At 45.7% G+C, this 57,671-nt stretch carries 47 protein-coding genes; 15 read left to right on the forward strand and 32 right to left on the reverse strand.

Features of this window, described 5'->3' with window-relative positions:
- Positions 1 to 282 precede the first annotated feature (282 nt).
- Positions 283 to 1,530 (forward strand): hypothetical protein, encoded by a 1,248-nt coding sequence (locus KI743_RS20240; protein WP_285467928.1) that lies wholly within the window; start codon positions 283 to 285, stop codon positions 1,528 to 1,530.
- An 82-nt stretch (positions 1,531 to 1,612) separates the two neighbouring features.
- Here the strand turns inward: KI743_RS20240 and KI743_RS20245 are convergent, their stop codons facing one another.
- On the reverse strand, positions 1,613 to 2,521 hold the full coding sequence (locus tag KI743_RS20245) for a Tim44 domain-containing protein (RefSeq protein ID WP_032549584.1): 909 nt from the start codon (positions 2,519 to 2,521) through the stop codon (positions 1,613 to 1,615).
- A gap of 196 nt (positions 2,522 to 2,717) precedes the next feature.
- Here KI743_RS20245 and KI743_RS20250 point away from each other — a divergent pair, with 196 nt between their 5' ends.
- The 3 genes from KI743_RS20250 (at position 2,718) to KI743_RS20260 (ending at position 6,302) form a co-directional block, all read left to right on the forward strand.
- On the forward strand, positions 2,718 to 3,308 hold the full coding sequence (locus tag KI743_RS20250) for a TetR/AcrR family transcriptional regulator (RefSeq protein ID WP_285467930.1): 591 nt from the start codon (positions 2,718 to 2,720) through the stop codon (positions 3,306 to 3,308).
- Positions 3,309 to 3,357: 49 nt separating this feature from the next.
- Positions 3,358 to 5,232, forward strand: a complete 1,875-nt coding sequence (locus KI743_RS20255; RefSeq protein ID WP_285467970.1) for an MFS transporter — start codon at positions 3,358 to 3,360, stop codon at positions 5,230 to 5,232.
- Between the two features lie 149 nt (positions 5,233 to 5,381).
- Positions 5,382 to 6,302, forward strand: coding sequence for a YeiH family protein (locus KI743_RS20260; RefSeq protein WP_285467931.1), 921 nt, complete (start codon positions 5,382 to 5,384; stop codon positions 6,300 to 6,302).
- Between the two features lie 89 nt (positions 6,303 to 6,391).
- On the opposite strand, the gene KI743_RS20265 is transcribed toward KI743_RS20260, so the two are convergent.
- The 7 genes from KI743_RS20265 to KI743_RS20295 form a co-directional block, all read right to left on the reverse strand.
- Positions 6,392 to 6,559, reverse strand: a complete 168-nt coding sequence (locus KI743_RS20265; RefSeq protein ID WP_032549588.1) for a hypothetical protein — start codon at positions 6,557 to 6,559, stop codon at positions 6,392 to 6,394.
- A 119-nt stretch (positions 6,560 to 6,678) separates the two neighbouring features.
- A complete protein-coding gene (menE, locus tag KI743_RS20270) occupies positions 6,679 to 8,076 on the reverse strand; it encodes an o-succinylbenzoate--CoA ligase (protein WP_285467933.1) in 1,398 nt (465 codons plus the stop codon).
- Positions 8,077 to 8,150: 74 nt separating this feature from the next.
- Positions 8,151 to 9,158: an o-succinylbenzoate synthase gene (gene menC, locus KI743_RS20275; RefSeq protein ID WP_285467934.1), complete on the reverse strand. Its 1,008-nt coding sequence runs from the start codon at positions 9,156 to 9,158 to the stop codon at positions 8,151 to 8,153.
- 74 nt (positions 9,159 to 9,232) lie between these two features.
- Positions 9,233 to 10,099 (reverse strand): 1,4-dihydroxy-2-naphthoyl-CoA synthase, encoded by an 867-nt coding sequence (gene menB / locus KI743_RS20280; RefSeq protein WP_032549592.1) that lies wholly within the window; start codon positions 10,097 to 10,099, stop codon positions 9,233 to 9,235.
- 132 nt (positions 10,100 to 10,231) lie between these two features.
- Positions 10,232 to 11,032 carry a 2-succinyl-6-hydroxy-2,4-cyclohexadiene-1-carboxylate synthase gene (gene menH / locus KI743_RS20285; RefSeq protein ID WP_032549593.1) on the reverse strand — a complete coding sequence of 267 codons (801 nt, stop codon included), beginning with the start codon at positions 11,030 to 11,032 and terminating at the stop codon, positions 10,232 to 10,234.
- A gap of 9 nt (positions 11,033 to 11,041) precedes the next feature.
- The gene (gene menD, locus KI743_RS20290; RefSeq protein WP_285467971.1) at positions 11,042 to 12,766 is read right to left on the reverse strand and encodes a 2-succinyl-5-enolpyruvyl-6-hydroxy-3-cyclohexene-1-carboxylic-acid synthase; all 1,725 of its coding nucleotides are present in this window, start codon (positions 12,764 to 12,766) and stop codon (positions 11,042 to 11,044) included.
- 11 nt (positions 12,767 to 12,777) lie between these two features.
- A complete protein-coding gene (locus KI743_RS20295; RefSeq protein WP_285467935.1) occupies positions 12,778 to 14,085 on the reverse strand; it encodes an isochorismate synthase MenF in 1,308 nt (435 codons plus the stop codon).
- A 291-nt stretch (positions 14,086 to 14,376) separates the two neighbouring features.
- On the opposite strand from KI743_RS20295, the gene KI743_RS20300 reads away from it, so the two are divergent.
- From KI743_RS20300 to KI743_RS20310, 3 genes are all read left to right on the forward strand, one after another.
- On the forward strand, positions 14,377 to 15,594 hold the full coding sequence (locus KI743_RS20300; protein WP_032549595.1) for a pyridoxal phosphate-dependent aminotransferase: 1,218 nt from the start codon (positions 14,377 to 14,379) through the stop codon (positions 15,592 to 15,594).
- Between the two features lie 92 nt (positions 15,595 to 15,686).
- Positions 15,687 to 16,271 carry a 5'-deoxynucleotidase gene (gene yfbR / locus KI743_RS20305; protein ID WP_285467937.1) on the forward strand — a complete coding sequence of 195 codons (585 nt, stop codon included), beginning with the start codon at positions 15,687 to 15,689 and terminating at the stop codon, positions 16,269 to 16,271.
- Positions 16,272 to 16,316: 45 nt separating this feature from the next.
- Positions 16,317 to 17,660: an anti-phage deoxyguanosine triphosphatase gene (locus KI743_RS20310; protein ID WP_285467939.1), complete on the forward strand. Its 1,344-nt coding sequence runs from the start codon at positions 16,317 to 16,319 to the stop codon at positions 17,658 to 17,660.
- Between the two features lie 25 nt (positions 17,661 to 17,685).
- Here KI743_RS20310 and KI743_RS20315 read toward each other — a convergent pair whose 3' ends face one another.
- Positions 17,686 to 18,303, reverse strand: a complete 618-nt coding sequence (locus tag KI743_RS20315) for a tRNA-uridine aminocarboxypropyltransferase (RefSeq protein WP_285467941.1) — start codon at positions 18,301 to 18,303, stop codon at positions 17,686 to 17,688.
- A gap of 9 nt (positions 18,304 to 18,312) precedes the next feature.
- Between KI743_RS20315 and rrtA the strand changes: the two genes are divergently transcribed.
- Positions 18,313 to 18,846, forward strand: coding sequence for a rhombosortase (gene rrtA, locus KI743_RS20320; RefSeq protein WP_285467943.1), 534 nt, complete (start codon positions 18,313 to 18,315; stop codon positions 18,844 to 18,846).
- Positions 18,847 to 18,875: 29 nt separating this feature from the next.
- Here the strand turns inward: rrtA and KI743_RS20325 are convergent, their stop codons facing one another.
- The 7 genes from KI743_RS20325 to tig all read right to left on the reverse strand — a co-directional run bounded on the left by KI743_RS20325 (position 18,876) and on the right by tig (position 27,944).
- The gene (locus tag KI743_RS20325) at positions 18,876 to 19,172 is read right to left on the reverse strand and encodes a helix-hairpin-helix domain-containing protein (protein ID WP_285467945.1); all 297 of its coding nucleotides are present in this window, start codon (positions 19,170 to 19,172) and stop codon (positions 18,876 to 18,878) included.
- A gap of 346 nt (positions 19,173 to 19,518) precedes the next feature.
- Positions 19,519 to 21,384 carry a peptidylprolyl isomerase gene (gene ppiD / locus KI743_RS20330; RefSeq protein ID WP_150871518.1) on the reverse strand — a complete coding sequence of 622 codons (1,866 nt, stop codon included), beginning with the start codon at positions 21,382 to 21,384 and terminating at the stop codon, positions 19,519 to 19,521.
- 216 nt (positions 21,385 to 21,600) lie between these two features.
- Positions 21,601 to 21,873: an HU family DNA-binding protein gene (locus tag KI743_RS20335; RefSeq protein WP_004736083.1), complete on the reverse strand. Its 273-nt coding sequence runs from the start codon at positions 21,871 to 21,873 to the stop codon at positions 21,601 to 21,603.
- Between the two features lie 192 nt (positions 21,874 to 22,065).
- Positions 22,066 to 24,417, reverse strand: a complete 2,352-nt coding sequence (gene lon, locus KI743_RS20340) for an endopeptidase La (protein ID WP_032549602.1) — start codon at positions 24,415 to 24,417, stop codon at positions 22,066 to 22,068.
- 132 nt (positions 24,418 to 24,549) lie between these two features.
- A complete protein-coding gene (gene clpX / locus KI743_RS20345) occupies positions 24,550 to 25,830 on the reverse strand; it encodes an ATP-dependent protease ATP-binding subunit ClpX (RefSeq protein ID WP_032549603.1) in 1,281 nt (426 codons plus the stop codon).
- Positions 25,831 to 25,913: 83 nt separating this feature from the next.
- The gene (clpP, locus tag KI743_RS20350) at positions 25,914 to 26,540 is read right to left on the reverse strand and encodes an ATP-dependent Clp endopeptidase proteolytic subunit ClpP (protein ID WP_032549604.1); all 627 of its coding nucleotides are present in this window, start codon (positions 26,538 to 26,540) and stop codon (positions 25,914 to 25,916) included.
- Positions 26,541 to 26,645: 105 nt separating this feature from the next.
- Positions 26,646 to 27,944, reverse strand: coding sequence for a trigger factor (gene tig / locus KI743_RS20355; protein ID WP_032549605.1), 1,299 nt, complete (start codon positions 27,942 to 27,944; stop codon positions 26,646 to 26,648).
- 628 nt (positions 27,945 to 28,572) lie between these two features.
- On the opposite strand from tig, the gene KI743_RS20360 reads away from it, so the two are divergent.
- The 3 genes from KI743_RS20360 to KI743_RS20370 all read left to right on the forward strand — a co-directional run bounded on the left by KI743_RS20360 (position 28,573) and on the right by KI743_RS20370 (position 32,008).
- Positions 28,573 to 30,387, forward strand: coding sequence for an ATP-binding protein (locus tag KI743_RS20360; protein WP_285467948.1), 1,815 nt, complete (start codon positions 28,573 to 28,575; stop codon positions 30,385 to 30,387).
- Positions 30,388 to 30,397: 10 nt separating this feature from the next.
- Positions 30,398 to 31,732: a sigma-54 dependent transcriptional regulator gene (locus KI743_RS20365; RefSeq protein ID WP_285467950.1), complete on the forward strand. Its 1,335-nt coding sequence runs from the start codon at positions 30,398 to 30,400 to the stop codon at positions 31,730 to 31,732.
- Between the two features lie 96 nt (positions 31,733 to 31,828).
- On the forward strand, positions 31,829 to 32,008 hold the full coding sequence (locus tag KI743_RS20370) for a hypothetical protein (protein ID WP_150872857.1): 180 nt from the start codon (positions 31,829 to 31,831) through the stop codon (positions 32,006 to 32,008).
- 42 nt (positions 32,009 to 32,050) lie between these two features.
- Here the strand turns inward: KI743_RS20370 and KI743_RS20375 are convergent, their stop codons facing one another.
- From KI743_RS20375 to prmB, 13 genes are all read right to left on the reverse strand, one after another.
- Positions 32,051 to 33,412, reverse strand: a complete 1,362-nt coding sequence (locus KI743_RS20375; protein ID WP_032549610.1) for a TRAP transporter large permease — start codon at positions 33,410 to 33,412, stop codon at positions 32,051 to 32,053.
- 2 nt (positions 33,413 to 33,414) lie between these two features.
- Positions 33,415 to 34,149, reverse strand: a complete 735-nt coding sequence (locus KI743_RS20380; protein ID WP_032549611.1) for a TRAP transporter small permease — start codon at positions 34,147 to 34,149, stop codon at positions 33,415 to 33,417.
- Between the two features lie 66 nt (positions 34,150 to 34,215).
- Positions 34,216 to 35,211, reverse strand: a complete 996-nt coding sequence (locus tag KI743_RS20385; RefSeq protein WP_032549613.1) for a TRAP transporter substrate-binding protein — start codon at positions 35,209 to 35,211, stop codon at positions 34,216 to 34,218.
- A gap of 396 nt (positions 35,212 to 35,607) precedes the next feature.
- Positions 35,608 to 36,762, reverse strand: coding sequence for a S8 family serine peptidase (locus tag KI743_RS20390; protein ID WP_239918145.1), 1,155 nt, complete (start codon positions 36,760 to 36,762; stop codon positions 35,608 to 35,610).
- 137 nt (positions 36,763 to 36,899) lie between these two features.
- On the reverse strand, positions 36,900 to 38,012 hold the full coding sequence (locus tag KI743_RS20395; protein WP_032549615.1) for an ABC transporter ATP-binding protein: 1,113 nt from the start codon (positions 38,010 to 38,012) through the stop codon (positions 36,900 to 36,902).
- A 6-nt stretch (positions 38,013 to 38,018) separates the two neighbouring features.
- Positions 38,019 to 38,876, reverse strand: a complete 858-nt coding sequence (locus tag KI743_RS20400) for a carbohydrate ABC transporter permease (RefSeq protein WP_150871506.1) — start codon at positions 38,874 to 38,876, stop codon at positions 38,019 to 38,021.
- On the reverse strand, positions 38,873 to 39,811 hold the full coding sequence (locus KI743_RS20405; protein WP_004739913.1) for a carbohydrate ABC transporter permease: 939 nt from the start codon (positions 39,809 to 39,811) through the stop codon (positions 38,873 to 38,875). The genes KI743_RS20400 and KI743_RS20405 overlap by 4 nt, the downstream gene beginning before the upstream one ends.
- A gap of 143 nt (positions 39,812 to 39,954) precedes the next feature.
- On the reverse strand, positions 39,955 to 41,202 hold the full coding sequence (locus KI743_RS20410; protein WP_285467955.1) for an ABC transporter substrate-binding protein: 1,248 nt from the start codon (positions 41,200 to 41,202) through the stop codon (positions 39,955 to 39,957).
- Positions 41,203 to 41,312: 110 nt separating this feature from the next.
- Positions 41,313 to 42,758: an ATP-binding protein gene (locus KI743_RS20415; RefSeq protein ID WP_285467956.1), complete on the reverse strand. Its 1,446-nt coding sequence runs from the start codon at positions 42,756 to 42,758 to the stop codon at positions 41,313 to 41,315.
- 16 nt (positions 42,759 to 42,774) lie between these two features.
- On the reverse strand, positions 42,775 to 43,503 hold the full coding sequence (locus KI743_RS20420) for a response regulator (protein WP_285467957.1): 729 nt from the start codon (positions 43,501 to 43,503) through the stop codon (positions 42,775 to 42,777).
- A gap of 149 nt (positions 43,504 to 43,652) precedes the next feature.
- A complete protein-coding gene (locus KI743_RS20425; protein WP_285467958.1) occupies positions 43,653 to 45,119 on the reverse strand; it encodes a protein adenylyltransferase SelO in 1,467 nt (488 codons plus the stop codon).
- Positions 45,120 to 45,553: 434 nt separating this feature from the next.
- A complete protein-coding gene (locus KI743_RS20430; RefSeq protein WP_032549620.1) occupies positions 45,554 to 46,195 on the reverse strand; it encodes a LysE family translocator in 642 nt (213 codons plus the stop codon).
- A 530-nt stretch (positions 46,196 to 46,725) separates the two neighbouring features.
- A complete protein-coding gene (gene prmB, locus KI743_RS20435; protein WP_150895473.1) occupies positions 46,726 to 47,658 on the reverse strand; it encodes a 50S ribosomal protein L3 N(5)-glutamine methyltransferase in 933 nt (310 codons plus the stop codon).
- Between the two features lie 62 nt (positions 47,659 to 47,720).
- On the opposite strand from prmB, the gene smrB reads away from it, so the two are divergent.
- A complete protein-coding gene (gene smrB, locus KI743_RS20440; protein WP_032549621.1) occupies positions 47,721 to 48,251 on the forward strand; it encodes an endonuclease SmrB in 531 nt (176 codons plus the stop codon).
- 142 nt (positions 48,252 to 48,393) lie between these two features.
- Here smrB and sixA read toward each other — a convergent pair whose 3' ends face one another.
- Positions 48,394 to 48,858 carry a phosphohistidine phosphatase SixA gene (gene sixA, locus KI743_RS20445; RefSeq protein WP_150895475.1) on the reverse strand — a complete coding sequence of 155 codons (465 nt, stop codon included), beginning with the start codon at positions 48,856 to 48,858 and terminating at the stop codon, positions 48,394 to 48,396.
- Positions 48,859 to 49,161: 303 nt separating this feature from the next.
- Here sixA and KI743_RS20450 point away from each other — a divergent pair, with 303 nt between their 5' ends.
- Entirely contained in the window at positions 49,162 to 51,939 is a 2,778-nt protein-coding gene (locus KI743_RS20450; RefSeq protein ID WP_285467962.1) for an insulinase family protein, read from the forward strand.
- A gap of 245 nt (positions 51,940 to 52,184) precedes the next feature.
- Here the strand turns inward: KI743_RS20450 and fadJ are convergent, their stop codons facing one another.
- Together fadJ and fadI are read right to left on the reverse strand one after the other, a co-directional pair.
- Complete coding sequence (fadJ, locus tag KI743_RS20455; RefSeq protein ID WP_285467963.1) at positions 52,185 to 54,386, reverse strand: fatty acid oxidation complex subunit alpha FadJ; 2,202 nt, start codon at positions 54,384 to 54,386, stop codon at positions 52,185 to 52,187.
- A complete protein-coding gene (fadI, locus tag KI743_RS20460) occupies positions 54,386 to 55,693 on the reverse strand; it encodes an acetyl-CoA C-acyltransferase FadI (RefSeq protein ID WP_032549624.1) in 1,308 nt (435 codons plus the stop codon). Before fadI ends, fadJ begins: the two co-directional genes overlap by 1 nt.
- A gap of 553 nt (positions 55,694 to 56,246) precedes the next feature.
- On the opposite strand from fadI, the gene KI743_RS20465 reads away from it, so the two are divergent.
- Both KI743_RS20465 and KI743_RS20470 read left to right on the forward strand, forming a co-directional pair.
- Complete coding sequence (locus KI743_RS20465) at positions 56,247 to 56,795, forward strand: sigma-70 family RNA polymerase sigma factor (protein ID WP_172974261.1); 549 nt, start codon at positions 56,247 to 56,249, stop codon at positions 56,793 to 56,795.
- Positions 56,788 to 57,516, forward strand: a complete 729-nt coding sequence (locus KI743_RS20470; protein ID WP_285467964.1) for a DUF3379 domain-containing protein — start codon at positions 56,788 to 56,790, stop codon at positions 57,514 to 57,516. Before KI743_RS20465 ends, KI743_RS20470 begins: the two co-directional genes overlap by 8 nt.
- Positions 57,517 to 57,671 lie beyond the last annotated feature (155 nt).

The raw sequence follows: 57,671 nt of genomic DNA on the forward strand, positions 1-57,671 counted from the left end.
GTCCCCCTCCACCATATTCTCTTAAGAGATCAAAAAGCCAACTCACTGAGTTGGCTTTTTTTGCATCTAATCATACTAATATCACCGTAGATTTAGCTCATACTTTGTAGACCTACAAAACTTGATGCATTCAATACTTCTAATTTTTCTTCCATTCGATATGCGCGAACCTTGCTAATTGATTGATACATATCAATATTTTATAAAACGACAAGCATAAAGTCCCCTTGCGAATACTAATTAAAAAGCACAATGTCTTTTAGGCTAAGCAAGGAAAGAAACATGAGTAATCACAATTGGATTATGGTGAGTCTGTGTCTTATCGGATTAACAGCGTGTGGCGGTGGAGGCTCAAGCTCTCCTTCTACTCCGGTATCATCTGCTATTTCTACCAATCAATATCTACCTGCGCAGAATGGCGCAGCTTGGACTTATAGCGACGATAACACCGGACAAAACTACAAAGTTACGAGCTCCCCAGTCACCGTACACACCGACGGCAGTGAAACATTCTCGCTTAACTGGCCACATAGCGGGTTCAAGCAATCCTTTGAATATAAAGATCAGAGGCTTTATCTAGATAGCCTCACCTTTAATCAAGTCATGGTGAATGGCACCCGTTATACAGTTCAATTTGATATCTCCACAGCTCCCTTTCTTCTACTCCCGGCTTATGCGGAATTAGGCGAACGGTCAAACGCAGGCTACAGCGAAGCGACTACAACAATCACGCCCGACCCGGGCCCCGCTTATACTAGCGTGCTACCAATCTGGAAAAACCACGGAATTGAGACCGTTGTGACTCAACATGGCTCTTATGAGGCGGTACATATTGAGTTTGTTTTAGCGTTTGATGTTACGGTCTACTCTCCAACATACGGCGCAATTAGTCTTGACCAAATCTCATTGAGGCAAGAGCTTTGGTTTACGCCGAGTGTCGGTATCATCAAAATCAAGGACACCAGTGCTTCAGTTACCAATCCAACCGAACTCACACTCGATGGCTTCAATCGTTTTAGAGACGAAGATGACGAAGTCACAGCGACACTGCCAGCAGCCATTGAGATTGACGAACAAAGCCCTTGGAAAAACTTACACAGTGCCTATGGTGTTGATGTCTTTTATGGTACATGGCAAGAAAATGCCAACACCTGTTCACCAGCTCCAACAGATGATTCTCGCTATCAACTTACATTGTCTGAGCAAAGTTACACATTAACCAAAGTCACCTACCAAAATGGCGACTGTGGTGTTGAGGGAACAAACGTATTTAAAACAGAGTCCGTGAAGAGCGGTGGTTACAAGTTTATTGATGATGGGCAACAATCAGATTCGGTATCACTTAAGCTCAGTGTTCAGTCTGAAACTCTACGCGAACAACTTCCTGATAGTCCTTGGGGTGAATACTACGATGGTACCAGTGGCGTTGAAGAGATCATCAGTCTCAAAAAGACTGCCGATGACCAGCTAAAATTTGAGATCTACGACTGGGGAAGTATGCACAACCATACGTTGAACTATACCCCTTAGCTTCACAGATGATTTACCACCAATAAAAAGAGCCCTTGCCATAACAGCAAGGGCTCTTAGTCTAATCACGAAACTGGATTAATTAGCCTTGGATACCAACGATCAACCAAGGTGCATTTGGCGCAGTAAGGTCGCGCTCTAAATGCCAGATGTCCGTAATATCTTCTTCGATACCTTCTACTGAATCACGGTAACGACCGCTGAATTGAAGGCTCAATTGCGCCTTGCTGCCGTCATGGTCTGCACGAACGATTTCCGCATCTACGTACATTACGTCTGTATGTTGCTCACCTTCAAGCTTGTTGCGCTCTGCTTTTAGGTCTTCAAACAGACTTGGAGATACATACTCTTCAATCGTGTTCAGTTCATTGTGGTTCCAAGCGCCTTGTAGGGTACGGTAGTGCTCACGAGAACCGTTAATGAATGCCGCTTGATCAAAACCCGGTGGGTAGTTATGAGGAACATCGCTTTGTGCGCCAAAGCCAAAACCGCCAGCTGTGCCTTGTGATTGAGGCTGTGCTTGTTCAAAGTTATGAACGTTTGGCTGCTGTTGAGGTTGCTCAAACTTGTTCTGACCCATACCACCAAACGCAGGCTGTTGGCCGCGTTGCTGATTCATTGAGCCCTGCTTAGCACCCAACATGCCACGTAGGAATTTAAATGCTAGGAACGCAATCAGACCCATGATCAGGATATCCATGAACTGGATACCTTCAAAAGCGCCACCAAAGAATGCCGCTAACAGGCCACCAGCCAATAGGCCGCCTAATAGACCACCCATTAGACCTTTTTTACTAGAGCCAGCCGCATTTGTCTTGCCAGCTTGGTCTTGCTTAATCGAGTTTGTGTTTTGCTGTTGTTGTTTAGGAGCGGGAGCCGTTTTGAAACTTTTACCAAATGACTTACCACCACCAAACTTTTTCGCTTCTGCGATTGGTGTCACCGCGACTGATACCATCATAATCGCGATTAGTGAGAAAAATCGTTTCATTCTTATCCTTTATAGGTTTCGTTATCTTTCGACTCTTTAATCATACTCGTTAACAATGAACAATGAAATATTCACAGCCGCTACACATGTATCATAATATTGCTGAGATTAATTTAACCCTTGTAGAGTAAAGCATTGACGCCCACTAGAGCGGGCGACTAAAATATTGAACGTTGTTCATTAATAGAAGTTCACCATGGCCAGAAGAAACGATCACACGCGCGAGCAATTAATTCAGCTCACACTCGACACAGTTACTCAATTTTTAGAAGAACACTCATATCACGAGTTGAGCCTTCGAAAAATCGCGAACATGATTGGATATGTGCCAAGTACCCTAGTTAATGTATTCGGCAACTACAACCTGCTTCTTCTGCACGTTGTTGCTAAAACACTTGATGAACTGTCTGCTGAAGCGGCCGTGGCAGTTGAGCAATCAAGCAACCCACAAGATGCACTGTTTAACCTAGCTTACTGTTATCACGACTTTGCTCTTAAGCATCCAAACCGTTGGCAATTGGTGTTCGAACACAACATGAATGGTGAAAACCTACCTCAGTGGCAATCGAACCGTATCGATAAAATGACGGGTATGCTTGAGCAACTGTTACTTGCTATTGCCCCGCATCACACTGAAAAAGAAGTACTGAAAGCAAGCCGAGTATTATGGTCTGGCGTGCACGGTATTACGCTGCTGAGCGTCGATGACAAGTTCTTCGCTTCCGAGCCAATTGATGGTAAAGACCTGATTAATAACTTATTATCAAATTACTTAACCAATTGGTAGGCCATTACAGTGGCAAATGAATAAGGTCGCAAATGAACAAGGTTCGTATATGAAGAGCAGCAGCCAATCTTCGCTGTTAACGCAACAAAGGTTCCTACCCTATTTTATTACCCAGTTTCTAGGGGCCTTTAACGACAATATCTTCAAGAATGTGTTGCTGCTGTTTGTCGCTTTCGCTAGCGTCGACACATTACCCATCTCTAGCAACCTTTTCATTAATCTGGCTGCAGGTCTGTTTATACTGCCATTCTTCCTATTTTCAGCACTGGCAGGCGTACTCGCCGATAAATACGAAAAGTCGTGGTTCATTCGTAAGGTGAAGCTGCTCGAAATCGTGATTATGTCGTTGGGTGCCATTGGCTTTATCTACGAAAGCTACGGCATTCTCTTGCTATTGCTGTTCCTGATGGGAACCCAAAGTGCTTTCTTCGGGCCAGTGAAATACGCACTGTTGCCGCAACAACTTGAACCTAAAGAGCTTGTCTCTGGTAACGCTTTAGTCGAAACCGGAACTTTCCTGGCGATTCTTATTGGTACTTTGGGCGCGGGGATTATTGCCTCTCATGAGAGCGCGAAGATAGTGGCCTCGGTGTGTATCGTCCTATTCGCTGTGATGGGTTATAGTGCTAGCTGCTTTATCCCTAATGCACCAAGCAATGCGCCAGATATGAAAATCAAATGGCGACCAATTGCGCTTACTCGCCAAACATTAAAGATTGCTAAAAAAGACCGTCCGACTTTCCAAGCGCTGATGGCCATCAGTTGGTTCTGGTTCTTAGGCGCAGCGTACTTAACCCAATTCCCTAACTTCACCAAGATCCATTTAAACGGTACCGAGAGCGCGGTGGCTTTCTTGCTAGCCCTGTTCTCTGTTGGTATCGCTATCGGTTCATTAGCTTGTGACAAACTGTCTAATCACCGTATTGAGATTGGCATCGTTCCTATGGGAAGCCTAGGTATTTCCTTGTTTGGATTGCTGATGGCTCTGTCAGTCCCAGAGAGTTTGCCTCAATTCGAATCCTTTGATCAGTTTATTGTTCACTCTGAGCTCTGGCCACTGTTTGCATACCTGCTGCTTCTTGGTATTTCCGGTGGTATTTTCATCGTTCCGCTTTACGCCTTAATGCAGTTCAGAGCTGAACCAAACGAACGAGCTCAAGTGATTGCAGGGCTAAACATTTACAACTCTCTGTTTATGGTTGGCAGCGCAGTACTCGGTATCATCTGTTTAAGCCTGCTTGAAATGGACATTGTTGACCTGTTCATTCTATTGGCCGCAATGAATACGCTCGTGGTTCTGTACCTCTTCTATCAAGTGCCTATTTACGCATTCAGATTTTTCACTTGGGTTGTAACTCATACCATGTATCGAGTGAAGCATAAGAATCTACATCACTTGCCTGAAAAAGGCGGGGCGTTGATTATTTGTAACCACGTAAGCTATATGGATGCACTACTACTGAGTGCCGTTTGCCCTCGTTTGATTCGATTTGTAATGGAAGAGGACTACGCTAAGCTGCCACCTATTCGCCGATTCTTAAAACGCGCTGGGGTAATTCCGATTTCAGCGACCAATCGACGTTCAATCCGCAATGCTTTCAACGAAGTCGAGCAAGCTCTGCATGATGGACACATTGTCTGCATCTTCCCTGAAGGGCGTTTAACGTCTGATGGTGAGGTGGGTGAGTTCATGCGCGGTATGGAGCTGATCATCAAGCGTTCTCCTGTTCCAGTCATCCCAATGGCATTGAAAGGCCTTTGGGGGAGCTATTTCAGCCGCTACAAAGGTCGAGCTTGTAAAGGCCTACCAACTCGATTTTGGACCAAACTTGAGATTGAAGCAGGCGACGCTATCGATCCAAAACAAGCTTCATGCGATGTACTGCATCAGAAAGTCGTCGAACTGCGCGGTGATTTTCGCTAGATAACACGTCTCACAACCGCGAGCACCATGGCAAACGAACAAACGTTCAGTTTTTCTAAACGTTTGTTCAGTTCATTTAGACTTACTTATCGACTGTTTAAACGTATAGTGCTCTCTAACTTAACCTAATAATAAAAACTGACACCATCATGAGCTTCAACAAAAGCATCCCTTTTTACCTTGCAGCCCTTTTCTGCCTAACACCCTGGGTGAGCTCCCCGACAGCACTTGTTATCGGCTTTCTGCTCGCAAGTTTAGGCTTGGTTCCAGCTAACCTTGAAGTCGGTAAAATTACTAAGAAGCTGCTCGCCTACTCTATCGTTGGCTTGGGCTTCGGGATTCAATTTGAGAAAGCGTTGTCAGTAACTGGCGATGGTATTGGACTTATTGTTACCACCATCATTGGCACGCTAGTGATTGGTTGGTTCTTGGCAAAACGCATGGGATTGGATCGCACGACGGGTTACTTAATCTCTTCCGGTACCGCGATTTGCGGTGGTAGTGCCATTGCCGCGGTCGCTCCTGCGATTAAAGCGGATGACGAGCAGATTGGTCTAGCTCTGGCTACCGTGTTCGTATTGAACTCAATTGCGCTGTTTATCTTCCCAATGATTGGTCACGCATTAGAGCTTAGCCAACACACCTTTGGTACATGGGCAGCAATCGCAATTCACGATACCTCATCTGTGGTGGGTGCAGCATCGGCTTATGGTGAAGAGGCTTTAACAACCGCAACAACACTTAAATTGGCAAGAGCCCTATGGATCATTCCAATTGCGTTAGTCAGTACGATGATCTTTAAGAGTGACCAAAAGAAGATCACTATTCCGTACTTCATTTTCTTCTACTGCGCTGCTATTGCCGTGAGCGATCTGTTGCCGCAATTTGAAATGGTCTACCAAGGGATCTTTGATGTTTCCAAGCGCGCTTTGGTGGTTTGTTTATTCCTAATTGGATGTGGTATCTCTGTTGAAAAGCTCAAAGTAGCCGGGCCTAAGCCATTGATGTTTGGTATCACGATGTGGGTATTGATCTCTGTTGGATCGTTAAGTTGGCTATTATTCGCTTAATTTAAAAACGCTTCATTTCAAAACGCCTTATGCCAAAACGAAAAGCCCTCACCAATGCAATCACAGTGGTGAGGGTTCTTTGTATCTGGCTACTGCTCTTGTACTGAGGTATTGGCTTGACTCTCTTGTTTCTTCATCATAACTAGCACAACCACCAAGATAAATGCGGTGAACTCAGCCAGAGAGCGAGTCAGTCCATGTGAGGTCACTGCCTGTCCTATTTGCAGCAGTACCGCAAAGATCAGCGCTGTTTTCATAACCGAAGCCTTATTCACTAGTCCCTTAGAATTAGGCTTTATTATGATAGATAGTTATAAAGATAATAAATTCTGTTTTGAACTATTTCATTCCCATTTCGACTAAGCTGACGCTCTAGTTAACCCGTCTTGCTTCTAAGCCAGTCTGCCAATTGCTTCCTAGAAGTCTTTATTCCCTCTTGTTTCAATTGCGGCATTGAGTAGTAATCCTGAGGGATTTTGAATTTCTCTATATGTTTCAACAAAAACGCCTGATAGACGTCGGCACTTTCTAGCTTGTCGCACTCTACGATCGCCACTGGACGCTGTCCAAACTCTTTATCATCAACTGGAATAACAAAGGCCTGTTGTATCTCAGGGTATTTATTCAGGGCTGACTCTATCTCTTCACAATGGATATTTTCACCACCAGAAATGAATTGATTATCTGCTCGCCCAATGATGGTGACACGCTCACCTTTCCACCTGCCAAGATCTTTGCTATCAAACCAACCCTGTTGATTTTTTAATGGCGTAAGTTGTCCCTGATGATAGTAACCACTCGCTAACGTCTCACCGCCTATCCAAATATGGTCTTTTTCAATCTTAATGCTGCGATGTAGCAACACCTTCCCTGCATCTGTGTGTGCATCGACCGGCTTCGCAGTCACCGTTGATGCAGCTTCGGTCATACCATAACCGATCCAGGTTTCGATACCGCGCTGGTTGGCTTCCAGTGCGAGCTGGTTTGGAATATGGCTGCCACCAAGCAACACGTGACTCAGCGAGAGTGGACATTCACTATCAAGCAAACGCCTAAGCTGAGTCGCTACCAGCGAGGCATGAGTACAGCCATCAATGTCCTGCTCTAGCCCTTGATTAGCAACTTTGAGCGTCGCGCCAGCCACCAGCCAGCGATAAAAAATGGCTAAACCCGAGACGTGGTACATGGGTAGGCTGAGCAGCCAAGTATCATCAGAACCAAACTTAAAATGTTCTAACAACCCTGTAGCCGAAGCCATGTGTTGCTTAGCCGTGTGTGCCACCGCCTTTGGGTTACCAGTAGAACCCGATGTAAACACGATTGAGGCAAGATCAATCGTTTCACCCGAAGATTGTTTCAATGGGCGTGGTGTAAAGCCCAAAACCTCTTCTAAGCTTGGGAGCCGGATGAGCTTTGCATCGACATTCAAGGCTTCGCCATACTCACCTGTGATTGCAACGAAACGCTCTTTCCCAGCTGAATAAAGGGTCTCTAGCTTTTGTTCCAGTTTCTTCGACGGTTGAGGCATCGTCATCGCAACCAAAACACCAAGATTAAGAGAAGCGAGATAAGCGAGCACTAACTCACTGCTGTTTTTGCCAACAATGGTGAGTACGTCACCTTTGGAAAGACCTTGCGTATTTAAGTAGGTGCTATAGCGTTGGACCAGCGCATCGAGCTCGCGCCAATTTAGCGTGTGTGATGGGGTGATTAACGCGCGGCTGTCTGGTGAAGCACTCGCCCACTGTTGCCATAATGAATTGGTAAAGGTCACAAGCGTACCTAATGCTGAAAGAGTCAGCTCATCGCAAATTGATGAGCTGAACTGATGTGAATACTACAAGAGCGTTAAGACTGCCAAATCAACTGCTGGTTTTCTAACGTCTCTAGCGGTAAATCGCAGTTTGGCCAAGCGACTTCAAGTTGGGATTGGAACAGACCAATAGTGTCTAACCCCGGCACTTCCTCTGGCAAGTATTGATGGGCCAAACGAGCAATCTGAGTCAGACCAAGGCTTGTCTCAATACTTGAACTCAGCACTGGCTTAATGCCTAATTGTTTCGCTCGCTCAATGATTGCAACGCAGCGATCTACTGAACCAATCAGTGTTGGTTTAATCACCACAGCTTTAGCACCTGTGAGATCGCTAAGGTTGAAATCTGGTCGCTTAACTGCATCTTGCAGGGTTTCATCCCACGCAATCGCGACACCATTATCAATGGCAAACGCTAGACTATCCTCCGGCTGCTGACACGGCTCTTCGATAAAGCTAATGCGCTGACGCAGCGAAGGGGAGATGTACTTTATGAACTGCTTAGCTTTTTCTGGTTTCCAAGCGCGATTGGCATCCAGTCGTAGGCTTAGGTCTGGAATTGATTCCAGGAAAAGACTCACTAGCATCCCATCGCGAATCGCTTCATAAAGGCCCACCTTCACTTTAGCGACCTTCTCACCTTCCATCTCGTTGAGCACAGGAATGAGTTCATCAGGGTCTCCTGTACACAGAGGAGCTGCGCGGTAGTTGCCCTGCTCTCCCAACTCACCTTTAAGCTCCATCATTGCCATCGACAAGCCAAATGCAACCGAAGGGTAAAGCTCTTCATAAGGCGTCAAAGGTTTGTTGTGGCTCCATAACTCCAACTGTTCTTGAAGTTGAATACCCGCTTGATCGGTATCCTCCAAGCTAAACCCAGGCAGAGGAGAAACCTCACCTAGTGCTCGCTTGCCGTCATGCTCAAGCTCGATAACGTAACCTGTACGTTGACTCAGCTTGTTATCACGCAGAACCACACCGCTATCCATAGGTAATTGATAACGATAGAGTTTAGCTGTGCGTGTAGAATTCATTGTGTTCATAAGTCTTCCTAGTGAACAAAGCATCAAAAACACAAAGAGCCGCATTGTGCGACTCAGTGTGGTAGTAGATTCGATTATGGGTTACGCGGGAACTTGTCGAAATCGGGGCGACGTTTCTCGTTAAATGCGTTTCGACCCTCTTGGCCTTCTTCTGTCATGTAGAACATCATGGTCGCGTTGCCCGCTAGTTCTTGCAGACCGGCTTGACCATCACAGTCAGCGTTCAGTGCTGCTTTTAGGCATCGTAGAGCCATCGGGCTGTGTTGTAGAACCTCACGACACCAACGTACTGTCTCTTTCTCTAAATCCTCTACAGGAACGACTGTGTTCACCAGGCCCATATCTACAGCTTCTTGCGCATCGTAGAAACGACATAGGAACCAGATTTCGCGCGCTTTCTTCTGACCAACGATGCGAGCCATGTAAGATGCGCCCCAACCGCCGTCAAATGAACCCACTTTCGGGCCTGTTTGACCAAACTGAGCGTTTTCAGCAGCAATCGTAAGGTCACACATCATGTGCAGTACGTGACCGCCACCAACAGCCCAACCAGAAACAGCTGCAATGACAGGCTTAGGACAAGTACGGATCTGACGTTGGAAGTCCAGTACGTTCAGGTGGTGCGTACCAGAATCATCTTGGTAACCGCCGTAGTCACCGCGAATGCTTTGGTCGCCGCCAGAACAGAATGCTTTTTCACCGAGTCCGGTAAGAATAATCACACCAACTTTCTCGTCGTAACGAGCGTCAGCCAGAGCGTTAATCATCTCTTTTACAGTTTGTGGACGAAACGCATTGTGGACTTGAGGACGCGCAATCGTGATCTTTGCAATACCGTCGTCTGACTTGTGGTATTGGATATCTTCGTATTGACTGCCTACATCGCTCCAATTTACTGCTGCGTATAGTTCTTCTTCGGTGATGCCTACTGTTTTCGCCATGGTGGTTCCCATTGTTATATTCATGATCACAGCCGATATTCGGCGGTGTCGCAATCTCTGTTTATATCAATTGCTAGATATGTCGAGTGCTGTTTACATCAAGCGTTTTTACGTAATGCGTTGAGTGCGAGTTCAATCATGCTTGCTAATGCATTGGATGATCAAATTCGAAAATAGTTCAGGCTGTTCAAAATGGACATTATGCCCAGCGTGATCGACCTGACTACATTCAAAGCCGCTACTCTCCGCCAATTCAATGAATTTACGATCTTTTTTACCACAAATGTAATGCAGCTGATGCTCACAAGATTTCAATGTGGCACGTAAATCCGGTTGCTTAGCCAGTGATGTAGATAACAACATATTTGCTACGGATACTCCAAGGTTACCACTACGCTTTATCACTAAAGTTTGTCTTTGCTCATGATTTAGTGAAGAAAAGACACTTTGCTGATACCAATCGTCTAAAACATCTTCAATTGATTGCTGTGCAAAGCGTACCGCCCATTGAGTGTCATGCACTAGGCGCTGTGCTCTTGCGTCATCACAGTCGAGTCCGAAGTTGCCTCCCTCTACCACGACTTTCACCAAATTAAGCGCTTCAAACTTACCGCTGGTCACTCCATACATCGCTAAGCGGCCACCCAGTGAGTAACCAATCAAAACAATAGGATAGTCATCAGGTAGCTGATATTGCTGAAACTGAAAAAGAACGTTTTGGACGATTTTCTCGCAACAATGATCAAAACCAATAGGATCAACAAAACAGCTCTTACCGTGTCCCGGCAGATCGATACACAAGCGCGGGTATTCAGACAGATATGAGTGACATGCACTCCAATCCTCTCCGCTTCCAAGTAGACCATGCAAGAATACAAGCAAAGGTTTCTCTGACGAGGTTTGCTCAGCGGGATAGTAAGTGGAGAAAAGCATGTCGACTCCTTAGGCTTGCGCCTCTTTTAACATTGAATTGAACTGCTTCAACAAGTGAGAGGCTTGTTCTGGAGGTGTTTTTACTTCAACCAGTAGTGTGCCCTCACCCTGCTTAAAGTGTGAATCAATGACATCTTGATACTGAGTTAGGGTTTCAGGGGCGACATATTGCAATCGAAACTGAGCAGCCGCATGCTCAAAACTGTACCCATGAGGCATTTGGTAGAGAGACTGTTTCTGCTGCTGAGGAACAGGGAGCAAGTCAAAAATCGCGCCACCGTCGTTATTCGTTACCACGATAATCATAGGTGTCTGTGACTCACTAAGCAGCGCTAGTGAATTCAAATCGTATAGAAGCGACGTGTCACCGATTAACATCATCATAGGCTGCTGACGCGCTTTGAGTATGCCTGCTGCAGTAGCAACTAGCCCATCAATACCTGATGCGCCTCGGTTGCTATAAACTGAGCTGCTTGGAACTGCTGACAACATATCGACCAGTCTCACCATTAGGCTGTTTCCAACAAACAGCGCTCGCTCTTTAAGTCTAGCCGACAAATCGACCGCAACACTGAGCTCGGTTAATTGGTCATCATTCATCAACTGTGCACGAGACAGTTGAGTGATGCTTTGTGAAGCGGACTTCAAACTATCTGCCCACCCCGCACTCTGCGCATGCAGACTTGGCAATGATTGACAGGCGAGCCATGATGCCGGCTGAGAAACGATATGTGTCTGAGGCAGATGATCTTGATTGATGCAATGACTATCAGGGGATATCACAAGATACTGCTCTGGCGAAAAGTGTTCAGCTTGTTGCTTGATCCAGTGATTTAAACGCTTAGACACAATACGCTCACCAAACTGCACGATGCAATCACAATCATTTAATTGCTGAGCGAATTCAGGAATTTGAAGCCAAAGATCGTAGTGCTGCCAATCGCTCGCAACGCCAGATTGAGCATCACAAAACACAGGCCAACCTAGCGACTGTGCGAACTGTTTGGCTGCCTGTGCCTCTTCCAGCGCCAAAGAACCAATCACAACCACCCCACGACGCTGAAAATAGTCACTCGACGAGATGTTGGGACTGACTGCGTTTAAACTGTATGTCTTGGAGGTATATGGCTTATCACTCTCCTTCCATGCAGCAATCGAAGAGAGGTACTCATGATAAATTTCTGAATTTTCATCAGAATAAAGCGGCTCTGGGTAAGGGCAATTAATATGGATAGGTCCACCCTTGGCACTCTGCTGCGCCAACAGATCATCCAGCGAGCACAGTAGCCAATTGAGTGACACTTGTGTGTTCGGGCTCGGTAGATTCAAAGAGCCTTCAGCATGCTGCGAAAAAATCCCTAATTGCTGAATAGCTTGGTTCGCGCCACAGTTAACTAATTCAACAGGTCTATCCGAAGTCAAAAGAATCAGAGACTCACGAGTTAATCCCGCTTCAGCCACTGCCGGTAAAAGGTTGGCAACTGCGGTGCCAGACGTCACAATCACCGCGACTTTGCTTTTGGTTGCCTTAGCTAAACCTAAAGCGAAAAAGCCTAAACCACGCTCATCAAAATGCGTGTGAATGGTGAGTTTGTTGTTGGCTTCCGCCTCAAGAGTCAAAGGCGTTGAACGTGAGCCCGGAGCAATACAGACGTGCTCGACACCGCTGCGTGCTAACTCTTCAAGCAGTGTCGATGACCAGACTCGATTTAATACCGCTTGGTCATGCTTCAATGATGGTGAACTCATGATGCCACACCCAGTGGTGGGTGCTCAGAAATAAGACTTAGCAGAGTCGACATTTTCTTATTCAACTCTTGCCACTCATGCTCAGCGACCGATCCTGGGACGATCCCCGCCCCTGCGAACAACTGAACTTGATCGCCAACGATCAATGCGCTGCGAATTGCTACACAGAACTCAGCGCGTTGGTGGCTAATGAAGCCAACCGAACCTGCATACCAACCTCGAGCAAAGGGCTCGTGCTTCAGAATAAAGTCCATTGACTCTTTGCGAGGCAAACCAGCAACAGCAGCGGTTGGTTGGAGTGTGCCGAGCAGTTGCACGCCGTTTACGCCAGCATGTAACTGCGCATGAATATGCCGTTTTAGATGTTGCACCTTGCGAAGGCGAACCAATCGAGCCTCTTTCTCGACGTTCACAGAGTGAGAATACGCCGTTAAGCGATCAATAATGTCGTCGACAACATATTGATTTTCATTGAGGTTCTTCTGGTCTTGAGTCAGCCAGTTGGCGAGCTCCATATCAGACGATGCATTCTTGCCGCGCCCAATCGTGCCCGCGAGTGCTTCCGTATCTAGCTCAGTACCGTGGCGACTGTAAAGCCTTTCTGGCGTTGAGCCGATAAAGCTATGCTTGGAGTCAAGCACCAGCATGAAATGAAAGCTGTTGTGATTTTTTTGATAGCTCGCCTTTAAGAGCTGAGCTGCACAAATCGGCTCATCCAAATGCACGGTCGTTTTACGCGCAAGCACCACTTTTTTGAAATCGTTATTGTCGATACCAGTGAGCACTTTCTCAACTAAACCATTCCACTCTGGTTGCTCTGGAAGGTGGTCAATATGTTCAATATGCGCACTCAACGGGGCCAATATTGCGGCATCAACAGACAGCTTCTTCAGCGCATTGATTGAGGCAACGCGATCGGGGGTCAAGTTGACGGCTAAAGACCATTTGTCATCAAATCGAATCAGCTCTATCTGCGGGAGAAAGAAAAACGATTCCATACAACGTCGATTCTTCTCTGTGTGTCCATCGAAAGAGCGGCCACCCCAGATGCGTTGATCGTCTCCAAGAATCGCGTAAGCCGGTGCAGGATCAGAAAAGGTATGGATTTGTCCTAACGCAACAACCTCTTCTCGAGTGTCTCGAGATTGCCAGTAGAACTTGGGGAACAGCGGTTGAGCATGAAGCCATTCAATAAATGCAAACGGTGGTTTTTGCTTAAGAACTTCAACACAACGAACTTCGCCAGCTTGTGCATTTTGAACTCGCTCAGTCAAAGCGCAGATGGTTTGTTGGAAATGTGACAAATCGACCTCGTTCACATCTAATTTATTATTATATTAGTTTGATACTTTATGGGTAGCACCTACTTAGATCAAGAATGTATAAAATCTTTTCAGTATTCCTGTGATTTTAAGCGTTTCGCCCCTCAGTTTACCTAAGCTCGGTCCGAGTTTACGAAATCCCTCACTATCACTTCTAAACAGCCACTGGCTAAAGGTTATTCGGAATTAACCGATTGTTCAGATTTTTATTCTATCAAACGTCAATTTAGGGTACTTTAATAAAGTATTTAAATAATTTTTAGGAAATCGGCAATGCAAAACATCGGGATGTCGTCAAAACTCAACAGTGTATGCTATGAGATCAGGGGACCAGTACTAAAACATGCTAAGCGCATGGAAGAAGAAGGACATAAAATCCTAAAGCTAAATATTGGTAATCCCGCCCCGTTTGGTTTTGACGCCCCAGATGAAATCCTAGTTGACGTAATTCGTAACCTGCCGACATCTCAAGGTTACTGCGATTCAAAAGGGATCTACTCTGCCCGTAAAGCCGTGGTGCAGCACTATCAAAAGAAAGGTCTGCGTAACCTAGATGTAGAAGATGTCTACATCGGCAACGGTGCTTCTGAGCTTATCGTAATGTCGATGCAAGCTCTGCTAAATAATGGCGATGAAATCTTAGTTCCCGCTCCTGACTACCCGTTGTGGACAGCCTCTGTTGCACTATCTGGCGGTAAAGCCGTTCACTACATGTGTGATGAAGAGAACGACTGGTATCCGAACCTCGAAGACATGGTCGCTAAGATCACGCCTAAGACTCGCGGTATTGTTCTTATCAACCCGAATAACCCAACGGGTGCAGTTTACAGCCGTGACTTTTTGCTTAAAGTGGTCGAAATTGCCCGTGAGCACAAACTGATGATCTTCGCCGATGAGATCTACGATAAAGTGCTTTACGACGGTGCCGTACACACGTCTATTGCAACCCTAGCAGAAGACGTATTGATGGTGACATTTAACGGCCTATCAAAGGCGTACCGCGTTTGTGGTTTCCGTGGCGGTTGGATGTTCCTAACGGGCCCTAAACATCTAGCCAAGGGCTATGTTGAAGGCCTCGAAATGCTTGCCTCGATGCGTTTGTGTGCCAACGTACCAATGCAGCATGCTATTCAAACGGCACTAGGCGGCTATCAGAGTATCAACGAGCTTATCCTGCCAGGCGGTCGTTTGCTTGAGCAGCGTGACCGAGCTTGGGAACTGATCAACAAGATTCCAGGCGTCTCTTGTGTGAAACCCAAAGGGGCGATGTACCTGTTCCCGAAAATCGACACTGAGATGTACAACATCAAAGACGACCAAAAGTTTGTACTCGATTTCTTGAAGCAAGAGAAGGTACTGCTGGTACAAGGTACTGGCTTCAACTGGCCAAAACCAGACCACTTCCGAATCGTGACACTGCCGCATATTGAAGACTTAGAAACAGCTATTGGCCGACTTGAACGCTTCCTGTCGACCTACAGCCAAGAATAATCATAGATTACAAGGCTTTAAATTAGTCTAGATCACTTCTATTCTTAAAAGGCTCCTACTTGGAGCCTTTTGTCATTTCAGGGAGGAAATCTATGACCCAAAGCCATTTCTTTGCGCACCTTGCCCGCATGAAGCTTATTCAGCGCTGGCCTTTGATGCGCTCCGTCTCCACCGAGAATATCTCTGAGCACTCCCTACAAGTGGCCTTCGTCGCCCACGCATTAGCCGTGATTAAAAACAAGAAGTTTGATGGGAACCTAAACCCTGAACACATTGCTCTACTCGGTATGTATCACGATACCAGTGAGGTTCTGACGGGGGATTTGCCAACGCCGGTAAAGTATTACAACCCAGACATTGCAAACGAGTACAAAAAGATTGAGGCCGCTGCTGAGCAACGTCTACTCTCTATGCTCCCAAAAGAGTTCCAAGAAGACTTTGCTCCTTTCCTGATCTCAGGTAAAGCGAGTAAAGAGGAACAAAGCATCGTCAAACAGGCCGACACCATCTGCGCCTACCTCAAGTGTTTGGAAGAACTCAGCGCCGGCAACCATGAGTTTGAACAAGCCAAAAGACGCTTAGAGGAGACCCTTTCACAGCGAGCCAGTCCAGAAATGGACTACTTTTTAACGACTTTTGCCCCTAGCTTCGAATTATCGCTAGACGAAATCAGTTAGCTAGGTATAAGTTGTGATAATAACTCTAAACCAATAGGTGCTCATTTGACGCTTTCAAACTCACCTACTCTATTGCTTGCCGAGCAATGGAAAGCACGCAACGACGATGAACACAAGATTCGCCGAGATGACCACAGAAGCCCATTTCAACGTGACCGCGCTCGTGTGCTTCACTCTGCAGCATTTAGACGCCTGCAAGCTAAAACCCAGGTCCACGGCACCGCAATCAACGATTTCCACCGTACTCGCCTGACTCACTCCTTAGAAGCAGCTCAGTTGGGAACCGGGATCGTCGCCCAACTTAAAAAGAAGCAGCCTGAGTTTCGAGAACTGCTGCCATCGGATAGCTTAATTGACTCTTTGTGTCTTGCTCATGATATCGGTCATCCACCTTATGGCCATGGTGGTGAAGTGGCGCTCAACTATATGATGCGTGATCATGGCGGCTTTGAGGGTAATGCTCAAACCTTCCGTATTGTGACTCAGTTGGAACCCTACACTGAGCACCACGGCATGAATCTATCAAGGCGTACTCTTCTTGGTTTGATCAAGTACCCATCGCTGATCAGCAAGGTAAAAGCCACCTCAATGCCAGAGCCAGTTAAACACCAAAGACAACTGCGAGCCAAAGATTGGATGCCAGCTAAAGGTATTTACGACCACGATAAAGCGCTGTTTGAGTGGGTACTGGCTCCCTTGTCTGAACATGACCAAGCTCTTATTCAACAACCAAGAAAATCTCACGTCGAACCGTTTGAACACAATAAGACCAAGTACAAATCTCTCGACTGTTCCATTATGGAGTTAGCAGACGACATCGCCTATGGCGTACATGATTTGGAAGATGCGATGGTGTTGGGTTCAGTGACCAAAGCCCAGTGGATGGAATCAGCTTACCCGCAACTGTTGGAAGCCAACGATCCTTGGGTCACACGCCACCTCGATTCAATTACTGAAATGTTGTTTTCAGGTGAGCAATACCGTCGTAAAGATGCAATTGGCGGCATTGTTAACGCATTGCTTACCAGTATCTCAATCAAGCCAGTAGATGCGGGGTTTGAAAACCCTCTGCTCTCTCATAATGCCTACCTAGAGCCAAGTATGGATTCAACCCTAGATAAGCTAAAGCACTTTGTGAGTGAGTTTGTGATTCAGGTGCCTGAAGTTCAAGTCATCGAATACAAAGGACAGCAGATCATCATGGATATGTTTGAAGCCTTCAGTGCCGACCCTGAGCGCTTGTTACCGATGGCAATTAAGAAGCAGTGGCAAAGCCACACTGAAGAGTGTCGTAAGATGAGGGTTATCGCTGATTACATCTCATCTATGACCGATGACCTCGCTCAAAAAATGCATCAACAGCTGTTCTCGGCACATACTGAGTTCTAACGAGCTAGATTTCGCTGAGACGCAGCTAACTTAAGTAATTTTTCTCAAATACGCCTGGTGGCATTTGGTCGATTTGAAACTGAATCATTCGATCAAATGCTGCAAGCAACGGGTCAAAATCACGATGAGGTTGCAGCAAGCTCAGTAAGTGGTAGCCCGCCTCTACGGTAGATAGGCTGTTTTCACTCGGCGCTTTGCGAATCCGATAATTCCCTTTCAGATCTTTTGGTAAATGAAGGGTATCTAGCTGCTGTAAGTTGCTGGAGACTTGCCACATCTTGAACGCTTTCTTCCACGTCCCATCGAGCAAGATGATTCTCAGCTTTTGCTCCTCAGAACCATTCAAGCTAGACGCAGACAACTGCTCCACAGACAGCGAACTCTCATCTGGGTACAAGATTGCATGTTGATAGTGGTCGTCGTTCAACAGATGATTAAGAGCGTCATGGTCAGAGAAGTCTTCGCCAATGAAAGTCACGCTATTTTCCAATGACAGCGATAAAATACGTGCGGTCCCCATCGGCCTATGCTCTTCTGATGGGTGCTGAAGAATGATAAGCTCAACGTCCGATTTAAGTGGAGTGATCCACTGACAAATACACGCTTTCAAAGCCTTACGGCACTGGGGGCAATAACGAGACATGGATTTACGGTGTACCCTGCTTTAGTTTTTACTTCACTGATGTGTGTGCTATTCCAATTTGACCCGATTCAAGCTTGGGTCGTTTGGGATCACAATGCAATCGCCAATGGACAATGGTGGCGAATCGTAACAGGAAACTTTTCCCATACCAACCTTTCACACTTAGCAATGAACCTTGCTGGGTTATGGGTGATCTGTTTTGTATTTCAACCAAGCCGAGTCCGACTCCTAGTCTACCTGTTCATCATCAGCCTATTTACCGGAACAGGGCTTCTAGCGACAGATATACAAAGTTATGTCGGTTTGTCAGGAACCCTGCACGGTCTGTTTGGTGTATTCGCTCTGACAGAGGCGCTGACAGGCCGACACTCAAGTTGGTTACTGGTTGCTGGGCTAGTTGCGAAAGCCGCATGGGAGCAGTTTGTGGGGCCTTCTACTACAACAGGCGCATTGATCAATGCTCGTGTTGCGATTGAAGCCCATCTCATTGGGGCATTAAGTGGTTTTCTGTTGGCTTGGATTAAAGTGAAACGAAGAATATGAAGGGCTCTACCCCTTCATATTTAGCTCTATTACAACTCAATTCTCTTTCGGTTCTTCTCAACGGTTGCTGCACCGATGCCTTTTACATTCGCTAAGTCGTCAGGCTTTTGAAATGAACCATTCTGGTCGCGATACTGCACAATCTCCTGCGCTTTTTTATCACCAATACCAACCAACAAAGCTGACAACTCTTCCGCTGTGGCAGTGTTGATATTCACCGTTACTTCAATTCCTTCATAGAGCTCCGCTTTAGACGGGCTATCTGCCCAAGCTGAAGCACTAAAGACAATCATAAGAGACATTAAAAGAGTGTATAAACTTTTCATTTTCGTTCCGTTCCATGTTGTGAAAACTAATACCAATCACAGTAAGTAAGTGATCAAAAATAGCGCAGGAAAAAGGCTTGAGAACAAGGCAGAATTTTCTGATAAGTAGTTATTCTACAATCAAAAATTCTAACGCAGTTATCGAGCATTTTAACAAGCTAGGGTGAGCAATTATTTACTACGATTGGTATAAACGTTACTCTTTAAAAACCGACTACCGTAGTTTATTGAGACAAAAATAAAGCGGGTCACCTAAGTGACCCGCTTTGAGTTACAACTGATTTTCATTGTCGTGTAGGCTGACTCGCAAACCTACTCTTCAAGCTATCTTTTACCGAGCTTGCTATTACTGACCTTGACCTACAATGTAGTATTCAACGTCAGCGTTCTTACGAAGTACGTTCAGAACGTTCGTCAGGTCTTGCTGATTACCAACTCGCTCTAGCTGTGCACCGATTTGAGTGCTGTAAGCTGGGTTGATATCTGCAGTAACCTTAGATAGCTCAACAACCACGATGTTACCGTTTTGATCTTTCGCTTGACCAAATACTGGTTGATCCGCTTCTGGCTTAGCAAAAGCAAACACAGAGCTTGCTAGTGGTGAGCTACGGTCAATTGTTTCAAGTTCGCTGAACGTCAGGTTGTTTTCCGCTAGTACAGCTTCGTTACCCGCTTTTAGTTCATTCACTAGTGATACACCTAGCTCAATTGCTTGTTGTTCCGCTTTAACAGCAGACAGTGCAGCAACAACTTGGTCTTGTACTTCTTCTAGTGGAAGTACAGTTTCGTCGCGAGTCTCTTCAACGCGAACCACGATAACGTGTTCAGGCGCTACTTCGATAACTTCTGAGTTTAGGCCATCTTCTTTCACTTCTGGGCTCAGAATCGCTTGCATCACAGCAGGCGTCTTCAGTAGCTCAGGAGCGTCGATTTGAGAAACGAAGTCCGTTGTTTGGATCTTAGCGTTAATCGCCTCTGCAGAGTCGTCTAGTGAGTCTGGGTACTCAAACGCAACCTTCTCTAGTTCAGTTTGTAGTTCGTAGAATTGGTCTACGGCTTCCTGATCCAATAGCTCTTGCTTGATTTCAGCCGCTACTTCAGAGAAAGGCTGTGCTTTAGAAGCTTGCAGCTCGTCTAGCTTGATGATGTGGTAACCAAACTCAGACTTAACTAGGCCTGTTGTGTCACCTACGTTTTCTAGAGCGAAAGCCGCATCTTCAAACGCTGGGTCCATCACATCACGTTCAATCCAACCTAGGTCACCGCCAACATCAGCGCTACCGAAATCGTCAGACTTCTCTTCTGCTAGTGCAGCAAAATCAGCACCTGCGTTTAGCTCGTCAAGAATAGCTTGCGCTTTTGCTTCATCGTCACCTTGAACAAGGATGTGACTTACTTTGCGTTGCTCTTCAGTTGAGTACTTGTCTAGGTGCTCTTGGTAGTACTGCTCAGCTTGCTCATCAGACACCTGGATTTGACCTTTCAGCGCTTCTGCAGAAAGCTCAATGTAAGACACCTTCGCTTGCTCTGGACGAGTGTAAGCTAGTGGGTTTTGCTGATAGTACTCTGAAATCTCTTCTTCTGTTAGCTCAACGCTTTTCGCAAGTTCAGCAACAGATAGCGTCACTGTGCGGATATCACGTGTTTGAGCAATCAGTTTGCTTTGAGTATCGATCTCACCTTGAAGAACAAACTCACTACCTTGTAGCGCTGTCACCAGTTGGTTGCGCATTAGGTCACGACGCATGTATTCCGCAAAGCTTTCAGGGCCAAAGCCAGCACGACGAAGTGCCGCTTGGTAAACTTCTTGATCGAATTGACCTGCAGTTTGGAACTGAGGCATCTCTAGAATCATCGTACGGATTTGCGAATCGCTGATGCGTAGGCCTAGAGATTCAGCTTGCTGCTCAAGCAGTACATCGTTGATCATGCGATCAAGTACTGATTTACGGAAAGACTCTACGTATGCAGGGTCTGCAAGCATTTGAGAGAAGTAATCGCCAAGTTGTGATTGCATACGATTACGCTCGTTTTGGTAAGCTTGTTCGAACTCACCACGACCGATTTCGGTATTGCCAACTTTCGCTGCAGCGTTGTTACCGCCACCTGTGATGTAGCTACCTACACCTGCGAATACGAATGACAGGATAATCAACCCAAGGATAATTTTTACCGCGATGCTATTCACGCCTTCGCGTAATCGATCCATCATAATTTAAGTGCTCTCCGGATATGAAGCATGGGCTTCAACATAAAAATCTTATTCACGCGATATTATCAGAAAAAGAAATGCGCATCAGTAGGATGCGCATAATTTAAATTAGTTCAATGTGCTTTGCACAATAACTGTTTAAGAATGAAACATCATTTTTCAAACAGCTAACGCATCTTGCTACCTTGGCTTAATGAGTGCCTAGGTACCGCAATATTAGTTACATGCGTCTTTTAGTGCTTTACCAGCTTTAAAGCCAGGTACTTTTGCTTCTGCAATTTGGATTTCTTCACCAGTCTTAGGGTTACGACCTGTGCGAGCTGCACGAGTACGAACACTGAAAGTACCAAAACCAACAAGTGCTACTTGGTCACCTGATTGAAGTGTTGTGCCAACTGCTTCGATGAATGCGTCTAGAGCGCGGCCAGCTGAAGCTTTAGAGATATCTGCGTTTTCTGCGATTGATTCTACTAGTTGTGTTTTATTCACTGTGTTTCCCCTCTTTGTCATCTGCGACTAATTTAGGATGACGGTACGTTCCATTTTGGTTTTAATTTAGCCGAAAGCCTTATTGCAAAAGGGCTTGCGGCTTTAGTCAATTAACTTAGCGCCCAAAAAAAACGCTGACAAGCCTTTTTAGACTCATCAGCGTAATTCTTTACTTATTTTTGCTGCGCATCACTATTTTTCAGCGACAAACTCGACCCCAGATGGATCTCGTTCTAGTGCAACTTTCAATACTTCATCAATCCACTGAACAGGAATGACTTCTAAATCAGCGATTACGTTGTCTGGAATCTCTTCCAAATCACGCTCATTGTCTTTTGGAATCAGTACTGTTTTGATGCCACCACGGTGTGCTGCAAGCAGTTTTTCTTTCAAGCCACCGATAGGGAGAACTTCACCACGAAGTGTGATTTCACCTGTCATACCCACTTCTGCTTTTACAGGATTACCTGTCAGGCTAGAAACAAGTGCAGTACACATTGCGATACCCGCACTTGGGCCATCTTTTGGTGTTGCACCTTCAGGTACGTGAACGTGGATATCACGCTTCTCGTAGAAATCCGAGTTAATACCCAGTTTTTCAGCACGAGAGCGAACTACGGTCATCGCAGCTTGAATCGACTCTTTCATCACATCACCAAGAGAACCGGTTTGCGTTAGCTTACCTTTACCTGGCATTGCTTCAGTTTCGATCGTGAGCAGGTCACCACCGACTTGAGTCCACGCTAGGCCCGTTACTTGACCAATACGGTTGCTCTCGTCAGCTTTACCGAAGTCATGACGTTGAACACCTAGGTACTCTTTTAGGTTATCCATCGTAACAGTCACAGACTTAAGATCACTGTCTAGCAGGATGTTTTTAACCGCTTTACGACAGATCTTAGAAATCTCACGCTCTAAACTACGTACACCCGCTTCACGTGTGTAGTAACGAATAATACCGATGATTGCAGAATCTTCGATAGTGATCTCGTTTGCCTTAAGACCGTTACGTTTTACTTGCTTATCAACAAGGTGACGCTTAGCGATGTTTAACTTCTCGTCTTCTGTGTAACCAGATAGACGAATCACTTCCATACGGTCCAGTAGTGGGCCAGGAATGTCCATTGAGTTAGACGTCGCAACGAACATAACGTCAGAAAGATCGTAATCGACTTCTAAGTAGTGATCGTTAAACGCGTTGTTTTGCTCTGGATCGAGAACTTCTAGCAGCGCTGAAGATGGGTCGCCACGCATATCAGAAGACATCTTATCGATCTCATCCAATAGGAACAGTGGGTTCTTAACGCCAACTTTAGACATCTTCTGGATTAGCTTACCCGGAAGAGAGCCGATGTAGGTACGACGGTGACCACGAATCTCAGCTTCATCACGCACGCCGCCTAGCGCCATACGCGTGTACTTACGACCTGTAGCAGCCGCGATCGAGCGACCCAACGATGTTTTACCAACACCAGGAGGACCAACAAGACAAAGGATTGGACCTTTCAGCTTGTTGATTCGGTTCTGTACCGCCAAATACTCAAGAATACGTTCTTTAACACGCTCTAGACCGTAGTGATCTTCGTTTAAGATCTCTTCTGCTTTCGCTAGATTCTTCTTAACTTTAGAACGCTTCGCCCAAGGCACGCCAACCATCCAATCGATGTAGCTACGGACAACTGTTGCTTCTGCCGACATTGGCGACATCATCTTCAGTTTTTGTAGCTCTTGCTCGGTTTTTTCACGCGCTTCTTGAGGCATTTTCGACTCTTCGATCTTCTTCTTCAGAGTCTCGAATTCGTCTGGAGCATCGTCCATCTCGCCTAGTTCTTTCTGAATCGCTTTCATTTGCTCATTCAGGTAGTACTCACGCTGAGATTTTTCCATCTGCTTCTTAACACGACCACGGATGCGTTTTTCTACCTGCAGGATATCAATTTCTGATTCCATTTGGCCCATCAGGAACTCTAGACGCTCAGTCACATCTAGAATCTCTAGTACGTGCTGTTTGTCTACCAGTTTAAGTGGCATGTGTGCTGCGATGGTATCCGCTAGACGAGCGGCTTCATCAATCCCATTCAGAGACGTTAGTACCTCTGGTGGAATCTTTTTGTTTAGCTTAATAAAGCCTTCGAATTGATTGATCGCGCTGCGAACAACCACTTCTTGTTCTTTTTCGTCAAGTTCTGAGGTGACAACGTATTCTGCATCTGCAAGGAAGAATTCACTTTCTTTGAATTGGTGAATTTTCGCACGCTGCTGACCTTCAACAAGCACTTTAACTGTGCCGTCAGGTAGCTTTAAAAGCTGAAGAATCGTAGCAACGGTACCTACTTCGAATAGGTCGTCGATTGAAGGCTCATCAGTATCCGCTTCTTTCTGCGCCACTAGTAGCACTTGTTTGTTAGCTTCCATTGCCGATTCTAGGCAAGTAATCGATTTTTCACGACCAACAAACAGTGGGATAACCATGTGTGGGTAAACCACTACATCACGTAGAGGCAGCACGGGGATCTCGATACGCTCGGAACGTTCCAAGTTCATATATTTCTCTCTTCCGCTTTAACTTATAAAGCAGTATATGGGGCTTAAACGACTGGATTCAATGGAAGAATAAAAAAAAGGAGGTAATTGCTTACCTCCTTTTGGAATTTGAGTCACTAGTCTAAAAAAGACCTACTCTGCTACTGCCGCTTGGTTCTCTGAATTGCTGTAGATTAGAAGAGGTTCAGACTCTCCGTTAATCACAGACTCATCAATCACAACCTTGCTCACATCAGTAGATGATGGCAGTTCGTACATCGTTTCTAGTAGCACACCTTCTAAGATAGAACGTAGACCACGAGCACCTGTTTTACGGCTCATTGCTTTCTTAGCAATTGCGCGCAGTGCGTCTTCACGGAACTCAAGCTCAGTGTCTTCTAGCTCGAATAACGCAGCATACTGTTTAGTCAGTGCGTTCTTCGGCTCACATAGAATTTGAATTAGCGCTTCTTCGTCTAGTTCTGTCAGTGTGGTTGTCACCGGTAGACGACCAATGAATTCTGGAATTAGACCGTACTTCACTAGATCTTCAGGTTCAACTTGAGTGAATAGCTCACCGATTGTTTTAGTTTCATCTTTTGAACGCACTTCTGCGCCAAAGCCGATACCAGAACCTGTTTCTACACGTTGTTCAATCACTTTATCTAAGCCGGCAAATGCACCGCCACAGATAAACAGGATCTTAGATGTATCCACTTGCAAGAACTCTTGCTGTGGATGCTTACGACCACCTTGAGGCGGTACTGAAGCGACTGTGCCTTCTACAAGTTTTAGAAGTGCTTGCTGTACACCTTCACCAGACACGTCACGCGTGATTGATGGGTTTTCAGCCTTACGAGAAATCTTGTCGATTTCATCGATGTAAACAATGCCGCGTTCCGCTTTCGCTACGTCGTAATCACATTTCTGTAGCAGTTTTTGAATGATGTTTTCTACATCTTCACCCACGTAACCTGCTTCGGTTAGTGTGGTTGCATCTGCCATAGTAAATGGAACGTCTAGGAAACGAGCCAATGTTTCAGCAAGTAGTGTTTTACCACTACCAGTAGGACCGATAAGAAGAATGTTACTCTTACCTAGCTCTACGCCTTCAGCTGTTGTATCACCATTACGTAAACGCTTGTAGTGGTTATATACTGCAACTGCTAGCACTTTCTTCGCGTACTCTTGACCGATTACATAGTCATCAAGGTGCTCTCGAATCTCACGAGGCGTTGGTAACGCTTCGGACTCTTTCTTTGGAAGAACATCTTTAATTTCTTCACGAATAATGTCGTTACAAAGGTCGACACATTCGTCACAAATGTAAACAGAAGGGCCTGCGATTAACTTGCGAACTTCGTGCTGGCTTTTGCCACAGAAAGAGCAGTAAAGCAGTTTACCGCTACCACCCTCTTTGCTTTTATCTGTCATTCGCTAACCTCTTAGCCTTTACTCTCTATGATTTGAGTGTATATCAATTTGCATCAATTTGCGTTAAACAATTGCCTGTGCAATTACTCACCGCGATGATTCAGAACTGAATCCACCAAACCGTACTCTACAGCTTGTTCTGCAGACATGAAGTTGTCACGATCAGTATCACGCTCAACGATTTCTAGAGGCTGGCCTGTGTGCTCTGCCAATAGTTTGTTTAGCTTCTGTTTGATCGTTAGGATCTCTTGCGCGTGGATTTGAATATCAGACGCTTGGCCTTGGAAGCCGCCAAGTGGCTGGTGAATCATTACACGAGAATTTGGAAGCACATGACGCTTACCTGGCTCACCACCAGCAAGTAAGAATGCACCCATCGAGCAAGCTTGACCCATACATACTGTGCTCACGTTTGGCTTAATGAACTGCATTGTGTCGTAGATAGACATACCCGCTGTTACGCTGCCGCCAGGTGAGTTGATGTATAGATAGATATCTTTGTCTGGGTTTTCTGATTCCAAGAAAAGCAGTTGAGCCACGACAAGATTTGCCATGTGGTCTTCCACTTGACCGGTTAAGAAAATGATTCGTTCTTTTAAAAGACGAGAATAGATATCGTAAGAACGTTCACCACGGGAAGTTTGTTCAACCACCATTGGAACTAGTGCGTCCATAATCGATGGCATTGTATTTTTTTCTTGGTAGCTCATATTCTTATGTCCCTAAAATAAATGGCCCGAATGATTAAATCATACGGACCATTGTTAGCAGAATTGTCGACCGTACGTCAACCTTCTACGTCAGATATTACTATATTAAGCAGGTTGCTGATTCATTAGCTCGTTGAAGCTAACTTCTTTCTCAGAAACTTGAGCTTTAGCGATGATTGCATCAATAGCTTGCTCTTCTAGAGCAACGTTGCGCATGTTGTTCATCATTTGCTCGTTTTGCTCGTAGTAAGCAATAACTTCAGATGGATCTTCGTATGCAGTAGCCATCTCTTCGATGATTGCTTTTACTTTCTCATCGTCAGCTTTTAGCTCTTCAGACTTGATTACTTCACCAAGTAGAAGGCCAACAACTACGCGACGTTTAGCTTGCTCTTCGAACAGCTCACGTGGAAGTTGGTCAGCAGCTTCAGTGTTGCCACCGAAACGTTGAGCAGCTTGTTGACGTAGAGTACCGATCTCTTGGTCGATAAGTGCAGCTGGAACGTCGATGTCGTTTTCTTTAACTAGACCGTCGATAGCTTGCTCTTTGATGCGGTTCTTAACAGCTTGCTTAAGCTCACGCTCCATGTTCTTACGAACTTCAGCTTTAAGACCTTCAACGCCGTCAGTCGCGCCGAACTTAGCAACGAATTCTTCGTTTAGTTCTGGAAGTTCACGAGCTTCAACTTTGTTTACTTTGATTGCAAACTTAGCTGCTTTACCTTTTAGGTTTTCAGCGTGGTAATCTTCTGGGAAGTTTACGTCGATTTCGAATTCCATGCCTTTAGTTTTGCCAACGATGCCGTCTTCAAAACCAGGGATCATGCGACCAGCACCCATCTCTAGTGGGAAGTTCTCAGCTTTACCGCCTTCGAACTCTTCACCGTCGATAGAACCAACGAAATCGATAGTTGCACGAGAACCTTCTTCTACAGCTGCATCAACTTCAGTCCAAGTTGCTTGTTGCTTACGTAGAGTTTCGATCATCTCTTCAACGTCAGCTTCTTTAACTTCTACTGCTGGTTTCTCAACAGAGATGTTCTCAAGACCTTTCAGCTCAACTTCTGGGTAAACTTCAAAAGTTGCGTTGAATACTAGATCTTCGCCTTCTTTGTTTTCTACTGGTGCGAAAGTTGGTGCGCCAGCTGGGTTGATCTTCTCTTTAACGATCGCTTCGATGAAGTGGCGTTGCATTACTTCGCCCATCACGTCTTGACGTACTGCTTTGCCGTACATTTTAGCAACCATCTTCATTGGCACTTTGCCTTTACGGAAACCATCGAAACGACGGTTTTTCGCGATGTTGCGTAGTTCAGCTGTAACTGCATCTTCGATGTTAGCAGCAGGAACAGTAATATTAAGACGGCGCTCTAGGCCTTCTAGCGTTTCAACAGTAACTTGCATTATATAAAACCTCAAAACTGGCTCAGATAATCTGAGCATATGAGCCGTAACGTGCATTCCTTGGGAACGCGTGTTGTTGGCTGCATCCTTGTGTAGTGCTCTATCCGAACACCTAATTTAAAATTGAGCATTGATGCCTGAGTGATCATTCAATCAAACACCAGACTAATCAGCGATATCTTTTTTCTATGTTCTTCAGCGAAGTTCATAGCCTGTTTTACAACAAGGAAAGGTATCTCCGATTAGCCTCAGGACAGAAATTTTAGACGCGACATTCTAGCGATCTGTTTAATCTCTGTCGAGCCAATCACCTCAGCTTGATGATGAATGCTCTAAATTCGTCCGCCTGAGAGGGTCATATTCAATCAAAACACCACTCGACACATCGGAAATGGGGACAATAGCGGCTTTTTCAAGGGAATCGAGGGCTTTTTTTCCGAAAAAGCTTAAAAAGAGATCTTGCTCTTGTTTTACCCCTCAGAGTCGATAACTTTTTCAACAATCTGCGTTACAAAGCCTTAACCTATAACTATCTGTCAGCCCTCATTTTTTGAACTTTTTATGACACTTTGAGCGTTTCAGGCACATGACACGCTTTTCTACACCGTAATACACAGCGAGATCTCTTATGTTTCAACCTTCCCGCCTACCCATTTTGCTGCTCATCACCTATGGGTTGCTGATGATTCTCGGCGGTCACTGGGTGTGGAAAATAAGTCATCAAAGTTTGCTCGAAGATCACCAATCAAAGCTTGACCGTTTCTCGGTACATATCGCCAGTCAACTAGATAAATTCGCACACATTCCAGAACTGCTTTCTAAAGACAAAGAGTTAATCGATGCACTGCACGCTCCTGATAACTCTGCACAGATAGAACTTACCAATCGCTACCTGGCACATGTGAATCAGGTAATACAAGCCTCTGACACCTATTTGCTCGACCATATTGGTACCACGATTGCGGCCAGCAACTGGAATCAAAGCCACTCATTTGTTGGTCGTAACTTTGCTTTCCGGCCTTATTTTCAGCACGCTTTTAGCGGCAAAGAGAATCAATATTTCGCCCTAGGGTCGACTTCTGGAAAGCGCGGTTATTACTACTCTTACCCTGTCTCCTATGCGGCCGAAATCATCGGTGTAATCGTCGTAAAGATGGACCTATCACTGATTGAAGCAAGCTGGAAAGGCAAACAGAGTTACTTCGTTGCTGATGACAAAGACCATGTGGTGTTTATGTCGAGTAACCCCGACTGGCTATTTAAAAGCTTGCAACCATTGGACGATGCGCGTAAACGTGAGATCCAAGAGGGAAGACAGTTCCTTGATACCAACATTGAGAGCCTGAACTTCAACGGCGACCTTGACTCATCCACCAGCACGATTCAATCTCTTCATCCTCTGGTTCATGAGCAGTTTTTTGTCTCTTCACGCTTTATTGAACAACCGAGATTAACGGTCAGGGTACTCTCTCCTACTCATTTAGTGTGGTGGGATCTGATCTCTTATCTGGTGGTACTGAGCCTAGTTTTTGCCATCATCTATCTTGCCCTACAGCTCAACCTAAACCGTATCCATCGTCGAGTGCAGATTGATAGGCTGCAATCTGAAGCCAAACAGAAGCTCGAGTTTCTGGTGTTAGAGAGAACATCAGAATTACACGCAGAGGTTTTGCAACGCACCGAAACTGAAAAGGTATTGCGACAGACACAAGATGAGTTAATCCAAGCCGCGAAACTGGCGGTTTTGGGGCAGATGTCCGCAAGCATCAGTCACGAGTTAAACAATCCGCTAGCTGCGATTCGCAGTTACGCCGATAACGGGCGTCTATTTTTAGCCAAAGAAAAGTTCGAACGTGTTGATGACAATTTATCACGTATCTCATCACTGACTGACCGCATGGCCAAGATCAGTCATCAACTTCGATCATTTGCCAAGAAATCAAACGCGGAAGACCTATCGCAATTGCAACTGCTTCCCTTGCTTCACTCCTCTATCGAGTTAATGAAACCTCAATTAAAGGCAGAAAGAGTGGTGATATCCCCCCTTCCGGACAAGCTAGATGCGGTCATTCAAGCCAATGCTATCCAGCTTGAGCAAGTGATCATTAACCTTATCACCAATGGTATGCAGGCCATGGAAGGACAAGAGACCAAGCAACTTAATCTCGAGTTCGAATACCATACCAATGCCAACTCAGAGCAATGTATTCAGATACATATTGACGATAACGGCCCCGGCTTTGCGCATGACACGCCGCAACAGTTTTTTGAACCATTTCATACCACCAAGAAGAATGGTTTAGGACTTGGGCTATCAATCTCACAACAGATTATAAGAGGCATAAATGGCGAACTCACCCACGCCAAAAGCCCATTAGGCGGAGCAAGATTTACTATCTGTCTGCCGTTAATTACAGAACAACAAAATAACAATAACGATTAAAGGAACCATTATGTGCCATGTCTATTTCATTGATGATGAGCCAGATCTGCGGCTAGCCAGTGAACAGAGCTTTGAACTGGCAGACATTGATGCTCAGTTCTTCCCTGACGCAGAGTCAGCGTTGATTGCTATCCAAGAGCATGGACTGCCTCATGTGATCATCACTGATATCTGTCTTCCGGGGTTATCTGGCCATGACCTGCTGAATACCGTCATCCACAAGGATAAAGAGCTACCGGTGATCATGATTACCGGGCACGGCGACATCTCAATGGCGGTAAAATCAATTCATGATGGCGCTTATGACTTTATCGAGAAGCCATTTGCCAATGAAAGGCTGATTGAGACCACTAAGAGAGCCATCGAGAAGCGTCAATTGATCCTCGAAAACCGCGAGCTCAAACAGTCACTTAAAGCTAGCCAAACCCTCGGCCCGCGCATCATCGGCGACACACCAGTTATTCAAGAGCTGCGTTCGACCATTACTCATGTTGCTGACACCAGCGCCGATATCTTACTGTTTGGTGAAACGGGAACGGGTAAAGAGTTAGTGGCGCGCTCGCTTCACGAACAGAGCAGTCGACGTGAACAGAATTTCGTCGCAGTTAACTGTGGTGCGGTACCAGAGAACTTGATTGAGAGTGAACTCTACGGTCATGAAAAAGGCGCCTTTACTGGAGCGGAAACCAAGAGGATCGGTAAGTTTGAGCATGCCCAAGGCGGTACCCTATTTCTAGACGAGATTGAATCCATGCCAATGCAGGCGCAGATTCGTCTATTGAGAGTTCTTCAAGAGCGCGTTATCGAGCGTATTGGCTCTAACCAACTACAGCCCTTGGATATTCGCGTCATCGCAGCCACTAAAGTCGACCTCAAAAAAGCCGCTGCAGAAGGCACATTTAGACAAGATCTCTACTATCGCCTCAATGTCGTTACAATCGATTTACCACCACTACGCAGTCGCAAAGAAGACATTGCCGCCCTTTTCCACCACTTTCTATTGGTTGCTGCGGCACGTTATGGCAAAACCGCACAAGCACTACCAAGTAGCGACCTGCACAAGTTAATGGCTCATGATTGGCCTGGCAATGTACGAGAGCTTAGAAACACCGCAGAGCGTTTTATTCTGTTGGGCAAACTGGCGCAACTGGGGGATGTTGTTGAGCAAGAGGTATGCTCGAGTTTGGCTGATCAAGTAGCAAGCTTTGAAAAGTCAGTGATTGAGCAAGCTTTGATCGACAACGAAGGCAGCATCAAGCTAACAATGGAGCTACTTAACGTGCCGAGAAAAACTCTGTACGACAAGATGCAGCGCTACCAAATCGACAAAGACGATTATAAGTAAACTCTATCTGTTAGTTTTGGTTCTAAGTTGGCAGAGACGCATGCACTCAGCCATACTCTCAATATCCGAATTAACAGAAGCAATTCTAATCGCACCATGAACGAGAAAACAACAGTTCCTGCCATATCTGATACCGTTTTGATCGACGGGCATTACGAAGAAGAAAAGCGTTCAGGGCGAGAACGACGCAAAGGTAATGCTCGTTGGAAAGGTTACGACAGAAGAAACAGAGTCACTCGTCGTCATCCAGGTAAAAAAATAGATGAAGAGGTTTAACTCTTCATCTATTCGTTAAGGATAACGTTGTACTCAATCGTATTACTTAGTGATGATTTCCGGTCCCATTAGGGTAGTCGGTAGCCATGTTGATACCCATGGCACGTAAGTAACGATTATCAAGAACAGGAACATTACGCCAACCCACGGCAGTGCCGCTTTCACCACGTTCATCATCGACATCTTGGCAACCCCTGCGGTCACAAACAAGTTGAGCCCCACTGGTGGCGTTATCATCCCTATCTCCATGTTCACCACCATCATGATACCTAGGTGGATTGGGTCAATACCCAGTGCAATTGCAATTGGGAAAACCAGCGGCGCAACAATGATCAACAGACCAGATGGCTCCATGAACTGACCACCAATCAATAGCAGTACGTTAACCACAATCAAGAAGGTAATTGGACCAAGGCCTGCCGATAGCATCGACTCGGTGATCATTTGTGGAATGCGTTCTTCTGTTAGTACGTGCTTAAGAATCAATGCATTAGCAATGATAAACAACAGCATAATGGTCAGCTTACCGGCATCGTACAAAGTATCTTTGGTGTCTTTGTGGACGAAGGTTTGTAGTGCTTTCACTAGCATCGGCTTTTTGTTTTCTTTGTCAGCGAATGGCCCCATGTCTTTATAGACAAAGTTCGCGATAAAGAAAGCATACACCGCAGCCACTGCTGCCGCTTCTGTTGGTGTAAAGATACCACCGTAAATACCACCAAGGATGATTACGATAAGCAACAAGCCCCAACTCGCGTCTTTCGCAGCATCAAACATTTCACCCCAACCAACAAATGGTTGTGCTGGGATCTTTTTGATACGAGCAGCAATGTAGATAGCGATCATCAGCATCACGCCAGCCAGTAGCCCCGGAATCACACCACCCAGGAACATACGACCAACAGACACGTCTGTTGCTGCGGCATAAACGACCATTACGATAGATGGCGGGATCAGAATACCCAAAGTACCCGCATTACAGATAACACCTGCCGCGAACTCTTTTGAGTAGCCATTTTTCACCATACCGGCAATTACGATACTACCAATCGCTACTACGGTCGCAGGAGACGAACCAGACAGTGCCGCAAACATCATACACGCTACAACAGACGCCATTGCCAGACCGCCGCGGAACCAACCTACCATTGCGATTGCAAAACGGATAATTCGCTTTGCTACACCGCCCGTAGACATAAAGCTAGACGCTAAAATGAAGAACGGGATTGCTAACAAAGTGTAGTGACCCGCAAACGCGTTAAACAGGGTTTGCGCCACTGAAGCAAGTGACGCGTCTGAGTGCATCAACAAAAACAGAATACTGGATAAACCCAGCGAGATAGCAATCGGCACGCCCACCAGCATGAAAGCGATTACCATCAAGAATAGAAATAACATCGCCATGATTAGTCGTCCTTGCTTTTCGATTGTTGATTAGATGGCTTTGAGTCTTCCGTTTTCACGGAGTTTTGCGAATCCAAAATCGCTGTTGCGTCTTCGTCACTTCCCGCTTCGACTTGTGCTTTAAGCGCATCAAGATCTTCTTCCGCTTCGTGACCTGCGATCATGCGATCAATCTTGCCTGTCGCGACTTGATAAGCGATCTGTGCAAAACGGAATGTAAGAAGTGCCATACCAATCGGTAGTGCCATGTAAGGAATGAATCGAGGCAGTTTTTCGTAGCGCTCGCCCTCATTGAGCCAATCAGCTAAGAACTGCAGCATCTCTGGCATTGGAATATCGTCGGTTTCGTACCATGCGCGATCGGTCGCGAATGGGTACCAGTAGTTCCAAGAACCAATCAAAAGAAGGATAGAGAACGCAAGGCAACAAGTGACAGCAATCAAGGCATACACTTTTCTAAGTTTCTCTGGTGCTAGGTTGATAACCACATCAACCCCGATGTGGAAGTGTTTTTTAACGCCGTAAGAAGCGCCAACCAACACCATCCACGCAAACATGAATACGGTGAGTTCCAATGCCCATAAAATGTTGTCATTGAACGCGTATCGAAATACCACGTTCGCAAAAGTTAATAGGGTCATTGCACCCAGAAAGAAGGCTATTAAAGACTCTTCAATTAAATCGGTGACTCTTCCGACTTTGGAAAATAAAGACTGTTCCATTTGAGACTGTTCCATAAAATGCTCCGCTTATAATTGTTTTAATAGAGGGCGGCGGTAGGGAGCCGCCACCCAATAGCGGTATTACTGGTTAGAAGCCAGTGCAGCTTCGATTAGATCAGAGCCGATGTCTTTCTCAAACTTCTTCCATACTGGTTGAAGCGCTGTTACCCAAGCTTGACGCTGTTCTGGTGTCAGTGTACGAACCTCACCACCTGCTTCGATGATGTTATTCTTGTTCGCTAGGTTAACTTTTGAAGACTCAGCGTTACGTGTCTCAGAAACTTCTTTAACAATCGTGTTTAGCTGTTCACGTACGTCTTTAGGTAGGCCTTTCCAGAAGTCGTTTGACGTTACAACTAGGTAATCAAGAATACCGTGGTTGGTTTCTGTGACGCCGTCTTGTACTTCGAAGAATTTCTTACCGTATATGTTAGACCAAGTGTTCTCTTGACCGTCGATAACTTTAGTTTGCAGGCCGCCGTATACTTCTTTGAACGACATTTTCTGTGGGTTAGCACCTAACTGCTCAAACTGTGCAACCAGTACGTCAGACGCTTGTACACGGAACTTCAAACCTTCTGCATCAACAGGGCTGATAAGCGGCTTGTTCGCAGACATCTGCTTCATGCCGTTATGCCAGAACGCTAGACCTTGTAGGCCACGACGCTTCATTGCATTCTTCAGCTTTTCACCAGATTCTGAGTTTTGGAAACGGTCAACAGCGTCAACATCTTCAAACAGGAACGGAAGGTCAAAAATGCGGTATTTCTTAGTGAACTTCTCAAATTTAGACAGGGAAGGTGCCGCCATTTGAACATCACCGTTTAACAGGGCTTCCAGTACCTTGTTGTCATCATATAGCGTTGAGTTAGGGAAAACTTGCATACAAGCTTTACCGTTCATTTCCGTGTTTACTCGCTCTTCTAGTAGAGAAGCAGCAATGCCTTTCGGGTGCTTATCAGTATTTGTTACATGGCTGAATTTGATAACAATTTCGCCAGGATCACAGTTCGCAGCAGCATTAAAACTTGTGAGCGCAAGCGCAGATACAGATAGCAGGGTAAGAGGCTTAAACATTATTATTCTCCTTAGTAAACAAAGCAGCCCATCAATGGGAACTGCATGTCATCACTAAGGCAATTAACGAGCCAACTAGCTACAATTATTTAACAAGCCTTTAACCACAAGGCTTCGCGGATAATTAGATGAACCTAAAGAAAAACAAACGCATAAGTAATGGGTGGAAAATGACACATCGAATATTTGTAAATGGGTGGGAGTTGACCACTGTTTAAATGATGAGTTCGAAAACCAGAATGGACTTACAGGCTACTAAAGTAACTCTGTCGTAATGAGTGAATCATGCTCAGCACACAAGAGATTAAATCTAAAAAGAGAAAAGCGACCATAACGATCGCTTTTATCAACACTGATTCACATTATAGAGCTGGAAATACCTGTGATATTTTACTATCAGTTCATCACTGCAATTGGGTCTGGCACCCCATCAGGATCATTATTTACCGTTCCATCTGTCGATGGTAATTCACCATCACCTAACCCACTCGCTAATATGACACCGCATAAGTGAGGCGCTGCCATCGAGGTACCATTGTAAGAAACCGTTCCTCCTCCCGCTTTGGTTGATAGCACATCGACTCCCGGTTGCGCGTAATCGACATCAAAACCATAATTGGAAAAGTAAGCGAAGCTATCGTTAGTTTCGCCAAATGCTGAGATAGTAAATATGTTTGTACCGTTAGTGCTCGCAGGCGTAAAACCACTCGCGTCTTGACCAGAGTTGCCAGCCGCCAGCGAGAAAAAGACCCCTTTTGATGCGGCAGTTAGGATTGCACTCTCTAGAGCCTCAGAATAACCAGCACCACCTAAGCTCATGTTGGCACAGTCGCCGGAATTACCATAACGAGCAACATGGTCAACACCGGCTATCACACCCGACATTGTACCACTGCCACTGTTATCTAAGACCTTCACTGGGATAACCTCAACCCCTGGAGCAACACCAATAACATCAAAGCCATCATCATACGCCCCTATTGTTCCAGCGACATGTGTGCCATGGCCGTTACCATCATTGGTATTATTTTTCTTGCCGCGAGTAAAGTTTGCACCCCGTGACTCGTTAACATTCAAATCTGGATGGCCGCTATCAATACCGGAGTCGATAACCCATGCGACAACAGTGGCGTCACTCATATCAACAGTGCCACCCTTTACTCGTGTCACTCCCCAAGGCGTTTGTTGTATCGCTCTCTCTGCAGAATCTCCCCCGCCCTTATTCGGGTTACCGCCTCTCGGAAATGCATGCATCTCAATATCTTGTTCAATATATTCAATTTCGGGAAACCTATTTGTCAGTCCCTTGAGTGCTTGCTGAGGGATTTTGACTGAAAAACCTTTCAATGCATGACTGTATTGATGACCAACCACACCTTTTCCGCTCGCCACTTCACGAGCGATATCATTAGCACGAGATACCGACGTGCTTTCTTTAAGAACGACAATATAACTATCGCGCAGATCATGATTTACCACAGCCCCTACAGGAAAGGACAGAAGAGCAGCTGACATAGCCCCTGCTAGTATTTGAACTCTCATTTCCGACATCCTTGGTTTTCTATAATAATTTCCCGTAAAGCATAGACCCTAGTAATAGATTTATCAGTAATAAGTTTTGTATATTGATATAAAAACACCCCATCAAATGATGGGGTGTTTAATAAAAGGTTATGATTTACAAGATTCTAGAAATCAATTCTTCTTTCCGTTTGCGCATCAAAGAATACCGCTTTCGACAGGTCGAAATGCAGCGGCGCCATCTGCCCTACCGAGACTTCAAATTCCGGAGATAAGCGACACGCCACTTCTTGATCGTTGACCTTCACCATCGCTATCGTATCTGGCCCTGTCGGTTCTAGTACTTCCAGTTGCAAGTCCAGTTTAGTGGTTGCTGATAGATCATCACCTTGTTGCTCAGTAATGTGCTCTGGGCGCAGTCCAATCACTACTTCTTTGCCATCTTGTTCGCGCATGCTTTGCGGTAGTCGAATATGGTGCTCCTGATCAGCGGTACCAATAACCTTGATGATCGGATTCTGCTCCTCGTCGAGATCTACCATAGTCTTGATGAAGTTCATCGATGGTGAACCCATAAAGCCCGCCACAAACATATTGCTTGGCTTGGTGTAGATCTCTTGCGGTGTGCCTAACTGCTGCAATTCACCATCTTTCATTACTGCAATGCGGTCAGCCAGCGTCATCGCCTCGATTTGGTCATGGGTTACATAAACAATCGTGGTATTAAGCTTTTGATGTAGGCGCTTAATCTGGTGGCGCATTTCCACACGCAGCTTGGCATCTAAGTTGGAAAGCGGCTCATCGAACAAGTACAGCTTAGGACGACGCGCCAGTGCACGCCCCATCGCCACACGCTGACGTTGACCACCCGACAACTGTGATGGTTTACGATCCAGCAGTTGTTCGATTTGCAGCATTTCAGCGACGCGATTCACTTCAGCATCGATCTCGTCCTGCGGCATCTTGCGTATCTTCAAGCCGAAGGCGATATTGCCGCGAACCGTCATGTTTGGGTATAGCGCATAAGATTGAAACACCATCGCGATATCGCGGTCTTTAGGTTCAACCTGAGCCACGTCGACACCATCAATCACTATCTCACCTGAACTAATGTTTTCTAGCCCAGCAATGGTGTTCATTAGGGTGGATTTTCCACACCCCGAAGGGCCGACAAGTATCAAGAACTCCCCCGAATCGATACTAATGTCGATGCCCTTTAACGTTTCGTTGTCCGCGTTGCGATAAGTTTTACGGATCTGTTTTAAATCTAATGTTGCCATGGGTAATTATCCTTTTACTGATCCTGCCGTTAGGCCACGAACAAAGTATTTTCCTGCGAAGACATACACCAACAATGTTGGCAGTGCGGCGATGATCGCAGCAGCCATATCGACGTTGTACTCTTTAACGCCCGTACTGGTGTTGACTAAGTTGTTTAGTGCTACGGTGATAGGCTGTGTCTCTGAGCCTGAATACACCACCCCGAATAAGAAATCGTTCCAGATAGCGGTAAACTGCCAAATCACGGTCACCATGATGATCGGTGTTGAGATCGGTAATAAGATCTTAAAGAAGATGGTAAAGAAGCCCGCACCATCCAGTTTTGCCGCTTTGATCAACTCATCAGGAATCGAGATGTAGAAGTTACGGAAAAACAGAGTCGTAAACGCCATGCCGTAGATAACGTGCACAATGACCAAACCCACGGTGGTGTTTGCTAAACCCATCTTGCCCAGCACTGTAGCCATTGGTAACAGCACCACTTGGAATGGAATGAAGCAGCCGAACAACAGTAAACTAAAGAACAGGTTTGAACCACGGAACTGCCACTTAGTGACCACGTAGCCATTGAATGCGCCGAGTAGGGTTGAGATAGCCACCGCAGGAATCACCATTTGGAACGAGTTCCAGAAATAGCCTTTTACCCCTTCACACTTCACGCCAGTACAGGCGCTGTCCCACGCTTTATACCAAGCATCGAACACCCACTCTTTGGGTAAACTCATCAAGTTACCTGCCTTAATATCTGGCAAGGTTTTGAATGAGGTCAGTACCATTACGAACAGCGGCATTAGGTAAACCAAGCAGAAGAAAAGCAGCGCCGAATAGATAAACATTCGAGCAAAGTTGATGTTGTTCATCATGACTTTTTCTCCCTAAGCTCAGAGTAAAGATAAGGCACCAGAATCGCTAGAATACCGGCTAGCATCATCATCGCACTGGCAGCACCGAGGCCGATTTGTCCGCGTGTAAATGAGTGTGCATACATAAATAGCGCTGGAAGATCCGATGAATAGCCCGGGCCACCTGCCGTCATTGCTGTCACAAGGTCGAAACTCTTAATCGCAATGTGTGAAGTAATGATCACTGCGCTGAAAACCACAGGTCGCAAGCAAGGTAAAATGATCTTGAGATAAATAGTGGGTAAGCTTGCACCGTCAATTTGCGCCGCTTTAATGATGGAAGAGTCGATACCACGCAGGCCAGCTAAGAACATCGCCATCACAAAGCCTGACGACTGCCAAAGTGCGGCAATCACTAAGGTGTAGACCGCCATTTCAGAGTCGACCAACCAGTCAAATTTAAAGTCGGTAAAGCCCCAATCTTGCATCAGCTTTTCAATGCCTAGACCCGGATTCAGAATCCACTTCCACGCTGTACCCGTCACGATGAATGACAGTGCCATTGGGTAAAGATAGATGGTACGAATCGCGCCTTCTTGTCGGATGTTTTGATCAAGCAAAATCGCCAAACCGACACCCAAGACGATAGCAATCACCATGAATAGGATCCCAAACACGCCGAGGTTGGTGATTGAGGTGATCCAGCGGTCATTCTCCATCAGCTTTTCATATTGAGCAAAGCCTACAAAATTGAAGCTCGGTAGAAATCGAGAATTAGTAAACGACAACGCTGCCGTCCAGAATATGTAGCCGTAGATACATACCACAGTCACCAACGCGGTCGGTGCCAGCACAATCTTAGGTAACCAATGTTGTAACCTGTCAGCAAAACTGGGCTTTGGTGCAGGCTGGCTCCTTGTCGGTTTTGGAGTCGACTCAGTCAAAACATGCTCCATAACTTTTCCTTGTTGCACAATTGAGCCAATGGCTTACCTCTCGGCACCACATCAGCATCACGCATATCAGAATTGAGGTGAAGAGCGGATAGGCTCCCTACGAACCTACCCACCCTGGGGGTTTGGTACTAGACCAAATGAGATTAGATAGCGGCTTTTACTGCTTTCGCTAACTTAGCTGCTGCCTCTTTAGGATCAGCATCTTTCTCATTGAAGAAGTTGGTCACAACGTCATAGATAGCGCCTTGGGCATAGCTTGTCGTTGCTAGACCGTGAGCCATACTCGGAACAAGGTCGCCAGATTCCGCACTCGCTTTAAAGGTTGCCATTGAATCCAACGCACATTGGTCGAACTTAGACATATCCATATCAAGACGCACTGGGATAGAGCCTTTGTTTAGGTTGAAGACCTCTTGGAAGTCTTTAGTAAGAATGGTTTTCGCAAGATCTTGTTGCGCTTTTTGATTCTCTTTATCGCCTAGCTCAAAGAAGGCAAAGCTATCGATATTGAAAGTAAATAGGCCGTCAGTGCCCGGAGCTGGTGCACAGATGTAATCTTTACCTGGCACTTTGCCTGCTGCGGTAAACTCGCCCTTCGCCCAGTCACCCATGATCTGCATTGCCGCTTCACCATTGATAACCATTGAAGTTGCTACGTTCCAGTCACGACCTGGAGAGTTGCTGTCGATGTAGTCACGCATCTTTTTGAACTTGGTGAATACTTCCACCATTTTGTCGCCAGATAAGACGTCCATATCTAGATCAACGAACGCTTTGTTGTAATCTTCACTGCCAAGTACATCAAGTGCCACGGCCTCGAAGACTGTCGCGTCTTGCCAAGGTTGACCGCCGTGCGCTAGAGGGATGAAACCTGCTGCTTTGATCTTGTCGGCAGCGACAAAGAACTCATCTAATGTGGTTGGAACCGTCACACCTGATTTTTCGAGCACTTCTGGGTTTGCCCAAAGCCAGTTAACACGGTGAACGTTCACAGGAACCGCTACGTACTCGCCGTCCCATTTCATCACTTTGGTGACAACAGCGGGCAGTAAGTCATCCCACTTTTCTTGTTTCGCGGTTGCATCGAGAGACGTTAGAAAACCTAAACCACCCCACTCCTGAATATCATGACCTTTGATCTGCGCGGCAGATGGCGGATTACCAGATACTGCTCGTGTTTTTAAAACGGTCATTGCACTTTCACCGCCGCCACCAGCAACAGCGAAATCTTTCCAAGTATGACCTTGTTCTTCAATCATCTCTTTAAGTACTGCGGCGGACTTAGCTTCACCGCCAGCAGTCCACCAGTGAAGCACTTCCACTTCACCAGCTTGAGAAAATGTTGAGGCAGCAAGAAGAGATAGAGTAAGTAGGGTTTTATTGATTTTCATTATAATCTTCCATGTTTAGCGGACTCGACGCCCGGTTCAATAAAGAGTCTACTTATTCTGATTTATAAGATTGAAACAAAAGGTAAGCTCAATGTAACACAATTGTTACATTACACTTCTAGACCACGTGGGATATAGACTTTGGCTTCTAAGCCACCTTGAGGGGAGTTGCGAATAATGAGATCTCCGCCGTGTCCGTGCAGGATATTTCGACAGATTCCGAGCCCTAAACCGTGCCCTTGGTCGTCGGTAGCAAGCCTAAAGTAGGGTTCAAACACCAACTCAAGTTTGTTTTCTGGAATTCCTTTACCGTGGTCCTGAATCGTCACGATTACCCACACAGAATCACTACTGATATCGACCTTAGCGGATGTGCCGTATTTCACTGCATTGTCGATAAGATTGGTCAGCACACGTTTAATCGCTAATGGTTTAGCGACTAATGGCTCAACCACAATAGGTTCAAACTCTACTAAGGTTTGATGCTGGTTATGCGATTCAATAACCGAAGCAACCATGTCATTAAGGTCGATAATGGCGTTGTTTTCGTGAAGATCTGTATCTCTTACTGCTTGCAGAGCACCTTTAACCATCATCTCTAGCTCATCCAGATCCTTATTGAACTTCTCTTTCTTAACTTCACTTTCCAACAGCTCAGCTCTTAGCCTAAGCCGAGTAATCGGTGTCTTTAAATCATGAGAGATAGCTGAGAAGAGATGTTCTCTATCGGCCACATAACGACGAATACGTTGCTGCATGCGATTAAACGCCCGAGTTGCCGTGACCAATTCAGTCGCCCCCTCCTCGTTAAGCGGCGGTTGCTGAATATCCATGCTCATCTCGTTAGCGGCTCTTGCGAGCTTTTTAAGCGGGCGCACTTGGCGGCGAATCATCAAGTAGGTCAACACCAGTAGAATCAACGTTGATGAGAGCAAGAAGATCACCTGCTCACGACCAAGAATAGTGTCATCCAGTTTGACGTAGGGAGCTGGCAACAGCGCTGCAATGTAGACCCATTCGTGACTGGCTAGCTCGATCTGAACAACCAAAATCGGCGGATTAAGAGGCTCTAACGTTAAGGTATGATGCGCCCAAGATCGCGGGAGATCGCTCAAGTAGATATCATTTTTAAGCAAGCGAAGATGTTCTGGGCGAGAGAAATCGACGCGCACCGACTCCACCTTATTGAGCTTGCTACTCAAGACACTCTCTATCGCTTCTATCGATGCGGTTTTTAAACGAGTATCGGGGATTGGTTCAACAATCAATGCCTCTTTATTAAAAGAGACGAAGAATCGCGTCCCGCCCATATTGCGGATTTGGTCTAACACGATGTGGCGATATTTGACGGGCAAAGACTGGAAGAAAGTCACTGTTGAAGCAAACATGTTCGCCATGCTCGATGAGGCAGAACGAATACCTTCTAGCTCTTTTTGTTTAGATTCGCTATACCAAATCGACGTTGCAATGCCTTGTGCGATGACGACTGCTAACAAGGTCAAAAGCAAGGTTCGAGCAACCAAGGAATTTGGCTTTAAACTTCTCAACCACTTCATACGCAGTTCTTCTTACTCAGTGCTCATAGTGCACAGGTACAGCCAAGATATAACCGTTGCCACGCATGGTTTTGATGTAATGTGGGTATTTAGCGCTATCACCCAGTCGGCTTCGCAAACGACTTAATTGAACGTCAATGCCACGCTCAAAAGGCAGCGCTTCACGTCCTCTGGTCGCAAAAGAGATGGTATCTCGGTCTAGCACTTCATTGGGGCGAGTTAGGAATAGCATTAACAGTGAGAAATCACTGCCCGACAAGTCCATCTCTTCAGCGCTCTCGTTGTGAGAGATTCGGTGCGCAAGTGTATCGAGCGTCCAATCACCAAAGATGATCTGTTTAGGCAATGCATCACTCGGCTTGTCATCAACCACTTGAACACGGCGTAACAGAGCTTTGATGCGAGCCATTAATTGGCGCGGGCTAAAAGGTTTGGCGATATAATCATCGGCACCAATTTCCAAACCAATGATCTGATCGGTTTCGTCCGATACCGCAGTCAGCATTATGATAGGCACATTGGAATTTTTACGAACGCGCTGGCACAAAGTGAAACCATCGTCCCCAGGAAGCATTACATCAAGAAGAATCAGATCAGGGTAACTTTGACTCTGAAGGTGAATGTCTAGTTCCGCCCCATCTCCAACCGAAGAGACATCGAAGCCCGATTTTGAGAGGTACTCTTCCAGCAACTCGCGGATTTCTTGATCATCATCCACCACGAGAATTCGAGTATTTGTTGGCATCGCCCAAACCTATAAAATTTACAACTTATTCACATAGTGTATAGGCAGGTCGAGTTTTTGATTATTGATATGTCTGTAAAATTAGAACAATGAACAGATAGAGATCACAACTAGATAACCTCTATCTGCATTTCTAGTGATGGACTGCACTAAGACGAACAGCTGATCTCCATCTCCTTGCCCCACTCAGGAGGCAGAGCAGCCAAATATTGATAGTCAGGATGTTCGGCATATGGATCGGCGAGCACAACCATTAATGCATCAACCACACTGCTATCGCCCTCTTCCGCTTTATCAATTGCCAATTGAGCTAAGTAGTTACGCAGTACATATTTCGGATTGATTGCACGCATCTTTTGACAGCGCTCTTCGGTAGTTTCCTGTTCTAGTTCACAGCGCTTAAGGTAACTATCGACCCAAAGTTTGGCTGCTTCGCGGTCGATGACTAGATCAATCACCTCTTGCTCAGATTGCGTATCGAGATCCGATAGAGTTCTGAAGAATCGAGGATAATCGACGCGGTTTTGCGACATCAGCTCGAACATAGACTCGAACAGACGACTGTCTCCTTCTTGTTTCGATAACAGCCCGAGCTTTCTACGCATAAGCTGACTAAAATAGCCATTCATTTGAGGTTCGTACATCTCAAGCGCACCTTCTAAATCAGCTCGCTCAATCAGAGGAGATAGCGCATGCGCTAGTGCAGACAAGTTCCACATACCAATACGAGGCTGTTGATTGAATGCGTAGCGACCTTGATAGTCCGAATGATTACAAATAAGGCGAGAATTATACTCATCCATAAATGCGAACGGGCCGTAATCAAACGTCTGGCCAATGATCGACATGTTGTCGGTATTCATGACACCGTGGGCAAAACCATTCGCCTGCCATAAAGCAATCATCTCCGCAGTGCGGTCAACGATCTGATTGAACATCGCCGCGTAAGGCTTTTCTTCGTTTAGGCATTCTGGGAAGTGCCACTCAATCACCTTATCAGCCAATAGCTTTTGCTCTGCAAGTTGATTGGTGTAAAACAGATATTCAAAATGGCCAAAGCGAATATGAGATTCAGATACACGCAATAGCAGCGCACCTTTCTCCTGCTTTTCACGGTACACCGGCGTGTCACTGATCATCATGGCGAGTGCACGTGTGGTTGGGATATTCAGCCCAGCCATCGCTTCACTGCAAAGGTACTCACGAACTGTCGAGCGGATAACCGCACGCCCATCACCCATACGCGAATAGGGAGTTTTACCTGCACCTTTAAGGTGTAAGTCGAACGTTTCACCACTTTTAGCGACAATTTGAGATAAGAGTAGTCCTCTTCCATCACCAAGATCTGGGTTGTAAGCGCCAAATTGATGGCCCGCATACTTCATCGCAATAGGGTCAAAGTTTTCGTTGTCGATTAAACCGGACAGTGAATTCAAGAGATCTGCATCGAGGCTCCGAGTTCCGTCCACAGAAGGAAAACCAAGTTCCGTTGCCAAAGTGTTGTTCCACGCAAGCCAGCGAGGGTTCAATAACGGCGTTGGATCAACACGAGAGTAAAAGGTTTGCGGCAGTTCGACGAATCGATTGTTAAAAGAGAGATGGTCCCAAATAGACATAACGACACACTTTGATCAAATAGTAGTGTCAGATTATCACAGTTTGGTAACAACTTCTGGAAAGGTTGAGTGGCTAACTACTGGGTCTTGGCGGTTTGATTGCTAAGGTAGAAAGCCACGTTTAATGTTTAGATAAGATTGAGCGATAAGATCGTGAAAAAGAGTTATTCATAACAATTTTCGAGTTGCGTAAACCTAATTAGATTAGAGCTAGAATAGCGACTAGAGAAACCGATGCGAAAAGCCAAGTACGACCGATAACGCCAAAATGAGAGTGTTGAATCATTTCTTGATGCTGCATAAATGCGCTCCTTAACTATATATACCGTGTATATACAATATATCGACAAGCAGCCGAAATCGGCAAGCACATTAATATTAACTTTTTATTACAGCATCAAGAAATTTACGTAACAATTGAGATTTCTTATGCTTTAAGCACGCGTTGTAGTCGATAGAAGCGCTCCAGCACCAATAAATACACCACCAGTCACTCGATTAAACATCTTGGCTCTGCCCTTCGCAAACAACCAGTTAGATGATTTAGCTCCAAGATAGGCATACATAAGTAACCAAGATAGCTCCATCACAGCGAAGGTCGTCGCAAATACGACAAACTGCGGAAACAATGCTGCTGTTGGGTCAATAAACTGCGGGAAAAGAGCGGTAAAGAACAAGATAGCTTTAGGGTTACTCGCTCCTACAATAAAACCGCTTAGGTAATGTTGTAGGTAAGTGCCTTTGTTTTGCTTACTGCCTTCCTCTCCTTGTTCATCAAGCTGATAACTCTGTTGATTTGAACGCAGTGACTTCCAACCTAAATAAATAAGATAGGCAGCACCCGTCCATTTGATGATGTTAAACACGACCTCAGACGAAGCGATGATGACGCCAAGCCCAGTAAAAGACAGGGTTAAGATTGAGGTAATCGCCGTTAAGCTACCAAGGGCGGTAAAAACTGAAAGCCTAAAACCTGATTGCACCGCCTTCGTCATACACAACAAAGAACTTGGTCCTGGTGATGCTGTTAACACCAATACGGCAAGAAAGTAATAAACCCAAATATCAAAACTCATCGTGAATCCTCCGTAACTCACTAGGGCGTGTTGACCTTTCGTGGTTGAATTTTGTTCGAGATAAAAGCGTTTTAATCGCGGCGAGGGAGAAGTAGCCTAGTCATTCTAAGCAAATCTCCCTCAACAAAGAGTAAAACGCTTTTAGCCGAACCCTTCGGGCAGCGTTTGCTGGTCATTTCTACTACGTTATCGGCTTCTCATGTAGGCTAGCTACACCTCAAAGCCTCTGCCTTGTATAAATACCCAGCAACTCGCTGCAAAAACCAGCTCGAAAGGTCAACACGCCCTTGAATATAAATTTTAAGCTCCAATATGAATCAGATGTGCAACTTGATCAACTTCACCACGTTGCTTTCTCTATCGCTGAACGGGACTTACCTTCGCAAAAACCTTCGCCATACGGTGTAATCGTCCACCCTAAGGACAAATAGCAAAGTCTTTATTCAAAGATAGGGATAAACCAAGCATGACTCGCCAAAAACAAAAAAGCCGCGCTGTTCAGCGCGGCTTTAGATTCGTAGTTCTGCTAATTAGTCTTTGTAGATAGAGAACTCATCAGCGTGCTCAAGCATCTGAGCGCGTGTGATCATGAATACGCCGTGACCACCATTTTCGAACTCAATCCAAGTGAATGGAATGTGTGGGTACTGTTCCATCATGTGAACCATCGAGTTGCCCACTTCACAGATAAGGATGCCTTCGTCCGTTAGGTAATCTGGTGCGTTAGCTAGAATACGACGAACCAACTTCAGGCCGTCAGTACCCGCAGCTAGGCCTAGCTCAGGCTCATGAGTGAATTCATCTGGAAGGCTGTTCATATCTTCTTCATCCACGTATGGTGGGTTCGATACGATCAGGTTGTACTTCTCTTTTGGCAGATCGCGGAACAGATCCGAACGGATTGGGAACACTTGCTGCTCCATGCCGTGGTCTTGAACGTTCTGCTCTGCAACTTGCAATGCATCGGTAGAGATATCAATCGCATCCACTTCTGCTTCAGGGAATGCATGTGCACAAGCAATCGCAATACAGCCACTACCAGTACATAGGTCCATGATGCGAGTCGGCTCTTCAGTCAACCACGGCTGGAATTGCGCTTCGATCAGCTCACCGATTGGAGAACGAGGCACTAGCACACGCTCATCAACGAAGAACTCAAGACCACAGAACCATGCTTTGTTGGTTAGGTAAGCAGTAGGTGTACGCTCATTGATTCGTTTAATAACGCGCTCAACGATACGTAGACGCTCACTGCTGGTTAGGCGAGAGTTCAATACGTGCGAAGGAACGTCAATCGGCAGATAAAGGGTTGGTAAAATAAGTTGTACCGCCTCATCCCACGCATTATCTGTGCCGTGACCATAAAATAGGCCCGCTGCATTAAAGCGGCTAACAGTCCAACGAATCACATCTTGAAGCGTGTGTAGTTCTGATACCGCTTCTTCTACAAAAATCTTATCCAAAATCATCTCCGAAAAGCGCTACAATACTGCTAATTACGTTTCAATTTAGAACTTATAACCTGATGAGCAAAAAAGACACCGATCTCGATGACGATTTCGCCCTGTTCAGTGAAGCAGTAAAGGGCGTGAAAAAGTTGCAACAGGATACCATAATCCAGCAGCCAAAAAGAAATACCAAACAAAAAGAAATTACGCGAACAGCCAGACAAGCCAGTGACAGCGAGTTTTATTTTTCGGACGAGTTCATCCCTCATCTAAGTGAAGATGGCCCAACTCGTTACGCGCGTGATGATGTGTCTAAGTACGAAGTCAAAAGGCTGCGTCGTGGCGTCTATGTGCCGGATGTCTATCTCGATATGCACGGCATGACTCAACAAGAAGCCAAGCGTGAATTAGGCGCCATGATTGCTCACTGTGTTAAAGAAGGCGTCTCTTGTGCTTCTGTGCAGCACGGCATTGGTAAGCACATTCTAAAAGAAAAAGTGCCTTTGTGGCTGGCTCAACATCCGGATGTGCTTGCGTTCCACCAAGCTCCATTAGAGTTCGGCGGTAACGGTGCACTGTTAGTTCTGCTCTCTATCCCTGAGAAGTAACGCCTCTAATCGTAATCAACGTTAAGACGCAAAGATGCAGTGAAGCATAGCCACACTCATTGAGATACAAAAAAGGCACATCCGACGATGTGCCTTTTCGTTATTCGACTTTTGGCGAATAGCTTAATTTGGAGATAACCGATTAAGGATTAATATTCCAAGCTAGCTCACCTTTTTTGGTCTCTAAATCAAAATCGATACAGACCAATCCCGACGTTGGGAACATAGGTGGCGTCATACCAGTGGCAAACTCTGCCGTTAAATACCCGACCAATGGCAAGTGCGACACAAACAACACACTTTCTAGGTTTTCAACCTCAGCCATCGCAATGGTGTAATCAAAAACTTGGTCGGACACACCATAAGGGGTGATGTCTTCGCTCGTTTCTACCTTATTGCCAGAAAACACTTCAGAGATCTCTAACCAAGTCTCTTGCGCTCTCAAGTATGGGCTAACCAATACTTTATCAAAATGAGTTACGCCTTGTTCTGCAGCAGCTTGGGCTACTGCAAGCGATAACTTCTTACCACGCTTAGTGAGCGCACGCTCTGCATCAGTGTTTGCAAAATGCTCTGCTTCACCGTGACGCATAATGAATACTTTCATGTTCTATCCTGTCTATGTAGCCGTTAAAAGCTTAGCAATCAATCGACCGCCTGAACGCTACTTAGGGGTGACTCTAAAGTTATAGAAACTTTGTTCGTTGTAAATAATTATACCAAGTCACTTGCCAAAGAGTTCGACTTTCTTAACAATCTTATTAAAAGAAAATAAATCACTGATAAAAATCGATAAAATCGATTTCAAAAGCAACAAAAAGCTCTTCATATCCCAAAATAGGATTACAAGGTTTGCACCGATTTACATCGGGTACATAATTTAAACACTACCTTCTCTGGAGACACGCGTGTGCATCTAAGCCCAAACGACGAACACCAATACCGCTACTTAACGCTTAATAATGGCTTAAGAGTGTTGCTTGTTCATGACCAACACGCTCAAAAAGCCGCCGCCGCATTAGCGGTCAATGTCGGGCACTTCGATGACCCAAGTGATCGAGAAGGTTTGGCTCATTACCTAGAGCATATGCTTTTTTTGGGAACTGAAAAGTATCCAAAGGTCGGAGAGTTCCAAAGTTTTATTAGCCAACATGGTGGCAGCAATAATGCTTGGACTGGCACAGAACATACCTGTTTCTTTTTCGATGTCGAGTTAGATGCGTTTAAAAATGCGCTCGACCGCTTCAGCCAGTTTTTCACGGCTCCGTTATTCAATGAAGAAGCCCTTGATAAAGAACGCCAAGCAGTTGATTCTGAATACAAAATGAAGCTCAGCGACGACTCGCGACGCCTCTATCAAGTGACCAAAGAGTTGGTCAACCCTGAGCACCCTTTCGCCAAGTTTTCTGTCGGTAACATTGAAACGCTAGGCGATAGAAACGGACAAACCATTCGCCAAGAGATCCTGGACTTCCACCAACAACAATATTCCGCCGATTTAATGACGCTAACCTTGTCGGGCAATCAACCTCTCGACCAGATGCAGAGCTGGGTTGAGCAAAGATTCAGCGGCATTGTTAATCATCAGCGACAAGGGAAGAAAGTCGACGTTTCTATTGTTGGCCCAGAAAGCACTGGCGTTCAGGTGTTTGTAGAACCGATTAAAGAGATTCGCAAACTGATACTGACCTTCCCGATGCCAAGCATGGATGAACATTACAGCATTAAGCCTCTCTCCTTCTTTGCACATTTATTGGGCTATGAAGGTGAAGGCAGCCTGATGATGCAGTTGAAAGAGAAAGGCTGGATCACTTCGCTTTCTGCTGGCGGTGGAGCCAGTGGCAGTAATTACCGTGATTTCACGGTGAGCTGCTCTCTCTCTGTCGAAGGCTTAACGAAAGTTGATGAGATCACCCAAGCGGTATTTCAATACATTAAGCTGATTGAAAAAGAAGGCATGCAAGAGTGGCGCTATCTTGAAAAACGCGCTGTTCTCGAATCGGCATTCCGCTTCCAAGAGCCTGCTCGTCCAATGGATGTCGTTAGCCACCTTGTGATGAACATGCAGCACTATCCAGAGCATGACGTGGTCTACGGTGACTACAAAATGGAATGTTACGATGAAGCATTGCAGCTCTCTTTACTCCAGCATTTCACCGTCGACAACATGCGCTCAACGCTTATTGCTCAAGGACTAGAGTATGATCGTCAAGCGAAATGGTACTTCACGCCTTACTCAGTGCGACCTTTCGCTAAAGAGCAGAAGCAATCTTTCCAATGCATTAACCCTGGGTGGGAGTTTGAATTACCGGGTAAAAACCCATTCATCTGTTACGACCTAGACCCGGCTGAGCTTGAAGAGACAAAAACTCATCCGACTCTTCTACAAGAACTGGACGGGTTTAAATTGTGGCACCTGCAAGACACAGAGTTTCGCGTGCCAAAAGGCGTGGTGTACGTCGCGATTGATAGCCCTCACTCAGTGGCAAGTCCTAGGAACATTGTTAAGACACGATTGTGCGTCGAAATGTTCTTAGATTCACTCGAAAAAGAGACATATCAAGCTGAAATTGCCGGAATGGGATACAACATGTATACCCATCAAGGCGGCGTGACACTGACGATTTCTGGCTTTAGCCGTAAGCAACCACAGCTTCTAAATATGATTCTGGAGCGCTTTGCTTCTCGCCAGTTCAGCCCTGCTCGCTTTGAAACGATTAAGAGCCAACTGCTTAGAAGCTGGAGCAACGCGTCGCAAGATCGCCCTATCTCGCAGCTATTTAACGCAATGACTGGGTTACTACAACCCAATAACCCACCCTATTCGGTGTTAATCGAAGCACTAGAAACCATTGAAGTGGATGAGCTCTCGTCATTTGTTCAAGCTATTTTAGCTGAGCTACATGTCGAGATGTTTGTTTACGGTGATTGGCGTCAAGACGATGCCTTGCAGATGGCAGAATCACTGAAAGATGCTCTAAGAGTCAAAGACCAAGCGTATGAAGAGTCATTGCGACCACTGGTTATGCTTGGAGAAAATGGCAGTTTCCAGCGTGAAGTGGTGTGCAATCAAGATGATTCCGCAATTGTGGTTTACTACCAATGTCCCGACATTTCACCACAAAGCATTGCTCTCTACTCTTTAGCTAACCACTTAATGTCGGCGACCTTCTTCCATGAAATTCGTACCAAGCAGCAGCTCGGATATATGGTTGGCACTGGCAACATGCCACTCAATCGCCACCCTGGTATCGTGCTCTATGTACAGTCACCTAATGCCGCCCCTGTTGACTTGATTGCATCTATCGACGAGTTTCTTAATGCCTTCTACATGGTGCTGTTAGAGCTCAATGACTATCAATGGCACAGCAGTAAGCGTGGACTTTGGAATCAGATATCGACACCCGACACAACATTACGTGGTCGTGCTCAGCGCCTTTGGGTTGCGATTGGTAACAAGGATACCGACTTCAACCAGCGTGAACGAGTTCTCGAAGAGCTCAAGGAGTTATCACGCAGCGACATGATTCGCTTCGTGGTCAACCAACTAAAACCACGCACCGCTAACCGTTTAGTGATGCATGCACAAGGCAATGCCCATCAAGAGGAACCTTCGCTCTCAATGGGCGTTGAGATTGGTTCTATTGAAGAGTTTCAGCTACGCCCGAAAGATACAGAGCTCGGTTAAATAATTACTCTGTATGACTCAAAGGTTGATGTTAGCGCATCAACCTTTTTTGATCTGCCTCGCGCTAAAAGGGATCTCCTACAACGCTCCTTCGTCGCTTTAGGAGATGAAGTCATTTTTCATGAACTTTTGCCGTCATTCCCGAGAAGGAGGAACAACTGAGTCGGGAATCTGCTTACTGCACGCACCAAACAAAAAGCCCGCATCGTCAATGTATGCGGGCTTTGTCATGAGTTTATACCACTCTACTTATAGAACGGCTCATCCAGACCTGCGCGAGTCAGTAGACCATCACACGGAGCGAAACGATCGCCGTACTTCACGGCAAAGTCGTTCATCATCTCAACCAGTGACTTCACACCAATTTGATCCATGTAACGGAATGGACCACCTAGGAAAGGAGGGAAACCGATACCGAAGATAGCACCGATATCACCATCACGTGGGCTACGGATGATGCCTTCATCTAGACAACGAACAGCTTCATTTAGCATTGGCAGCACACAGCGCATTGCGATGTCGTTATCACTCAACTTAGGATCTGGCTGAAGCTTCAGAAGTTTGTAGACTGACTTGTCGACTTCTTTCTTCTTGCCTTTGTAAGTGTAGAAACCTTTGCCGCTCTTGCGCCCTTTACGGTTGTCGTTCAATAGAACATCGAACACATCAGGACCTTGGAAGCGGTCACCCAACTCATTCACAAGGATCGGCATGATTTTCGCGCCGATATCTACGCCCACTTCGTCTAGTAGAGTAATTGGACCTACTGGGAAGCCGAAATCAAGCAGAGCACTGTCGAGTTTTTCGATAGGCTCATTAGCTAGCAGAAGGTGAGCAGCTTCGTTCATGTATGGTGCTAGGATACGGTTTACATAGAAGCCCGCTTTATCTTTCACAACGATAGGCGTTTTGCCTTGCTTCTTCGCGAGAGCAACCACCGTTGAGATAGTCTGATCTGACGTCCCTTCGTGAGGAATAACCTCAACCAATGGCATCTTTTCTGCAGGGCTGAAGTAGTGAAGACCGACAACATTTTCAGGGCGCTCTGCTTTCTCTGCAATCTTATGGATTGGTAGAGATGAGGTGTTAGTTGCAAAGATGGTTTCAGGCTTCGCATTTTCTTCGATATCCGCGACCATCTTCTGCTTAAGATCCAGATCTTCGAATACTGCCTCGATCACTACATCAATATGGTTGAAGCTAGTAAAATCGATACCACCTGATAGCTGTAGCATTTTGCTTTCCAAACCTGCACGGCTCAGAATGCGGCGCTTCTTCTGCTTATTGAACAGCTTGTAGTTGTAATTCAAAGCGTTCAGAACACCATCGTTCGAAACATCTTTAATACGAACTGGAACCTTAGCTTTAGCAACGCTTACGTGACTGATACCAGCACCCATTAGACCGCCACCCAGAACACCCACGCGGTTAACGCGATTTGGCTCAGCATCGGCACCATGCTCCTTCTTCATCTCAGTTGTTGCGAAGAAAATTGAACGAAGCGCTTTTGATTCATCACTCATTACTAGCTCAGAGAAACGCTGCGCTTCGTATTTCAAGCCTTTATCAAAACCGTTCTCTAAACCATGACGAATCACGTCAAGAATCGCGTCAGCAGCTGGGTAATTGCCGCGTGTTTTCTGGTTCGTTTTCTTCGCTGCTTGCTCGAAAATAACCTTACGACCCAGGCCATTACGAGAAATCAGTTTCTCTTTAGTCGAAGCTTGGCTCTTCGACGCAAGTCGTTTGCCCTTCTTACTACCCGCGTTCTTCTCAACTAAGTCTTTCGCCACTTTTAGGAGAATCGTTTCAGGCACACAGGCATCGACAACGCCTAGCTTCTTAGCCTTTTTCGCACGTAACTGCTTACCCGTTAAGATAAGATCCAGCGATGGCAATAAGCCGATTAGGCGAGGCAAACGTTGAGTACCGCCAGAACCTGGCAATAGGCCTAGTTGTACTTCTGGTAGACCTAAGCGAGTTTTGTCTGAATCAGTACAAACTCGGTAGTCACATGCTAGAGCGAGCTCTAAACCACCACCTAAGCAAGGACCATGAATCGCAGCAACTACCGGATATGGTAAGTCAGACAACTCTTGGAACATCTCCTGACCTTGTCTTGCTAATGACTCAGCTTCACTGGCGCTGGTGCACGCGTCTAGCATTCGAACGTCGGCGCCAGCAATGAAATTGTCAGGTTTTAAGGAATGAACAATCAGGCCTTTAACGCTGCTCTGTTTCTCTTTTAGCTGTTCAAAGATGCTCTTCATCTCTTCAGCAAAGGCGGCCTGTAGCGTGTTCATTTTTTCATTGGGAACATCAATCGCCAACCAAGCGATGTTTTGATCATCGATGCTCAGCGAGAACGCCTTCTCTGCTGACGCTGGAGCTGATTCATTATTGATAGCAACTTCGTTTTCTGTGTTCACTTCAGCATTATTAGACATTACTCTACCTCCAAGATCATTGCTGCACCAAGACCACCAGCGGCACACGCTGTATTCAACGCTAAACCACCACCACGACGTTTCAGCTCACGCAGAGTCTGCGTCATCATACGAGCACCCGTTGCTGCAAATGGGTGGCCATAAGCGATGGAACCACCAAGGACGTTGAACTTGTCCATATCGATTTCACCGATCGCTTTACCTCGACCAAGGTTTTGCTGGGCAAATTCATCACTTGCAAACATTTTCACGTTCGCCAAAGCTTGTGCTGCGAAGGCTTCGTGCATATCAATAAGCGTCAGATCAGACAGCTCTAATCCTGTATTCTCCAACACTTTTGAGGTCGCGTAAGTTGGCCCCATCAGCATATCGGTTTCAACACCGATTGCTGAGAAAGCAAAACCACGAATGTAGCCCATCACTTCTAAGCCAAGCTCTTTCGCCTTACCTTCACGCATTAACATAACTGCTGCTGCACCGTCGGTTAGTGGTGTCGCGTTTGCTGCCGTTACACTGCCGTATTTACGGTCAAAGGCTGGACGCAACTTCGCATAGCCCTCTAGCGTCGATTCATGGCGAATGTTGTTGTCTTCTGAGATGTACTTCTTATAAGGTGCAGGGAAAGCTGTCATCACTTCATCTTGAATCTTGCCGTCTTTCCAAGCTTGAGAAGCAAGAGAATGTGAGCGGTGTGCTAGCGCATCCTGTTCTTCACGCGTAATACCGTGCGTTTTTGCCATCTGTTCAGCCGTTTGTCCCATAGACAGGCCGGTAGAATACTCAGCGACCGCTGGCGGAACTGGCATGAGATCTTTCACTGACAGGCTTTTTAGTATTTTTAGTTTTTGGCCTAGCGTTTTTGTTTTGCTCAGAGCAAGAAGGTTAGCCGCAAGTTTCTTCGACACACCAATCGGCAGAACAGATGACGAATCTGCACCGCCCGCAATGCCCACATCAATCGTTCCTGCCATGATACTTTCTGCAACGTTGGCCGCCGCTTGAAAGCTTGTAGCACAGGCACGAGTCACACTGTAAGCATCAGTGTGAATGTTCATTCCTGTACCCAACACAATCTCACGTGCGATGTTTGGCGCTTCTGGCATTTGAACCACTTGGCCAAATACCACCTGCTCGATAAGTGCAGGGTCAATATCTGTTCTCGCAAGCATTTCGCTCACGACCATTTTTCCTAGATCTACCGCAGGCACTTGACTAAATTCTGTACTTTGGCGAGCGAATGGGGTTCGTAATCCAGCGACAACGGCAACACGCTCTCCCGAACGAGTTTTGACTTCCTGTTTGCCCATGGTTTCTCCTTAAGTTTGAGAGGTCTGACCTGATGCATTGTAAAGAAGTTGTTAATTTAATCAAACGGCCGTTTAAATAAACGTGACACGGGTAGAAAGCGCTCAGTGATAAGAAGTGTGATATTGAATCGAACCTTTCGGATTATTAAGGCTCAAATAAACGCTAAACTAAAAGCAGGAACAATCATTTGAGATGTATAAGAATTGTGTTGCTTATTAAGTTCTTGAGGCAAAAAAAAACCACACAGAACTGTGTGGTTGGAATGTTTTAAAGCAATTAACGTTACGCCAATTGAAATAATCAGTTTCCTGATTAGGAGAAAGTAAAGTCAGCCTTCAAAAGGAAGTGTCGTCTTGCTCAACATGTTAGCCATAAAGACTAACTAGACGACAAGATGTACTATAGCCTGTTCGAAGTCTTAGATTTTGAAGTAGATCAATTTTAATGTGATTTTACAATCTTCAATCGATTACAGCATAGAAAACAAAGCACAACGAACAAAGACACTCTATCCACAGAGCAAATATGGAGGCTCATGTGTCGATAATAAAAATGTTTGGAAAGAAAACTGCCAAGCGTCCGGTCAACTCTGATATGGACAAACAAAGAAAATACGAAGCGCTCGTGCGTGCTTATCATCGCGACCTGTTTCGCTATGCCTATTGGTTATGCAAAGACAAAAGCATTGCCGAGGATTTAGTGCAGGAAACTTGCCTACGGGCATGGAAGTCATTAGACAGCCTGCAAGATGAGAAGGCAGCGAAATCTTGGTTAATCACGATTTTACGCCGCGAAAATGCTCGACGTTTTGAACGCAAACAGTTTGATCTGGTTGATATTGATGACCACGGTAATGATGCTAAAGTCAGTGACGACCCGCATCACCAGCACCAGTGGCTACAAGCCCAGATCATGAAATTAGACGTTGATTACCGTGAACCACTCTTTCTTCAGGTGATTGGTGGGTTTAGTGGTGAAGAGATCGCTGATGTCTTAGAGCTAAACAAAAACACAGTAATGACACGATTATTTAGGGCGCGAAACCAGCTCAAAGAGATGCTGGATTCAGAAGAGGCAGAAAGGGGGCAACATAATGGATGATTTAGAATTCCGTCGTCGTATATTGTCGGAACCGAAACAACGAAATCAAGACATCATGGATGCTACAGCAAACAGTGAGGCCAATAGCAAATTCTTGGATGATGTTCTTGCTCTCGATAAGCAAATTCATTCAGCCATGAACGTGGATGTGCCTGACGATCTTGCCGATCGTATCTTATTCAACCAAACATCTTATGAAGAGAGTAAAGTGGTTAAGCCTACTTTTGCTCGCCGTGCTATGGCAATGGCTGCATCTGTCGCTTTTGTCGCTGGTCTTCTTGTGGGGCAAGTTAATTGGGGTAACGCGTTTGTTTCTCCTGCACATGCAAGTTTAGCTGACACCGCGTTAAAACACGTGGTCACTGAAAAGCCGTTTGTTGAAGTGTTAGATGAGAACGTATCATCTGCCCAAATCAATACCAAGATGAACCCATTTGCGTTCCAATTCGATGATACTTTCCCGTATCACGTTTATTACCTGAACCACTGTGGCTTTGGTAAATCCAACGCAATGCACATGGTATTCCAAGGTGAAAAAGGCAAAGTAACGCTGTTTTTAACTGGTATACCTTCAGACAAAAGCCAGAACTTCGAAGAAGACGGTATGTCTGGTTCCATCACTCCTATCGATGACAGCAGTTTAATACTCGTTGGCATGGAAGGTGAAGATGTCAACAAAATTGCAGAAAAGCTATCTAAAATGATCAAACCGATGAGCTAATCTGCTAGTCAAACGCCCGTAAACACTGAGCCCAGCACTATATCACTGATATTGCTGGGCTTTGTTTTATAAATAAACCCTCACCCATTCACAAAAAATATAACGCTAGAGTTAAAACTCTAAAAAACAGCGTTTCCTACCATTTTCGTGTCAGA

Source organism: Vibrio sp. D420a, from assembly GCF_030248625.1.
Lineage (GTDB): Bacteria > Pseudomonadota > Gammaproteobacteria > Enterobacterales > Vibrionaceae > Vibrio > Vibrio fortis_A.

What these genes read in the sequence shown, in the direction of transcription:
- KI743_RS20240 (WP_285467928.1), top strand. Translation starts at nt 283, where the DNA reads ATGAGTAATCACAATTGGATTATGGTGAGTCTGTGTCTTATCGGATTA.
- KI743_RS20245 (WP_032549584.1), bottom strand. Translation starts at nt 2,521, where the DNA reads ATGAAACGATTTTTCTCACTAATCGCGATTATGATGGTATCAGTCGCG.
- KI743_RS20250 (WP_285467930.1), top strand. Translation starts at nt 2,718, where the DNA reads ATGGCCAGAAGAAACGATCACACGCGCGAGCAATTAATTCAGCTCACA.
- KI743_RS20255 (WP_285467970.1), top strand. Translation starts at nt 3,358, where the DNA reads ATGAAGAGCAGCAGCCAATCTTCGCTGTTAACGCAACAAAGGTTCCTA.
- KI743_RS20260 (WP_285467931.1), top strand. Translation starts at nt 5,382, where the DNA reads ATGAGCTTCAACAAAAGCATCCCTTTTTACCTTGCAGCCCTTTTCTGC.
- KI743_RS20265 (WP_032549588.1), bottom strand. Translation starts at nt 6,559, where the DNA reads ATGAAAACAGCGCTGATCTTTGCGGTACTGCTGCAAATAGGACAGGCA.
- menC (WP_285467934.1), bottom strand. Translation starts at nt 9,158, where the DNA reads ATGAACACAATGAATTCTACACGCACAGCTAAACTCTATCGTTATCAA.
- menB (WP_032549592.1), bottom strand. Translation starts at nt 10,099, where the DNA reads ATGGCGAAAACAGTAGGCATCACCGAAGAAGAACTATACGCAGCAGTA.
- menH (WP_032549593.1), bottom strand. Translation starts at nt 11,032, where the DNA reads ATGCTTTTCTCCACTTACTATCCCGCTGAGCAAACCTCGTCAGAGAAA.
- KI743_RS20300 (WP_032549595.1), top strand. Translation starts at nt 14,377, where the DNA reads ATGCAAAACATCGGGATGTCGTCAAAACTCAACAGTGTATGCTATGAG.
- yfbR (WP_285467937.1), top strand. Translation starts at nt 15,687, where the DNA reads ATGACCCAAAGCCATTTCTTTGCGCACCTTGCCCGCATGAAGCTTATT.
- KI743_RS20315 (WP_285467941.1), bottom strand. Translation starts at nt 18,303, where the DNA reads ATGTCTCGTTATTGCCCCCAGTGCCGTAAGGCTTTGAAAGCGTGTATT.
- KI743_RS20325 (WP_285467945.1), bottom strand. Translation starts at nt 19,172, where the DNA reads ATGAAAAGTTTATACACTCTTTTAATGTCTCTTATGATTGTCTTTAGT.
- ppiD (WP_150871518.1), bottom strand. Translation starts at nt 21,384, where the DNA reads ATGATGGATCGATTACGCGAAGGCGTGAATAGCATCGCGGTAAAAATT.
- lon (WP_032549602.1), bottom strand. Translation starts at nt 24,417, where the DNA reads ATGAACTTGGAACGTTCCGAGCGTATCGAGATCCCCGTGCTGCCTCTA.
- clpX (WP_032549603.1), bottom strand. Translation starts at nt 25,830, where the DNA reads ATGACAGATAAAAGCAAAGAGGGTGGTAGCGGTAAACTGCTTTACTGC.
- clpP (WP_032549604.1), bottom strand. Translation starts at nt 26,540, where the DNA reads ATGAGCTACCAAGAAAAAAATACAATGCCATCGATTATGGACGCACTA.
- tig (WP_032549605.1), bottom strand. Translation starts at nt 27,944, where the DNA reads ATGCAAGTTACTGTTGAAACGCTAGAAGGCCTAGAGCGCCGTCTTAAT.
- KI743_RS20360 (WP_285467948.1), top strand. Translation starts at nt 28,573, where the DNA reads ATGTTTCAACCTTCCCGCCTACCCATTTTGCTGCTCATCACCTATGGG.
- KI743_RS20365 (WP_285467950.1), top strand. Translation starts at nt 30,398, where the DNA reads ATGTGCCATGTCTATTTCATTGATGATGAGCCAGATCTGCGGCTAGCC.
- KI743_RS20370 (WP_150872857.1), top strand. Translation starts at nt 31,829, where the DNA reads ATGAACGAGAAAACAACAGTTCCTGCCATATCTGATACCGTTTTGATC.
- KI743_RS20375 (WP_032549610.1), bottom strand. Translation starts at nt 33,412, where the DNA reads ATGGCGATGTTATTTCTATTCTTGATGGTAATCGCTTTCATGCTGGTG.
- KI743_RS20380 (WP_032549611.1), bottom strand. Translation starts at nt 34,149, where the DNA reads ATGGAACAGTCTCAAATGGAACAGTCTTTATTTTCCAAAGTCGGAAGA.
- KI743_RS20385 (WP_032549613.1), bottom strand. Translation starts at nt 35,211, where the DNA reads ATGTTTAAGCCTCTTACCCTGCTATCTGTATCTGCGCTTGCGCTCACA.
- KI743_RS20390 (WP_239918145.1), bottom strand. Translation starts at nt 36,762, where the DNA reads ATGTCGGAAATGAGAGTTCAAATACTAGCAGGGGCTATGTCAGCTGCT.
- KI743_RS20395 (WP_032549615.1), bottom strand. Translation starts at nt 38,012, where the DNA reads ATGGCAACATTAGATTTAAAACAGATCCGTAAAACTTATCGCAACGCG.
- KI743_RS20400 (WP_150871506.1), bottom strand. Translation starts at nt 38,876, where the DNA reads ATGATGAACAACATCAACTTTGCTCGAATGTTTATCTATTCGGCGCTG.
- KI743_RS20405 (WP_004739913.1), bottom strand. Translation starts at nt 39,811, where the DNA reads ATGGAGCATGTTTTGACTGAGTCGACTCCAAAACCGACAAGGAGCCAG.
- KI743_RS20410 (WP_285467955.1), bottom strand. Translation starts at nt 41,202, where the DNA reads ATGAAAATCAATAAAACCCTACTTACTCTATCTCTTCTTGCTGCCTCA.
- KI743_RS20415 (WP_285467956.1), bottom strand. Translation starts at nt 42,758, where the DNA reads ATGAAGTGGTTGAGAAGTTTAAAGCCAAATTCCTTGGTTGCTCGAACC.
- KI743_RS20420 (WP_285467957.1), bottom strand. Translation starts at nt 43,503, where the DNA reads ATGCCAACAAATACTCGAATTCTCGTGGTGGATGATGATCAAGAAATC.
- KI743_RS20425 (WP_285467958.1), bottom strand. Translation starts at nt 45,119, where the DNA reads ATGTCTATTTGGGACCATCTCTCTTTTAACAATCGATTCGTCGAACTG.
- KI743_RS20430 (WP_032549620.1), bottom strand. Translation starts at nt 46,195, where the DNA reads ATGAGTTTTGATATTTGGGTTTATTACTTTCTTGCCGTATTGGTGTTA.
- smrB (WP_032549621.1), top strand. Translation starts at nt 47,721, where the DNA reads ATGAGCAAAAAAGACACCGATCTCGATGACGATTTCGCCCTGTTCAGT.
- sixA (WP_150895475.1), bottom strand. Translation starts at nt 48,858, where the DNA reads ATGAAAGTATTCATTATGCGTCACGGTGAAGCAGAGCATTTTGCAAAC.
- fadJ (WP_285467963.1), bottom strand. Translation starts at nt 54,386, where the DNA reads ATGTCTAATAATGCTGAAGTGAACACAGAAAACGAAGTTGCTATCAAT.
- fadI (WP_032549624.1), bottom strand. Translation starts at nt 55,693, where the DNA reads ATGGGCAAACAGGAAGTCAAAACTCGTTCGGGAGAGCGTGTTGCCGTT.
- KI743_RS20465 (WP_172974261.1), top strand. Translation starts at nt 56,247, where the DNA reads ATGTTTGGAAAGAAAACTGCCAAGCGTCCGGTCAACTCTGATATGGAC.
- KI743_RS20470 (WP_285467964.1), top strand. Translation starts at nt 56,788, where the DNA reads ATGGATGATTTAGAATTCCGTCGTCGTATATTGTCGGAACCGAAACAA.